At 63.2% G+C, this 54,210-nt stretch carries 58 protein-coding genes, 1 other RNA gene and 1 pseudogene (1 of these 60 running past the window's edge); 27 read left to right on the forward strand and 33 right to left on the reverse strand.

All coding sequences use genetic code 11. The annotated features are described in order from the left end of the window. Positions 1-1,085: the 5' portion of a DNA replication/repair protein RecF gene (gene recF / locus ABIE62_RS02010; RefSeq protein ID WP_354323119.1), read on the reverse strand. Its footprint begins 4 nt before the window's first position; the window shows 1,085 of its 1,089 coding nt (coding positions 1-1,085); it begins with the start codon at positions 1,083-1,085; its stop codon lies beyond the left edge, outside the window. Between recF and ABIE62_RS02015 the strand changes: the two genes are divergently transcribed. Genes ABIE62_RS02015 through ABIE62_RS02025 form a run of 3 tightly spaced genes read left to right on the forward strand, consistent with a single transcriptional unit; the run spans position 1,044 to position 1,852 of the window. Then, positions 1,044-1,439, forward strand: coding sequence for a hypothetical protein (locus ABIE62_RS02015; RefSeq protein WP_354323121.1), 396 nt, complete (start codon positions 1,044-1,046; stop codon positions 1,437-1,439). The genes recF and ABIE62_RS02015 overlap by 42 nt on opposite strands. A 39-nt stretch (positions 1,440-1,478) precedes the next feature. Next, positions 1,479-1,592, forward strand: a complete 114-nt coding sequence (locus ABIE62_RS02020) for an enoyl-CoA hydratase (RefSeq protein WP_354323122.1) — start codon at positions 1,479-1,481, stop codon at positions 1,590-1,592. Between the two features lie 44 nt (positions 1,593-1,636). Next, positions 1,637-1,852: a PspC domain-containing protein gene (locus ABIE62_RS02025; RefSeq protein ID WP_354323123.1), complete on the forward strand. Its 216-nt coding sequence runs from the start codon at positions 1,637-1,639 to the stop codon at positions 1,850-1,852. A 150-nt stretch (positions 1,853-2,002) separates the two neighbouring features. Here the strand turns inward: ABIE62_RS02025 and ABIE62_RS02030 are convergent, their stop codons facing one another. From ABIE62_RS02030 to ABIE62_RS02050, 5 genes are all read right to left on the reverse strand, one after another. Further along, the gene (locus tag ABIE62_RS02030; RefSeq protein WP_354323125.1) at positions 2,003-2,785 is read right to left on the reverse strand and encodes an SDR family oxidoreductase; all 783 of its coding nucleotides are present in this window, start codon (positions 2,783-2,785) and stop codon (positions 2,003-2,005) included. 3 nt (positions 2,786-2,788) lie between these two features. Then, on the reverse strand, positions 2,789-3,310 hold the full coding sequence (locus ABIE62_RS02035; protein ID WP_354323574.1) for an NUDIX hydrolase: 522 nt from the start codon (positions 3,308-3,310) through the stop codon (positions 2,789-2,791). 167 nt (positions 3,311-3,477) lie between these two features. Beyond that, positions 3,478-4,152, reverse strand: coding sequence for a TPM domain-containing protein (locus tag ABIE62_RS02040; RefSeq protein WP_354323127.1), 675 nt, complete (start codon positions 4,150-4,152; stop codon positions 3,478-3,480). Between the two features lie 3 nt (positions 4,153-4,155). Continuing rightward, entirely contained in the window at positions 4,156-5,028 is an 873-nt protein-coding gene (locus ABIE62_RS02045; RefSeq protein WP_454184771.1) for a TPM domain-containing protein, read from the reverse strand. 5 nt (positions 5,029-5,033) lie between these two features. Then, positions 5,034-5,636 carry a LemA family protein gene (locus ABIE62_RS02050; RefSeq protein ID WP_354323128.1) on the reverse strand — a complete coding sequence of 201 codons (603 nt, stop codon included), beginning with the start codon at positions 5,634-5,636 and terminating at the stop codon, positions 5,034-5,036. A gap of 177 nt (positions 5,637-5,813) precedes the next feature. Here ABIE62_RS02050 and mscL point away from each other — a divergent pair, with 177 nt between their 5' ends. Beyond that, positions 5,814-6,233, forward strand: a complete 420-nt coding sequence (gene mscL / locus ABIE62_RS02055; RefSeq protein ID WP_354323129.1) for a large conductance mechanosensitive channel protein MscL — start codon at positions 5,814-5,816, stop codon at positions 6,231-6,233. Between the two features lie 100 nt (positions 6,234-6,333). Next, positions 6,334-6,675: a transfer-messenger RNA gene (ssrA, locus tag ABIE62_RS02060) on the forward strand. A gap of 77 nt (positions 6,676-6,752) precedes the next feature. On the opposite strand, the gene ABIE62_RS02065 is transcribed toward ssrA, so the two are convergent. From ABIE62_RS02065 to ABIE62_RS02080, 4 genes are all read right to left on the reverse strand, one after another. Further along, on the reverse strand, positions 6,753-7,004 hold the full coding sequence (locus ABIE62_RS02065) for a hypothetical protein (RefSeq protein WP_354323578.1): 252 nt from the start codon (positions 7,002-7,004) through the stop codon (positions 6,753-6,755). Between the two features lie 92 nt (positions 7,005-7,096). Then, a complete protein-coding gene (locus ABIE62_RS02070) occupies positions 7,097-8,344 on the reverse strand; it encodes an N-succinylarginine dihydrolase (RefSeq protein WP_354323580.1) in 1,248 nt (415 codons plus the stop codon). A gap of 126 nt (positions 8,345-8,470) precedes the next feature. Then, a complete protein-coding gene (locus ABIE62_RS02075) occupies positions 8,471-9,487 on the reverse strand; it encodes an arginine N-succinyltransferase (protein ID WP_354323130.1) in 1,017 nt (338 codons plus the stop codon). After that, on the reverse strand, positions 9,484-10,692 hold the full coding sequence (locus ABIE62_RS02080; RefSeq protein ID WP_354323132.1) for a hydrolase: 1,209 nt from the start codon (positions 10,690-10,692) through the stop codon (positions 9,484-9,486). Before ABIE62_RS02080 ends, ABIE62_RS02075 begins: the two co-directional genes overlap by 4 nt. Positions 10,693-10,815: 123 nt before the next feature. Here ABIE62_RS02080 and ABIE62_RS02085 point away from each other — a divergent pair, with 123 nt between their 5' ends. Beyond that, positions 10,816-12,915 (forward strand): malate synthase G, encoded by a 2,100-nt coding sequence (locus ABIE62_RS02085; RefSeq protein WP_354323134.1) that lies wholly within the window; start codon positions 10,816-10,818, stop codon positions 12,913-12,915. Positions 12,916-13,080: 165 nt separating this feature from the next. Here the strand turns inward: ABIE62_RS02085 and rsmA are convergent, their stop codons facing one another. From rsmA to ABIE62_RS02105, 4 genes are all read right to left on the reverse strand, one after another. Continuing rightward, positions 13,081-13,911 (reverse strand): 16S rRNA (adenine(1518)-N(6)/adenine(1519)-N(6))-dimethyltransferase RsmA, encoded by an 831-nt coding sequence (gene rsmA, locus ABIE62_RS02090; RefSeq protein ID WP_354323135.1) that lies wholly within the window; start codon positions 13,909-13,911, stop codon positions 13,081-13,083. Further along, the gene (gene pdxA, locus ABIE62_RS02095) at positions 13,904-14,935 is read right to left on the reverse strand and encodes a 4-hydroxythreonine-4-phosphate dehydrogenase PdxA (protein ID WP_354323137.1); all 1,032 of its coding nucleotides are present in this window, start codon (positions 14,933-14,935) and stop codon (positions 13,904-13,906) included. Before pdxA ends, rsmA begins: the two co-directional genes overlap by 8 nt. Then, complete coding sequence (locus ABIE62_RS02100; RefSeq protein WP_454184772.1) at positions 14,932-16,275, reverse strand: peptidylprolyl isomerase; 1,344 nt, start codon at positions 16,273-16,275, stop codon at positions 14,932-14,934. Before ABIE62_RS02100 ends, pdxA begins: the two co-directional genes overlap by 4 nt. A gap of 204 nt (positions 16,276-16,479) precedes the next feature. After that, the gene (locus ABIE62_RS02105) at positions 16,480-18,750 is read right to left on the reverse strand and encodes an LPS-assembly protein LptD (RefSeq protein WP_354323139.1); all 2,271 of its coding nucleotides are present in this window, start codon (positions 18,748-18,750) and stop codon (positions 16,480-16,482) included. Between the two features lie 150 nt (positions 18,751-18,900). Between ABIE62_RS02105 and ABIE62_RS02110 the strand changes: the two genes are divergently transcribed. The 3 genes from ABIE62_RS02110 (at position 18,901) to ABIE62_RS02120 (ending at position 21,408) form a co-directional block, all read left to right on the forward strand. Then, a complete protein-coding gene (locus tag ABIE62_RS02110; RefSeq protein ID WP_354323141.1) occupies positions 18,901-20,361 on the forward strand; it encodes a leucyl aminopeptidase in 1,461 nt (486 codons plus the stop codon). Between the two features lie 38 nt (positions 20,362-20,399). After that, complete coding sequence (locus tag ABIE62_RS02115) at positions 20,400-20,834, forward strand: DNA polymerase III subunit chi (protein ID WP_354323142.1); 435 nt, start codon at positions 20,400-20,402, stop codon at positions 20,832-20,834. Between the two features lie 61 nt (positions 20,835-20,895). Further along, a complete protein-coding gene (locus ABIE62_RS02120; RefSeq protein WP_354323144.1) occupies positions 20,896-21,408 on the forward strand; it encodes a YgdI/YgdR family lipoprotein in 513 nt (170 codons plus the stop codon). A 12-nt stretch (positions 21,409-21,420) separates the two neighbouring features. Here the strand turns inward: ABIE62_RS02120 and ABIE62_RS02125 are convergent, their stop codons facing one another. Beyond that, entirely contained in the window at positions 21,421-22,059 is a 639-nt protein-coding gene (locus tag ABIE62_RS02125) for a dioxygenase family protein (protein WP_354323146.1), read from the reverse strand. A gap of 162 nt (positions 22,060-22,221) precedes the next feature. On the opposite strand from ABIE62_RS02125, the gene ndk reads away from it, so the two are divergent. Beyond that, positions 22,222-22,644, forward strand: a complete 423-nt coding sequence (gene ndk, locus ABIE62_RS02130) for a nucleoside-diphosphate kinase (RefSeq protein WP_354323147.1) — start codon at positions 22,222-22,224, stop codon at positions 22,642-22,644. A gap of 82 nt (positions 22,645-22,726) precedes the next feature. Here ndk and ABIE62_RS02135 read toward each other — a convergent pair whose 3' ends face one another. From ABIE62_RS02135 to purM, 3 genes and pseudogenes are all read right to left on the reverse strand, one after another. Beyond that, positions 22,727-23,944, reverse strand: a complete 1,218-nt coding sequence (locus ABIE62_RS02135) for a sulfotransferase family protein (protein WP_354323149.1) — start codon at positions 23,942-23,944, stop codon at positions 22,727-22,729. A 17-nt stretch (positions 23,945-23,961) separates the two neighbouring features. Beyond that, positions 23,962-24,540 (reverse strand): annotated as a pseudogene (purN, locus tag ABIE62_RS02140) (phosphoribosylglycinamide formyltransferase); the annotation flags it as partial. Then, on the reverse strand, positions 24,533-25,654 hold the full coding sequence (gene purM, locus ABIE62_RS02145) for a phosphoribosylformylglycinamidine cyclo-ligase (protein ID WP_354323151.1): 1,122 nt from the start codon (positions 25,652-25,654) through the stop codon (positions 24,533-24,535). The pseudogene purN and the gene purM, both read right to left, overlap by 8 nt. A 75-nt stretch (positions 25,655-25,729) precedes the next feature. Here purM and ABIE62_RS02150 point away from each other — a divergent pair, with 75 nt between their 5' ends. The 4 genes from ABIE62_RS02150 to ABIE62_RS02165 are packed head-to-tail and all read left to right on the forward strand — an operon-like array spanning position 25,730 to position 28,847. Continuing rightward, positions 25,730-27,013, forward strand: a complete 1,284-nt coding sequence (locus ABIE62_RS02150; protein ID WP_354323153.1) for a heavy-metal-associated domain-containing protein — start codon at positions 25,730-25,732, stop codon at positions 27,011-27,013. A gap of 12 nt (positions 27,014-27,025) precedes the next feature. Continuing rightward, positions 27,026-27,685 (forward strand): HdaA/DnaA family protein, encoded by a 660-nt coding sequence (locus ABIE62_RS02155; RefSeq protein ID WP_354323154.1) that lies wholly within the window; start codon positions 27,026-27,028, stop codon positions 27,683-27,685. Positions 27,686-27,729: 44 nt separating this feature from the next. Beyond that, entirely contained in the window at positions 27,730-28,461 is a 732-nt protein-coding gene (epsC, locus tag ABIE62_RS02160) for a serine O-acetyltransferase EpsC (RefSeq protein ID WP_354323155.1), read from the forward strand. A gap of 38 nt (positions 28,462-28,499) precedes the next feature. Continuing rightward, positions 28,500-28,847: a DUF2794 domain-containing protein gene (locus ABIE62_RS02165; protein WP_354323156.1), complete on the forward strand. Its 348-nt coding sequence runs from the start codon at positions 28,500-28,502 to the stop codon at positions 28,845-28,847. Between the two features lie 36 nt (positions 28,848-28,883). Here ABIE62_RS02165 and ABIE62_RS02170 read toward each other — a convergent pair whose 3' ends face one another. Together ABIE62_RS02170 and ABIE62_RS02175 are read right to left on the reverse strand one after the other, a co-directional pair. Further along, a complete protein-coding gene (locus tag ABIE62_RS02170) occupies positions 28,884-29,813 on the reverse strand; it encodes an SDR family NAD(P)-dependent oxidoreductase (RefSeq protein WP_354323158.1) in 930 nt (309 codons plus the stop codon). A gap of 139 nt (positions 29,814-29,952) precedes the next feature. Further along, on the reverse strand, positions 29,953-30,648 hold the full coding sequence (locus tag ABIE62_RS02175; protein WP_354323159.1) for an HAD hydrolase-like protein: 696 nt from the start codon (positions 30,646-30,648) through the stop codon (positions 29,953-29,955). Between the two features lie 77 nt (positions 30,649-30,725). Between ABIE62_RS02175 and glmU the strand changes: the two genes are divergently transcribed. The 3 genes from glmU (at position 30,726) to ABIE62_RS02190 (ending at position 32,785) form a co-directional block, all read left to right on the forward strand. Next, a complete protein-coding gene (gene glmU, locus ABIE62_RS02180) occupies positions 30,726-32,093 on the forward strand; it encodes a bifunctional UDP-N-acetylglucosamine diphosphorylase/glucosamine-1-phosphate N-acetyltransferase GlmU (protein ID WP_354323161.1) in 1,368 nt (455 codons plus the stop codon). Continuing rightward, positions 32,090-32,356: an HNH endonuclease gene (locus ABIE62_RS02185; RefSeq protein WP_354323163.1), complete on the forward strand. Its 267-nt coding sequence runs from the start codon at positions 32,090-32,092 to the stop codon at positions 32,354-32,356. The genes glmU and ABIE62_RS02185 overlap by 4 nt, the downstream gene beginning before the upstream one ends. Before the next feature lie 69 nt (positions 32,357-32,425). After that, complete coding sequence (locus ABIE62_RS02190; RefSeq protein ID WP_354323165.1) at positions 32,426-32,785, forward strand: hypothetical protein; 360 nt, start codon at positions 32,426-32,428, stop codon at positions 32,783-32,785. Positions 32,786-33,012: 227 nt separating this feature from the next. Here ABIE62_RS02190 and ABIE62_RS02195 read toward each other — a convergent pair whose 3' ends face one another. From ABIE62_RS02195 to ABIE62_RS02235, 9 genes are all read right to left on the reverse strand, one after another. After that, entirely contained in the window at positions 33,013-33,252 is a 240-nt protein-coding gene (locus ABIE62_RS02195; protein ID WP_354323167.1) for a DUF1153 domain-containing protein, read from the reverse strand. A gap of 249 nt (positions 33,253-33,501) precedes the next feature. Then, entirely contained in the window at positions 33,502-35,643 is a 2,142-nt protein-coding gene (locus tag ABIE62_RS02200) for a prolyl oligopeptidase family serine peptidase (RefSeq protein WP_354323169.1), read from the reverse strand. Positions 35,644-35,894: 251 nt separating this feature from the next. Further along, on the reverse strand, positions 35,895-36,152 hold the full coding sequence (locus ABIE62_RS02205; protein WP_354323171.1) for an ATP synthase F1 subunit epsilon: 258 nt from the start codon (positions 36,150-36,152) through the stop codon (positions 35,895-35,897). A 3-nt stretch (positions 36,153-36,155) separates the two neighbouring features. Beyond that, complete coding sequence (gene atpD / locus ABIE62_RS02210) at positions 36,156-37,613, reverse strand: F0F1 ATP synthase subunit beta (protein WP_354323173.1); 1,458 nt, start codon at positions 37,611-37,613, stop codon at positions 36,156-36,158. A 10-nt stretch (positions 37,614-37,623) separates the two neighbouring features. After that, positions 37,624-37,923 carry a hypothetical protein gene (locus tag ABIE62_RS02215; protein WP_354323175.1) on the reverse strand — a complete coding sequence of 100 codons (300 nt, stop codon included), beginning with the start codon at positions 37,921-37,923 and terminating at the stop codon, positions 37,624-37,626. Next, positions 37,923-38,792: a F0F1 ATP synthase subunit gamma gene (locus ABIE62_RS02220; protein ID WP_354323177.1), complete on the reverse strand. Its 870-nt coding sequence runs from the start codon at positions 38,790-38,792 to the stop codon at positions 37,923-37,925. The genes ABIE62_RS02215 and ABIE62_RS02220 overlap by 1 nt, the downstream gene beginning before the upstream one ends. A gap of 100 nt (positions 38,793-38,892) precedes the next feature. Further along, complete coding sequence (gene atpA / locus ABIE62_RS02225) at positions 38,893-40,422, reverse strand: F0F1 ATP synthase subunit alpha (RefSeq protein WP_354323179.1); 1,530 nt, start codon at positions 40,420-40,422, stop codon at positions 38,893-38,895. A 12-nt stretch (positions 40,423-40,434) separates the two neighbouring features. After that, positions 40,435-40,989, reverse strand: a complete 555-nt coding sequence (locus ABIE62_RS02230) for a F0F1 ATP synthase subunit delta (RefSeq protein ID WP_354323181.1) — start codon at positions 40,987-40,989, stop codon at positions 40,435-40,437. A gap of 166 nt (positions 40,990-41,155) precedes the next feature. Then, positions 41,156-42,730, reverse strand: coding sequence for a trypsin-like peptidase domain-containing protein (locus tag ABIE62_RS02235; RefSeq protein ID WP_354323183.1), 1,575 nt, complete (start codon positions 42,728-42,730; stop codon positions 41,156-41,158). Between the two features lie 108 nt (positions 42,731-42,838). Here ABIE62_RS02235 and ABIE62_RS02240 point away from each other — a divergent pair, with 108 nt between their 5' ends. After that, positions 42,839-43,318, forward strand: a complete 480-nt coding sequence (locus tag ABIE62_RS02240; protein WP_354323185.1) for a DUF1203 domain-containing protein — start codon at positions 42,839-42,841, stop codon at positions 43,316-43,318. Beyond that, a complete protein-coding gene (locus tag ABIE62_RS02245; RefSeq protein ID WP_454184774.1) occupies positions 43,315-44,376 on the forward strand; it encodes a bifunctional transcriptional activator/DNA repair enzyme AdaA in 1,062 nt (353 codons plus the stop codon). The genes ABIE62_RS02240 and ABIE62_RS02245 overlap by 4 nt, the downstream gene beginning before the upstream one ends. Here ABIE62_RS02245 and ABIE62_RS02250 read toward each other — a convergent pair. Then, positions 44,371-44,988, reverse strand: a complete 618-nt coding sequence (locus ABIE62_RS02250; RefSeq protein ID WP_354323187.1) for a hypothetical protein — start codon at positions 44,986-44,988, stop codon at positions 44,371-44,373. The genes ABIE62_RS02245 and ABIE62_RS02250 overlap by 6 nt on opposite strands. A 144-nt stretch (positions 44,989-45,132) precedes the next feature. Between ABIE62_RS02250 and ABIE62_RS02255 the strand changes: the two genes are divergently transcribed. Next, on the forward strand, positions 45,133-45,435 hold the full coding sequence (locus ABIE62_RS02255; RefSeq protein WP_354323189.1) for a GIY-YIG nuclease family protein: 303 nt from the start codon (positions 45,133-45,135) through the stop codon (positions 45,433-45,435). A gap of 56 nt (positions 45,436-45,491) precedes the next feature. Here the strand turns inward: ABIE62_RS02255 and ABIE62_RS02260 are convergent, their stop codons facing one another. Both ABIE62_RS02260 and ABIE62_RS02265 read right to left on the reverse strand, forming a co-directional pair. Further along, entirely contained in the window at positions 45,492-46,127 is a 636-nt protein-coding gene (locus ABIE62_RS02260) for a glutathione S-transferase family protein (RefSeq protein ID WP_354323191.1), read from the reverse strand. A gap of 122 nt (positions 46,128-46,249) precedes the next feature. Further along, positions 46,250-48,418 (reverse strand): primosomal protein N', encoded by a 2,169-nt coding sequence (locus tag ABIE62_RS02265; RefSeq protein WP_354323192.1) that lies wholly within the window; start codon positions 48,416-48,418, stop codon positions 46,250-46,252. Positions 48,419-48,473: 55 nt separating this feature from the next. Between ABIE62_RS02265 and ABIE62_RS02270 the strand changes: the two genes are divergently transcribed. Continuing rightward, positions 48,474-49,172: a DUF4197 domain-containing protein gene (locus tag ABIE62_RS02270; RefSeq protein ID WP_354323194.1), complete on the forward strand. Its 699-nt coding sequence runs from the start codon at positions 48,474-48,476 to the stop codon at positions 49,170-49,172. 28 nt (positions 49,173-49,200) lie between these two features. Here the strand turns inward: ABIE62_RS02270 and ABIE62_RS02275 are convergent, their stop codons facing one another. Beyond that, on the reverse strand, positions 49,201-49,857 hold the full coding sequence (locus ABIE62_RS02275; protein ID WP_354323196.1) for a DUF2490 domain-containing protein: 657 nt from the start codon (positions 49,855-49,857) through the stop codon (positions 49,201-49,203). Positions 49,858-49,917: 60 nt separating this feature from the next. On the opposite strand from ABIE62_RS02275, the gene fsa reads away from it, so the two are divergent. From fsa to ABIE62_RS02305, 6 genes are all read left to right on the forward strand, one after another. Next, positions 49,918-50,571: a fructose-6-phosphate aldolase gene (fsa, locus tag ABIE62_RS02280; protein WP_354323197.1), complete on the forward strand. Its 654-nt coding sequence runs from the start codon at positions 49,918-49,920 to the stop codon at positions 50,569-50,571. Between the two features lie 18 nt (positions 50,572-50,589). Continuing rightward, positions 50,590-52,431 (forward strand): cobaltochelatase subunit CobT, encoded by a 1,842-nt coding sequence (gene cobT, locus ABIE62_RS02285; protein ID WP_354323199.1) that lies wholly within the window; start codon positions 50,590-50,592, stop codon positions 52,429-52,431. Next, positions 52,428-52,796, forward strand: coding sequence for a DUF2513 domain-containing protein (locus tag ABIE62_RS02290; protein ID WP_354323201.1), 369 nt, complete (start codon positions 52,428-52,430; stop codon positions 52,794-52,796). Before cobT ends, ABIE62_RS02290 begins: the two co-directional genes overlap by 4 nt. Positions 52,797-52,871: 75 nt before the next feature. Beyond that, complete coding sequence (locus tag ABIE62_RS02295; RefSeq protein WP_354323202.1) at positions 52,872-53,159, forward strand: ribbon-helix-helix domain-containing protein; 288 nt, start codon at positions 52,872-52,874, stop codon at positions 53,157-53,159. Further along, on the forward strand, positions 53,156-53,440 hold the full coding sequence (locus tag ABIE62_RS02300; RefSeq protein WP_354323204.1) for a type II toxin-antitoxin system RelE/ParE family toxin: 285 nt from the start codon (positions 53,156-53,158) through the stop codon (positions 53,438-53,440). Before ABIE62_RS02295 ends, ABIE62_RS02300 begins: the two co-directional genes overlap by 4 nt. Before the next feature lie 11 nt (positions 53,441-53,451). Continuing rightward, complete coding sequence (locus tag ABIE62_RS02305) at positions 53,452-54,114, forward strand: nitroreductase (RefSeq protein ID WP_354323206.1); 663 nt, start codon at positions 53,452-53,454, stop codon at positions 54,112-54,114. Positions 54,115-54,210 lie beyond the last annotated feature (96 nt).

The raw sequence follows: 54,210 nt of genomic DNA on the forward strand, positions 1-54,210 counted from the left end.
ATTTTTTCCACTTCCCCCCCGCTGACCCGCCAGATCGCGGCCTCGCCCCTGATCGCGTCGAAGGGGGCAAGCTCGGTGCCGGTCATCCACACCTGCGCCCGCCCTTCGCGTAACCGGCGGAACAGCTCGGCGCGGCGCACCGGGTCGAGATGCGCGGCGACTTCATCGAGCAGCAGCACGCTGGGCCGCCCGGCCGAGGCCAGCACGCCGTGGGCCAGCGTGATCGCAATCAGCATCGCCTTTTGCTCTCCGGTGGAACAGGATGCGGCGGGCTGGCGGGTGGAGGCCATCACCACCTCCAATTCATCGCGCTGCGGCCCGGTGAGCGCGCGCCCCGCCGCCCGGTCGCGCGGGCGATTGCGGGCGAGGTCTGCGCGCAGCGCCACCTCGTCCACCGGCCCGCCGGGGCGATAGGTCAGCGCGGGGCGGGCGAAGGGTTCGGGTGGCAGGGCGGAAAGTTCGTCCGCCAATCGTGTCACCAGTGCGGCGCGGGTGCGCGCCACCGCCGCGCCATGATCGGCCGCCTGCGCCTCCACCGCGTCCATCCAATGCGGATCGCCGCCGCTTTCCAGCACGCGCCCGCGTTCGCGCAAGGCTGACTCCAGCGCATTCACCCGCCGCGCATGGTCGGGCGCTATGGCGAGCGCCATGCGGTCGATGAACCGCCGCCGCGCACCCGCGCTGTCGGTGAACAATCCGTCCATCGCCGGGGTCAGCCAGCTTAGCGCCAGCCATTCCGCCAGGCTCGCCGCGCTGGCGGGTGCGCCGTTGACCCGCACCAGCCGCCGTCCGGGCTGCCCGGCTTCGGTATAGGTGCCGAGCCGCGCGGAGATGGTGCCCGCTTCGGTCAGGCTCGCCCCGATGGCAAAGGGCAGGGGCGGGTCGTCCGGCGCAGCCCTGCGCGCCACCTCGCCAAGGTTGGCGCGCCGCAGCCCGCGCCCCGGCCCCAGCAACGACAGCGCTTCGAGCAGATTGGTCTTGCCTGCCCCATTCTCGCCCACCAGCAGGTTGAAATGCGCCGTATCCGCCAGCGTGGTCGCGGCGTGATTGCGGACATTTTCAAGGCTGATTTTGCTGAGCGCCATCGTGTCAGCGCGGGTAGCACAGGGGCGCGATTTGGCCAGTGCGGCACGCCTGAAATCCGCAATCCCAATCCTTGGTGTAAATTCCCAAGCTTTCGTTTGCCTGAACGGGTTGTCACAGGGGTGAAAGCAAGGAAACGGCGCAAATCAGCCATTTTTCGAGTTTGGCACGGCCCGTGCAAAGTGTTCTGCGTCCCCGGGATGGTCTCGCAGGACAGTAAAATACACCAAGAAGTTACCACCATGTTTGCCCAAGAAGTTTCAAACCGTCTGTTCGCCGCCGCTTTCTCGGTCGTCATTTCGGCCGCGTTTTTTGCCTATGCGATCGTGCCAGCCAGCCCCGGCCTTGTTGCCTGAGCCTGACCTCACCCAACTTTCATAAAAGGATCATTTCCCATGTTCGGCCCCGAAACCAGTGCTCGCTTCGTCTCTGCCGCCTTTGCTGTCGTGTTGACGGTTGCTAGCTTCGCCTATGCGATCATCCCCGCCAGCCCCGGCATGATGGCGTAACCCGCCGCGCCTGCTTCACTATTCGGATATGAGGGATTTTTGACATGAGCAACATCACCAACACCCCCGGTGGCAAGCCGCCGCGCGCCAGCTTCCACCTCGACAAGACCAACGCCAAGGTTTTCGGCGTGTGCGCCGGGATTGCCGATTATTTCGGCATTGATGCGATGCTGGTGCGGATCGGCTTTGTCGCCGCCACCCTGTTCGGCTTCGGCGCCCCGGTGCTGATCTACCTCGCTGTCGCGCTGATCGCGGATTGAGCCAACCGGCTGACAGGCGGAGCGGAATGACCCAGTTCGGGCCTTGCAAGGCCCGCAAGGGCGACCGCCCGCCGGCCGGAAGGCCGCCCCCTCGGCAGGCGATTGCGAAGCAATCTGCCGCGAGAGAAAAAGACTCCCGCTGCCCGGGTTTCACATCGCCGAGATGCCACCATCCAGTTTCAACTCAGCCCCGGTCATGAAGCGGCTTTCGTCGCTCGCCAGATAGAGCACCGCATTGGCGATATCGTTGGGCTCGCCCACGAATTTGAGCGGGATCTGACGCGCCAGCTTTTCCAGCAGCACACCCTTGTCGAGCGACGCCGCCTTGGCGGTCCCGTCAAGGATCGGCGTGTCAATAAAGGTCGGATGCACCGAATTGCAGCGGATGTTCATGTTTTTCTTCGCACAATGCAGCGCAATCGACTTCGACAGCATCCACACCGCCGCCTTCGAGGCATTGTAGGCGGGCATGGTATCGCTCGCGATCAATCCGGCGATGCTCGAGATATTGATGATCGACCCGGGCGCGTGTTCACGCATCAGCGGCAGGGCTTTCTGACAGCCGTGGAAAATCGAATTGACGTTGATGTCGAAACAGCGCTGCCAATCGGCAAAATCGCAAGTTTCGATATTGCCCGCAACCCCGATCCCGGCATTATTGACCAGCACGTTAAGCCCGCCGAGGTGTTCGCGCGCGGCGTCCACCGCTGCTTCCCACTGCATCGGATCGGTCACGTCATGCGCGATAGCAAAGGCGGTGCCCGCGCCCATTTCGGCATTGATCAGCGCCGCTGTTTCCTGCGCCCCCGCAGCGTTGATATCGGTCGCCAGCACCCGCGCGCCTTCCTGCGCCAGCCGGATGCAATGCGCGCGGCCCAGCCCCTGCGCCCCGCCGGTTACCAATGCGAGCTTGCCCGCTACCCGTCCTGCCATAATTCAATCCTCTCCCAAATATTCCGGTGTTTGTAACATTGCGATGCGCACGTCCACCGCGTGGCCCGCGCGCCGCCATTCGGCGACGAAGCGCGAAAGATCGCGCAAGGCGACCCGGTGGACGGTGATGTTTTCGCCTTCAGTCCCCCCGCCTTCACCGACGCGGGTAAGGTCGCGCGCGCGCAGCAGGGTGAAAGCTTCGGACACCATGCCGGGTGAGGAATAGAATTCGCCCAGCACCTCCAGCCGCGCAGCGCGGTAGCCGGTTTCCTCCTCCAGCTCGCGCGCGGCGGCGGTCAGTGCATCTTCGCCTTCGCCGCCGGCATCATCGCCGACCAGACCGGCCGGCAACTCCAGGCAGAAGCGGCCCAGCGGCACGCGGTATTGGCTGACAAGGATGACGTGGCGGGTGCCGTCGGTATCATCATCCAGCGCGATGATCACCGCCGCACGAATGCCGCGTGCGCGCCCGACATATTCCCACCGCCCGCGTTTCTTGGCGGTGATAAAGCGGCCTTCCCACATCACCTGTTCCGGCAGGTCAGCGTCGCGGTCTTTTTGCAAGATGAGAGTCCCCGTTCATCCTGAGCTTGTCGAAGGATTGCCCTTCTTCAGCGTTGGACAAGAAGTGAAGAGTGGCCCTTCGACAGGCTCAGGGCGAACGGGTCAAGCGCGAATTGAGGGGAGGGAACCTAAACCTCGATCAGGCGGTCAGGCAGTTCGTTCACATCATCCGCGCCGCGCGGGAAATGCTGTGCTAGCACAAAGCCGACATCGCCGATGCCCACCGCCAACCCTTCGGCAATTCGGCCTTTGCGGATTTCGATCAGCATATCGCCCATCGCTTCGCCCCACACCTCGGCGGAGACAACCGCAGCGATGCTTTCATCGGCGATGATTTCCGCGCGGTGTTCGCGCATCGACAGGTAGATCATCACCCCGGTGCGCCCGGTGGTGCGGCGATCCGCGCCCACCTTGAACTGGCGCACCGCCTGCGCGTGGACGCGGATGGTCTTGGTGGGGCCGGGGATGAGCAGGAACTTCAGCGGCTCCCACTGCTGCACCAGCATCACTGCAAGGAAGGTGAGCAGCCCCAACCCGATCACCATGCTGGCCAGCTCGCCGGTGCTCCATTGATGGCCCCAGCCGCCGATCAGGCGATCCCACAGGTCAAGGAACGGGAGCGGAAAGGCTGCGAACAGGCTCATCACGGTGAACGCCGCGCCCACCGCCCACAGCAAGGCGACATCGGTATAGCCGTCGGATCGGTCAGCCAGCACGGTCACGATCTCACCCGACGTCTGCGCCTCGGCTGCGGTCACGGCGTCAGCCACCAGCTTGCGCCCGGCTTCATCAAGATAGGCCATTTTCTACCACCCCCCCGATGCGCCGCCGCCGCCGAATGAACCACCGCCGCCGGAAAATCCTCCGCCGCCGCCGAATCCACCGCCAAAGCCGCCGCCGCCCCAGCCATCATCATCGCCGCCCGACAGCGCGCCGCGCAAAATCGCGCTGCCCACTTCCCACAGGATAATGTCGCGGGCGGTGTCGCCCATGTCGCGGCCCAGCGAACCTTCGCGCGCGCCCCACGGGCCAGCGCCCTTGGAACGATATTTGCGCCGCCGCCTGCGCCCGGACATGATCGGCAGGATGAAGAAGAAGACCATGAACGCCAGCCAGATCAGCACGCCCACGGGAAATCCGCCGTCGCCTGCGCGTTTCTTGCCCGCTTCGGCAGCGACCTTCGCGGCTTCTTCGGGGGGCAATTGCAGCTGGGTGATGATCGCATCGGTGCCTGCCTCGATCCCGCCGGGGAAATCCCCGTCGCGGAAAGCGGGCAGGATCTGGTTCTGGATGATCAACGCCGACAGCGCATCGGTCAGATAGCCTTCAAGCCCGTAGCCAACCTCGATCCGCACCTTGCGGTCGTTGGGCGCAACCAGCAGCAGCGCGCCGTCATTGCGGCTTTCATCGCCAAGCCCCCAGGCGCGCCCCAGCTGATAGCCGTAATCGGATATGTCATAGCCGTTGAGGTCGGGAACCGTGGCGATCACCAACTGGCGCTGCGATTGGGTTTCGAGCGCTTCCAGCTTCGCGGTCAGCCGCGCTTCGGCCTCGGGCGTCAGAATGTCGGCATTATCGACCACCCGCCCGGTGAGTTCGGGGAATTGCGGCTGCGCGGCGAGGGGCGCGGAAAGCCACACCCCCGCCAGCGCGAGCACTATTGCAAGGCGGCGAAACACGCCGATCAATTCGACGTCATATCAAGCGTCGGTGCCACTTCGGCGCCTTCGGTCACTGCCTTGTAAGGCACCATCGGTTCCGCGCCGTGGATGATGTTCGCGCCGATGGTGTCGGGGAAGGTGCGGATCGTGGTGTTATATTTGCGCACCGCTTCGTTGTAGTCGCGCAGCGCCACCGCGATGCGGTTTTCGGTGCCTTCAAACTGGCTCTGGAACGCGAGGTAGTTCTGGTTCGACTTGATCTGCGGATAGGCTTCGAAACTGGCCAGCAGACGCCCGATCCCGGCGCTCATCTGCGACTGCGCGGCAGCGAATTGCTCCATCTTGGCCGGGTCATTCAGATCATCGCCGGTAACATTGACGCTGGTCGCTTTGGCGCGCGCTTCGGTCACTTCGCGCAGGATGGTTTGTTCGTTTTCAGACGCGCCCTTCACAATCTCAGCAAGGTTGGGGATGAGATTGGCGCGGCGCTGGAACTGGGCTTCGACATCGGCCCACTTGGCCTTGGCTTCCTCCTCAGCCGCGGGGACCGAATTGATCCCGCAGGCCGCAAGGCTAAGCGCAGCGGCAGCGGCCAATGCGCCGCGCAGCATGGTGGTGAATTTCATCGAAATGATCCCTCCTGATGGCGCTGACCCCCCGATAGCGGACAGCGCGGCAACTCCTGTATTGTGGATATAGCACACCACTTTGCGGGTTCAAGCGGCGGGCTGCGGAAAGCTTGGCGCTTGGCAGCGCGCAAGTGGAGTGCCAGAAGGGCAGAATAGTGGATAAAGGGGATCAATATGCTATCGGATTTCAAGGCTTTCATCGCCAAAGGCAATGTCATGGACCTGGCCGTGGGGGTGATCATCGGCGCGGCATTCGGCGCAATCGTCAAATCGCTGACTGACGAGATCATCATGCCGGTGGTCGGCGCGATCTTTGGCAATATCGATTTTTCGGATCGCTACCTGGTGCTGTCAGGCGAAGTTGCGGATGGCACCACGCTGGCCGCAGCGCGCGAAGCGGGCGCAAATGTGATCGGGCTGGGGGCGTTCATTTCGGTGCTGATCAACTTTGTGATCCTCGCCTTCATCATCTTTCTGATGGTGCGGTATGTGACCAAGGTGAGCGCGCAGTTCAGCAAGCCCGAAGAGGCAGCCCCGGCTGGCCCGAGTGAGGTGGAACTGCTGACCGAAATTCGCGACGCGTTGAAGAAATAACCTTTGCTGTGTGAGCCCCCGCGCAGGCGGGGGCCTCCCAAGGCTTGGCGCTAATTTGCCGGGAGGTTCCCGCCTTCGCGGGAACGCACAATAGGGCTGCTCACTTCACATTCAGGATTGGCGCGCTATATCGGCGGTGTCGGGCAACCGACTATGGCGATAAATTGCTGCGTGCAATAGATGCAACGGACCCGGGGGCAGTACCCGGCGGCTCCACCAGAAACGGCGAATTTTCGCCAGTTCTGATGGGGCCGAACCAGGATCGACGTGTGTTGAAAAGCGTAGTTTTTGCCCGGGCTGAGTAACCCGCATAAGGCTCAAAAACCATAAGTGCCAACGATAACGAAGCACTCGCAATCGCTGCGTAATTGATGGGCTAACGCCCTGATATTATTAGGCTAAAAAGCGCGGTTGGACCGACCGGGCAACAGAACGGATTCCGGGGCTCCGGGGGTAGCTAGCAACAGAAACCCCCACCTTTACAGCAATTGTGAACTACGTCGGGCGCAGGCAACAGCCCTATTCGGACTTTGCGCCTTCGCCGCGCAGTTCGGCCAGTTCTTTTTCCAGCCGGATGCAATCGAGGATCTTCGCCCCGCCGAGGAACACCGCCCCGGTGGTCGCCAGAAACAGCAGTTTGCCGCCAAAGCCGGGATATTCGGTCAGATAGGCGCTGCCCCGCGCCGTTGCGCCAAGTGCCAGCGCATAGATGATCGCGAACGCCTCAAAGCGGTTCTTGATAATGAACAGCCTTCCAAGTTTGCGCAGCATCGCGTGTTCCGATCCTTGGCGGCCCTGCCTGTGCAGAGTCACGTTAATAATGCGGAAACCTTACCCTCAGCGTCGGGAAATGTGCAAACGCGTTAACCAAGTTGGGCCAGATTGAGCGTGTCCAGCAGCGCGAGGCGTGCCGAAATGACGCTGTTTGCGAGATTTTCCGAACCCAGATCAGCCGGATCGATCTGTTCGGGCCAATGCGCAGCGATGGTGCGTTCAATCAGATCGGCCTTGGCTTCGGTAAGCAGGAAGCGCGGATCGACGGTATCCGGCGCGCATACCACCCGCAGCCGTAGGCAGGCCGGGCCGCCACCGTTTGCCATCGACTGTTTCACATCGACCGGGATCACCTGCCGGATCGGGCCATTGCTCGCGAGCATCGCTTGCGCCCAAGCCCATACGCTGGCGCTTTCACGGCATTCCTCGGGCACGATCAACGCCATGCTGCCATCGGGAAGCGTGAGAAGCTGCGCGTTGAACAGATAGGTGCGGATCGCTTCCTGCAAGCTGACCGCGCTCGACGGCACCTCGACCACTTCGAGCGCAGGGAAGGCCGTGCGGATTGCGTCATAGGCCAGCTGCTGGTCGGCAAAGGCTTCGGCATGGGTGAACAGCACCGGGCCATTGGCGACCGCGACCACATCATTGTGGAACGCGCCTGCTTCAATCGCAGCCGGGTTCTGTTCGATGAACACCGTGCGCGCTGGATCAAGCCCGTGGCGGCGAGCGACAAGACGGCTGGCCTGTTCGTGCTGGCGCGCGGGGAAGCGCCCGCCAGTTTTGCCATAGACAAACACCTCGACACCCGGCGCAGCGTGGCTTTCGCACAATCGCAGATGATTGGCCGCGCCCTCATCGCCGAAGCTGCGCGGCACGGCATCGTGGATCGCGAAGTGCCGCGAATCGCCGAATGCGACCTCCAGTTGGCGTTTGGTATCGGGCCATTCCTGCGCGCGGTGGAGCATGGTGACGAGGTTGGCCGGCGTCAGGTGGCAACGCCTGTCGGCGGTATCCGAGGCGGGGCTGACGGTAGCGGCATTGGCGGTCCACATCGACGATGCCGACCACGGCGCGGCGCGCAATTGCGGCGGCTCACTGCCGTCCAATGCCAGCGCCTGCGCCAATGCATGGTTGGGGCGGGGCAGGGGTAGCAGGAACCCCTGCACACCCAGCCGCGCGAGGTTTCCGCGCATCTTCGCCACCCCCTGCAACGCCGCCGCGCGCGGGTAAGACGGATCGCCCGCATGGCTGGCGCTGGCGATATTGCCGAGGCTGAGGCCGGCATAATTGTGGCTGGGGCCAACGATTCCGTCGAAATTGATTTCGGTGAGCATTCCTGTGTCCATCCCGTCATTGCGAGCGACCGCAAGGTCGCGCGGCAATCCATGATCGAACCTTGCGGCAAGCGGGCGGGCCATGGATCGCCGCGTCGCTGCGCTCCTCGCGATGACGAGGGAAAATTACCGCGCCACGCTCCACACGGTATCGCCCTCGCTCACATCAAGCAGATCAGCGCTGGCCGAATCGATTGCGATGCCGCCGTCTGCGTCCAGCACCCGCGCACCAAAGCAAGCGCGGAAGGTGCCGAGCTGGCCGGTGGCAAGGATCGCCCGTTCACCTTCGCTGGCTGAAAGCGCGGTCACGCTTGCCCGCACGCTGCCCTTCACGCTGGTCACATCATCGGTATGCGCGACCATGGTTGGCCCGCCATCGAAGATATCGACATAGCCATCGTGGCGGAAGCCTTCGTTTTCGAGCATCCGCATCGCCGCGCGCCCGGTGGGGTGGGGCACGCCGATCACGCTGCGCGCATCATCATCCAGCATCGCGATATAGACCGGGTGTTTGGGCATCAGATCAGCGATGAACTGGTTGCCGTTGATCGCGTTGAAATAATCCGCGTCCTGAAAGCTCATCCCGAAGAACCGGCCGGCGACCCCGTCCCAGAACGGCGATCCGCCGCGTTCGTCAATGATCCCGCGCAGCTCCGCCAGAAGGCGATCGGCAAACCGCGCGCGGTGCATCGCCACGAACATATAACGCGACCGGGCGAGCAACAGGCCAAGCCCGCCCGCGCGTTCATTGGGGTGGAGGAACAATCCGCCGACCTCGCTCGATCCCTCAAGGTCGGTGACGAGGCTGAGCAGCTCGGCGCGCACCGTGCGGTCAAGTTCCTGCGAATATTGCGTCAGGGTGTTGAGGCGATAGGAATAGAACGGCCAGCGCTGGCCCACCTTGGTCATCAGCTGACAGGTGCCGCGCACCGTGCCGGTGCGGGCGTTTTCCAGCACCAACACGAACTGTTCGTCCACCAACTCATCGGCCTCGCGGGCAAAGGCCGCCTCGGCGCGTTCGAGCTTGGCCTTCAATGCGGCGCGGTCTGGCGGCAGGTTGGTGAAGCCCCCGCCGGTCAGCTTGGCCATTTCGTAGAGCGCCTCAAGATCGGCGGCACGCGCGGCGCGCAGGCGGAAGGTCACGATATTGCTCCCTGTTCTAAATGGCCCATTGCGAGGCGCTCTATCACGCGGGCGGATAACGCCGCGCGGGTCGTAAGGCTGGGGACGATCAGATATTCGTCAGGGCTGTGGATCGCGCCGCCCCGCACGCCCATGGTGTCGACCACCGGGACGCCGCAGGCCGCGATATTATTGCCATCGCACACCCCGCCGGTCGATTGCCAGCGGATGTCCTGCCCCAATTCGGCACCGCATTGGCGCACCAGATCGAACAGCTTTTGCGCGGCGGCATCGACCTTCTTGGGCGGGCGGGTCACGCCTCCGTGGCGATGGGTAGTGACTTGATGAACGGTTTCAATATCGCGCAGCAAGGTGTTGAGATCACGCTCGAACCCTTCCATCGCCGTGGTCGATTTCGGGCGGATGTTGAAACGCAATACCGCATGGTCGGGCACGACATTATTCGCCGCGCCGCCCTCCAGCTTGGCCGGGTTGATGGTGAGATCATCACGCTCCAGTGCCTTCAGCCGCAGAATCAGATCGGCGGCGGCGACAATCGCATTGCGCCCTTCATGCGGGTTGCGCCCGGCGTGGGCGGACTTGCCGGTGATCGTGATCGAATAATTGCCCGTGCCGCCGCGTTCATGCGCCAGCGTCCCATCGGGCAGGGCGGCCGGTTCATAGGTCAGCGCGGCGAGTTTGCCTGCTGCCAGTTCGGAAATCAGCGCGCTGCTCGCCAGCGAACCGGTTTCCTCGTCCGCATTGATCAGCACATCATAGCCGAGGCTGGATGCGCTGGCGGTCTGCTCAAACGCCAACAGCGCGTGGAGCATCACCGCGATCCCGCCTTTCATATCGGCCACGCCGGGGCCGTTCAGCGTCTGATCGTCCAGCCAGCGCTGGTGTTGAAAGGCGTGATCGGCGGCGAACACCGTGTCCATATGCCCGGTCAACAGGATGCGGCGGTTGGCCTGCGGGCGTACCCGCACCACCAGATGCTGGCCGTGGGGCTTGTCGAACGCGCTGCCATCGGCGGCAATCGCGGTGACGGGGGCGGGGGCGATCATCTCCACCGTACCGGGCAGCGCGGCGAATGCCTCGACCAGCGCGGCGGCCTGCTGGGCGAGGCCGGGAAGATTGCCGGTGCCGGTGTTGATCGCGCTCCACGCCTGCACCTGTGCCAGCATGGCGGCGGCATCGAAGGCGGACGGTGTGATCGCGGTCATCCCCCACCTCTAGCCGCGTGTGCGCGCCAGTCCAACCCGTTGCAAAGTGCGCAGGCCTGCGCCATAGGGTTAGCCGTCCTCTCCTCCCCAGGTCTGCCCCACGCCAGCACCACGAGGACTTGAATGACTGACATGACCACCCGCGCCGGAATTGCGATTGATTCCCGCTTGGCGGCTTTCCTTGAAACGCAAGTTTTGACTCCGCTGGGCCGCGATGTTGCGGCGTTCTGGCAGGGCTTTGCCGCGCTGCTGCCGGAGTTTGCCCCGCGCAATGCGGCGCTGCTGGCGAGGCGCGATGAATTACAGGCGCAGATCGACGCATGGCACGTCGCGCGGGCTGGAAAGCCACATGATCCAGTTGCTTACAAGGCATTTCTCGAAAGCATCGGATATCTGGTGCCCGAGCCCGGTGATTTCCAGATCGGCACGCAGAATGTCGATCCCGAGATCGCCACGATGGCCGGGCCGCAGTTGGTGGTGCCGATCCTCAACGCGCGGTTTCTGTTGAATGCGGCCAATGCGCGCTGGGGCAGCCTGTATGATGCGTTCTACGGCACCGATGCGCTTGATGCGCCCCCGGCGCAGCCTGGCGGCTATGACGCGGCGCGCGGCGCGGCGGTGATCGCGCGCGGGCGGCAGTTTCTTGACGACTCTTTCCCGCTCGCACGCGGCAGTTGGGCCGATCTGATCGCGCGCGAGGGCATCACGCTGGCCGATCCGGCGCAATATATTGGCGAGACTGAAAAGGGTGTATTGCTCAAAAACAATGGATTGCACGTCGAAGTGGTGTTCGATTCCACCACTCCTGTCGGCGCGACTGATCGCGCCGGGATCGCCGATATCATGGTCGAATCCGCGCTCACCACCATTGCCGATTGCGAAGATTCGGTCGCTGCGGTCGATGCCGAGGACAAGCTTGCCGCCTATGCCAACTGGCTCGGCGTGATCCGCGGCACGCTGGAGGAAAGTTTTGAAAAGGGCGGGCGCACGCTCACCCGGCGATTGGCGGGCGACAAGTCCTACACCACCCCCGATGGCTCCACCCACGAGCTGCCCGGCCGCAGCCTGCTGTTCGTGCGCAATGTCGGCCACCTGATGACCAACCCGGCGGTCCGGCTTTCAGATGGCTCCGAAGTGCCGGAAGGCATCATGGACGCGGTGTTCACCTCCGCTATCAGCACGCTCGATGTCGAGGGGCACGGCATCTACGGCAACTCGCGTTGCGGATCGATCTACATCGTCAAACCCAAGATGCACGGGCCGGAAGAATGCGCCTTCACCAACGATCTGTTCGATGCTGTGGAAGACCTGCTCGGCCTGCCGCGCCACACGATCAAGGTTGGCGTGATGGACGAAGAACGCCGCACCAGCGCCAACCTTTCCGCCTGCATCCACGCGGTGCGTGACCGGATCGTGTTCATCAACACCGGCTTCCTTGATCGCACCGGGGACGAAATTCATACGTCGATGCGCGCCGGGCCGATGCTGCGCAAGGGCGCGATGAAGGGGTCTGACTGGCTGCGCGCCTATGAAGCAAGGAACGTCGCTATCGGCCTCAAACACGGCCTGTCGGGCAAGGCGCAGATCGGCAAGGGCATGTGGGCCGCGCCCGATCTGATGGGGCAGATGATGGTCGAGAAAATCGGCCACCTAAAGGCGGGTGCGAACACCGCGTGGGTGCCATCCCCCACCGCCGCGACGCTGCACGCGCTGCATTATCACGCGGTGGACGTGTTCGCGGTGCAGAAGGAATTGCCCGAAGCGCCGGGGCTGGACGCGCTGCTGGCGATCCCGCTGGCGGGGCGCGCGAACTGGTCGGACGAGGAACTGCGCGAGGAACTCGACAATAATTGCCAGGGGCTGCTGGGCTATGTGGTGCGCTGGATCGATCAGGGGGTGGGCTGTTCCAAGGTGCCGGACATTAATGATGTCGGCCTGATGGAAGACCGCGCGACCTTGCGCATTGCCTCGCAGCACATCGCCAACTGGCTGCTGCACGGAGTGGTTTCCGAAGCGCAGGTGATGGATTCGCTCACCCGCATGGCCGCCAAGGTCGATGCCCAGAACGCAGGCGATCCGCTCTATGTGCCGCTGACGGGGAACGAAGACGGCGCGGCGTTCAGCGCGGCAAAGGACTTGATCTTCAAGGGGGTGGACCAGCCGAGCGGCTATACCGAACCGCTGCTCCACGCGTGGCGGCAGGTGGCGAAGGGGCAAGGCTAAGACGCGCCGTTGCCAAGCGCGACGAAGGCAACTCGGAAAGTGGGTAGTTTTTGCCCATCTGCGTCACCCCAGCGAAAGCTGGGGCCCAGGGCTACAAGGTGCTGCGCTGGCCGCCTGAGATCCCAGCTTTTGCTGGGATGACGAAGGACAGCAGCCATGTGGCCGCTAGCGGTTATTCACCAAGGCCCGCGCCACCGCCACAAACTCCGCCACACTCACCGTCTCTGCCCGCCGCGTCTCGTCGATCCCCAGCGCCGCCAGCGCCTCCAGCGCGCCCGGCACGCCCTTCAGGCTCTGGCGCAGCATCTTGCGGCGTTGGCCGAAGGCGGCTTCGGTCAACCGTTCGAGCAGTCGGGCAGAAACCCCGTCGGGCATCGCGGTGGGGGTGACGTGGACAACCGCGCTCATCACCTTGGGCGCGGGGGTGAAGGCGCTGCGGTGGACTTTCATCGCCAGCCGTGCGTCGCTGCGCCATTGGGCGAGCACGGCGAGGCGGCCATAGGCATCGTCGCCTGCCGCGGCCACGATGCGGTCGGCCACTTCGCGCTGGAACATCAGGGTGAGCGATTGCCATAGCGGCGGCCAGCTTTCCCCCGATAGCCAGCGCACGAACAGCGCGGTGCCGACATTGTAAGGCAGGTTCGACAAGACGTGGAACGGCGCGCCATCCATCACTGCGTTGTGATCGATTTTGAGCGCATCGCCTTCGATTACAGTCAGTTGTCCGGGAAAGCTCTCCCCCAGTTCAGCCAGCGCGGGCAGGCAGCGACGGTCCATTTCGATCGCGGTGACGCGCGCTCCGGCCCTGAGCAGCGCCCGGGTCAGCCCGCCGGGGCCGGGGCCAACTTCGAGCACCTGCGCGCCCGCAAGATCGCCCGGCAGCGCCGCGATCCGCGCCAGAAGCTGTTCATCGAGCAGGAAATTCTGTCCCAATGCCTTGGACGCGGCGAGGCCATGGCGTTGAATAACCTCACGGATCGGGGGAAGGTCAGGCACGCGCCGCCGCCCGCGCCTTCGCCATGTCCGCCGCCATCACAATCGCAGCCGCCATCGCGCCGGGATCGGCAACGCCTTTGCCCGCGATGTCGAAGGCGGTGCCATGATCGGGCGAGGTGCGGATGATCGGCAGGCCCAGCGTCACATTGACGCCTTCATCAACTTCCAATGCTTTCAGAGGGATAAGCGCCTGATCGTGATACATGCACAGCGCCGCGTCATAGGTGGCGCGCATCCTTGGCGTGAACAGCGCATCGCCGGGGACGGGGCCGAAGGCGGCGATCCCTTCAGCCTGCAAGGCGGCGATGGCGGGCGCAATCACGCGCGCTTCTTCATCCCCGAATTGCCCGCCTTCACCGGCGTGGGGGTTGAACGCCGCAATCGCAAGACGCGGGGCCAACACCCCGAAATCGCGACGTAATCCGGCTGCGACAATGCGCGCCTTATGGGTGATAAGGTCGGACGAAAGCAGCCCCGGCACCTTGGCCATCGGCACGTGGACGGTCAGCGGCACGGTGCGCAAAGATGGCCCCGCCAGCATCATCACCGCATCGCGCCAGCCCATGCCGCAGGCGTCGGCGAGAAATTCGGTCTGCCCCGGATAATCCCAGCCGATGGCGGCCAAGGCACCCTTAGCCACCGGCGCTGTCACCAGCCCTACAGCGACCTCGGTCAGCGCTAATTTTGCCCCCCGGTTAAGCGAGGCAAGCGCCAGTCTGGCGCCGTCTGGAGAGGGTCTAGCGGGGGTCAAGGGCCCATCAAGCCCGGTCAAGACCGGCAGTCCTACAGCCGTAGCGGCGATCGCCTCGACTGGATCGGCAATCGGCACGATCGGGCAGTCAATCCGCAGTCGTTCAGCCGCCGCGCGCAGCAATTCCGGCCCGCCGACCACAAGGGCGGGCGGCGCGCGCCGTTCTGCCCGTAGCCGCGCCCACGCGCCAAGGATGACCTCAGGCCCGATCCCGGCTGGATCGCCGAGCGTAATCGCCAGCGGGCCGGGCGGAGATTTGGGCGCCGCGCTCAATTGTACTCGATATAGGCGTCGTTGCGCAGATCGCGCAGGTAACGCTGGGCGCGCTTGTTGACGCGCTCTTCTTCGATCTGGTCCATCACCGCAGCGAAGGTTGGCGCGCCGGAATCTGCAGGGTCATCGCGCCCGCACACCATCAACACCCGCACGCCTTCCTCGACCGAGCCGAACGCCGGAGTCGTCTGACCGATCTGGAGGTTGAGGAGGAGGGCGCGCAACTGTTCGGGCAGGTTGGCAGCCTTGATCTGGTCGTTCGATACGACATTGGCACCAATCGCGGCTGCGCCCGCATCAACATCGCTGCAACCACGCAAGGATTCGACGAAGGCACCGAATTGCGTGACCCTGGCTTCGGCCTGCTCCTGCGTGGTGCCGGGGTCAAAGCTGATCGATATCTGCTTGAGGCTGAGCAGTGCCTCGTTCGGATCGGGCATCAGCACCTGGCGTTTGTTGATCAGGTACAGGATCGAAAAACCACCGGGAATTTCGACCGGCCCCTGCAATTGTCCGGGCTGCATCGTGCGGGCTACGGTCGCCAGTTGTGGTGGCAATTGTCCCAGCCGTACCCAACCCAGATCGCCGCCAACCACCGCAGTGGTCGCTTCGGAGAACTGCCGCGCATAGGCGACAAAGCTGCCCCCGGCTTGCAATTGCTCCATGATCTGCTGCGCATTGTTGAGCACCGCAGCGCGGTTTTCCGCCGTGGACGAAAGGAATATCTCGCCAAGCCGGTATTCGTCCGTGCCCTTGGCTTCGTTGAGTCGCTGGAGCACGTCATTCACTTCGTCGGCCGAGACATTGACAAATGGCATGATGTTGCGACGCAGCAGGTTTTCCCACGCCACTTCGCCTTCGATCTGGCGTTTGAGCGCCGCGGGGGACGATCCGATGGAGATTAGATACTCGTCCATCTTCTTCGGCTCGCTACCGAAATTTTGCCCCGCGAGCTGCTGATAGGTCTGCTCTACCTCGGCCGGGCTTACGGGCAGCTCGGCTGCGGCAGCGGCCTGGATCTTGAGCGTTTCATCGATCAGGTTGCGCAGCACCTGCACCCGCAGGCGCAACATTTCCTCATCGGAAATCTCGGTTTCGGATGCAGCGGTAATCAATGCGACGCGTTGATCAATATCGGTGCCGGTGATCACAAACCCATTGACCACCGCCATAGCTGTGCGCCGGTCAGGGTCAGCCTTGCCGAACAGGGTGATATCTTCGGGCAGGCCAAACGGATTGTCAGCCGTGGGAACCGCCACGGTTTGCGCCGGTGCAGAAACAGGCATTACCGCCAGCGTGATAAGGCCAGCGGCCCCCAGCGTGGCTGCGGTTCTGGCCAAAAGTATTTTGGAAAACAGCTTCACACTCACTCGATCAATCCCGCCTTATGGTCGAAAAATTCTGCGCAACCCGTCACGCACGCCCAGCCCTTTCATAACAGGGCTGAATGGAAGCTGAGCCTTGCCCGACCTTGGTCAGAGCACGGCTCGCTATCCGATGCGAGCCCTTTAGACCGATTTATCCGCGCTGCCAATTCGTGTGCGCTATCGGAACCCCAGATTGCGCAGTGCGAAGAATACCTGAAACGTGCTGCCGCGCCGCGCATCGCCCGCAGTGATGAAATCGCGCCGCCAGGTTGCGCCGAATTCCATCGTATCATCCTGATAGGCAAAGCCCAGCCGGGTGCGGATCGGTTCAAATCCGTCGGGCATAAAGATCGGGTCATCTTCGGCATCAGTCAGGTTGAACACGCCTGATCCGAACACCGACCATTTGCGCCCGATTGCAACCCGGCCGGCGGCGCGCAGTTCTTCGCGGTCGCGCAGGTCTTCGACCGTTTGAATGTTGCGATTGAGCCGGAGATAGCCGAATTCTAGATAGTTGCGGCGCGATCCGACCGCCGCGTCGATCTCGTTACGGCGGATCGCACCATTATCCTTGTCGAGCCGGAAGCGGTGCGTGAATTTCACGAAGTCGCGGAACCGCACTTCGGTGCGCCCGACAAAATCCGATACCCGTTCGGACAGGCCGGTGCCTTGGGGAAACAAACCATCCGACTCCGCTTCGATCCGGAACGATTGGCCGATGGTCGATTTGATCCGCCAGCCGGGGCGTTGCAGTTCCCAGTCGACCCCCCAGGTCATCCGCGTGCCGTCTTCAACCTGATCATAGCCGGGGAAGCGGTTGAGTGCGAACAGGTTTGAATCCTCAAGATCGATCGCGCGCGAATCTTCGTTGGGCACGGCGAGGTTGCGGATATTGGGGGTGGCGACGAATTGCAGGCGCGGTTTGAATACCTGCGTTCCGCCAAACGCCTGACCTACAAACGGCCATTCAATATCAAGCGCAGCGGTGGCAACCCCGCGTGCGGTCCAGCCTTCGTTGCCGCGATAGCTTAGGGTGGTAGTCGCATCGGTGTTGTTGGTGTGGAAGGCATCGCCGCGCACCAGCCCGGTCAGCGTGACTACCTGACCCATGCCGGTCAACCGCCGCAGGTTCCACTGCGCTCCGGCAAAGGCGCGCTGCGTATCCTGCCCATCATCGCGCAGCAAGGCGACACTGTTGGCCTGAAACTGCAGGTCGCCGCCCAGCACCGGATTGGCGAGTTTCTGGCGGTAATCAATCGCGGGCAGCGCGACCGGGATCTGGCCTTGCTGCGCATTGATGCGCAGCGTCTGCGTCGCCCAGCCGGCAATCGACAGATAGGACAGATCGGTAATGCGTTCGAGATTGGCGGTCGAGCGTAGCCGGTCATCGCGGCTGATATCATAGCGCCGCAAAAAGGTGCGGTCACTCGCCCGCCGGAACGAACCGGTCAGGCTCCAGTCGGGCGAGAGCTGAAACCGGCCGTTGCCTTCGATATAGCCGCGCAGATCGCGCTCTACGCTTGGCGCGCCGGTCAGATCGGTCAGCCGGTCGCTGGACGTAACGAAACCGGTGATCTGATAGGCTCCCTTGTCGGTCAGTTGCCGCCATTTGGCACTGGCCATCGGCGCGACCTTGGTGAAGGCAAAAGCCCCCAATGTCAGATCGGCATTGTCGGCCACGCGCACGTAATATTCGCTGCTCAGTTCCAGACCGTTAACCCGCGAGATGCGCACGTCGGGAACCAGAAAGCCCGACGTGGCCTTGCCATCGGTGCGTAGCGAGAGGCCCGGCATCGGCAGGACGCGGGCACCGAACAGTTCGAGCACCGCGCCCTTGAAGCGCACGGTGTTCTGGTTCTGGTCGTAGATCACGCGGTCGGCGGTGACACGCCAACTGGGGTCTTGCGCGCAGCTTTGCGGGTCGATGACAGGGCAGGCGGTGTAGGCAGCGTCGGTGAAAATCGCCACGCCGTTTTCGTCGCGATCGGCTGAGCGCGCAGCCAGCCTGCCGCCCGCACGTAGCGCGATCAGCAATTCGGACATCGCACCAGTATCAAAGGTTTCGGTCAGTTCGACCTGATCGGTGAACAGTTGGTTGCCCGTTTCGTCCACCAGGCGGACATTGCCGGTGGCGATGATCCGGCCGGTGCGGCGATCCCAAGTGATTTCATCGGCGCGCACGGATCGGTCTTCGGAACGCAGGATCACATTGCCGCGCGCGATGATGGTTTCGGCCTCTTTGTCGTAGGCAATCTGGGTCGCTTCGAAATCGATTGCGCGCGGTGCTGTTTCAGCGGCCTCGACGGGCGGCGGTTCCTGCGCGGCCACAGGCGCGGACAATGCGATCAGCGTGAAGCCCAGCACTGCACACGGCACCGCGCCCCGCGCCGGGAGGCGCAGGCCATAGCGCGCGGCGCTGCGCGATCCATTCAACGAGCCTCCCGACATGGCCTTGCCTATTGCATTGCTCGCGCCTAATCGCAATCGCGTTTGCGGCCCGTCGCGCGCGCTTGTTGGTAAGTGCCCGATGGGCTGCTGTTGCGCCGCGCGAAAGCATATGCCGATCCGGCGCGTCGACCACAAAATTGCGGAGAACCCATGCAGATAATTTTCACCTCCACCCCGCCTTCCACCGTCCGTCTGCACGCCCGCGTGGTTAATCAGGGGGCGGCGTTGACCGGGCTGGACGCGGCACTGGTTGAAGGGGCGGCGGCATCGCGCTTTTCCGGGCGCGCGGGGCAGGTGTTTGAAAGTTTCGCTAGCGTCGAAGGCGCGGTGAAACGGATTGCGCTGGCGGGCGCGGGGGAGGCTGACGGGGCCGACCGGCGGCTCGATTGCGAACGCGCGGGCGCAGCGCTGACGGCGAAATATCTGGTTTCGACCGAGCGTGCGATGGCGCTCGATCTGGGGCAGGCGGGATTGTCGGCGGACGATGCGGCGGCGGTGCTGCTCGGTCTCAGGCTGCGCGGCTGGCGGCACGACAAGTATCGCACCAAGCTGTCGGCTGAAAAGCGCCCCAGCCTTGAAACCGTGCACGTCATCAATGCCCCCGCGGGAACCGAAGCCGCGTGGGAACGCGAAGCCGCGCTGGCCAAGGGCGTCGAATTCACCCGCTATCTGGTGACCGAAGCGCCCAATGTGATCTACCCCGAAACCTTTGTTGCCGCCTGTCAGAAAGCCTTCGCCGGGACGGGCGCGGACATCACCGTGTTGAGCGAGGCCGAAATGGAAGCGCTCGGCATGGGCGCGCTGGTTGCGGTGGGGCGCGGGTCGGAACGCGAATCGAAACTGATCGCGATCCGCTGGAACGGCGGCGCAGCGGACGAAAAGCCGACCGTGTTCGTCGGCAAGGGCGTCACCTTCGATACCGGCGGCATCTCGTTGAAGCCCGGCCCCGGCATGGAAGACATGAAGTGGGACATGGGCGGGGCAGGCGCTGTGGCTGGCGCGATGCTGGCCATCGTCACCCGCAAGGCCAAGGCCAATGTGATCGGCGTGATGGGCCTCGTTGAAAATATGCCCGACGGCAAGGCGCAGCGCCCCGGCGATATCGTCACCACCATGAGCGGGCAGACAGTCGAAGTGCTCAACACCGATGCCGAAGGGCGGCTGGTATTGTGCGACGCGCTGCACTGGGCGCAGGAACAATATGACGCGGCACGGATCGTCGATCTCGCCACGCTGACCGGGGCGATGATCATTGCGCTGGGCAACGAACATGGCGGGATGTTCGCTAATGACGATACACTGGCTGAGCAGTTGGCCGCGGCAGGCAAGGCCAGCGGTGACAAGCTGTGGCGGATGCCGCTGGGTGCCAATTACGACAAACTGATCGATTCGCAGATTGCTGACATGAAGAATGTCGGCCCGCGTGAAGGCGGATCAATCACCGCTGCGCAGTTCCTGCAACGCTTCATCAAGGACGGCACGCCGTGGGCGCATCTCGACATTGCCGGGATGGTGTGGGCGGCCAAACCGGGCCACTCGTGGGAGAAAGGCGCAACCGGATACGGCGCGCGCCTGCTCGAACAATTCGTGCGCGATGTGGTGGAGGGATAACCATCTTCAAATAGCGGAGCGGTAGGACAGCAAGAACTATGAAGTTGGACTTCTGGCAAGTCACCACCGACCCTATCGAAAAGGTTGTCGCCCTGATCGCCAAGCGGACGCTGGCGGAGGGCGCGCGGTTGCTGGTGGTGTCGGATGATGCCCAGCAGCGCGCCGCCATTGCCCGCGCGCTGTGGCAGGCGGGGCCGGAGAGCTTCCTTGCCAATGGTGAGGCCGATGCGACCGGCGGGGCGGATCAACCGATCCTGCTGTCCGCTGAACCTGCCGCCAGCAACGGGGCGAGCCACCTGATCCTTGCCGACGGGGTGTTTCGCGATACCCCCGGCTTTGCCCGCGTGTTCCTGCTGTTCCCGCCCGATGCCGCACCCGCCGCGCGGGCTGCATGGCGCGCGCAGGATGGCAAGGATGATGTGGAACGCGCCTACTTCGCGCAGGAAGACGGGCGTTGGGTCAAGAAAGGCTGAGGGCTTGCCGCAGCAACCCGAATCAATGATATTGATGCGCGTAATGTGAGGGGGATTGCAGATGCGTAAGGTGGCATTGGTATTGGCAAGCAGCGCGGCATTTTTGCTTACCGCCTGCGGTTCGGAAACCTCGGGTGAATTCACTACCAAGGACGGCGAAACCGCCGAATACACCATCGACAAGGATACCGGCGAAACCAGTATGACGGTCGAAGGGCCCGATGGCACCGCCACCTTGCGTTCGGGCGCGGATGTGCCGGTCAGCCTGCCCGCCGGTTTCAGCCTGTTTCCCGGATCAAAGGTGATCACCAACACCGTTGTCAACCAGCCCGGTGGGCAGGGGACAATGGTGATGTTCGAGGCAGACGCCGCCGCCGACACAATCATCGCCCATTACCGCGATCAGGCCAAGGCCGCCGGGTTCGCGATCCAGATCGAAATGAACACCAACGGCACCCTGATGATCGGCGCAGAGCGCGAGCGCGACGGTTCCACGATGTCGATCACCGCGACCGACAATCAGAAGGATGCAACCACCGGACAGATCATCATCGGCAGCAAGACCGGCGGATAATCGCCGCCAGCTTCAGCTGTCGCTCACCACGATGTCCCAGCGATAGCGATCTGCTGCCTGCTGGGCCGCCATCGCGGTGATCGCGTCCTCGCCAAGCTGGTTATAGAGCGCGTCCTTGCTGTTGGTGACGTGGTCTTCGCTGAAATACATCTGCGTTATCAACCGGTGCTGGCGACCACGCACGTCGAAGTGGATGTGCGGCGTGCGCCAGCCAATCGGGCTCGCATAGCCTGCTGGTTTGATCGTCATCACCCGCCATTCGCCGCTTGGGCCGGTGATCAGCCGGGCAAAGCCCTGGAAGTTCGGATCGAGTGGGGCGGTGGCAATATCGCCCGGATGATCATAGCGACCGGCGGCATTGCATTGCCATAATTCCAGTTCGGCACCGCGGACGGGATTGCCCCGGCTGTCGAGCACGCGCCCGGTGACTTCGATGACTCGGCCCAACGCTCGCCCGGTATTGCCCTTGATCATGGTCATGTCGAAATCATCATCGGCTGGACGCATTATCGGATAGAACGGGCCGAGCGGGCCGCTGGCCGTCTGCGCTGGTGTCGCCGCACGGGCGATGCCGCCGGTCGCAATGATGCCTGCTGCGGTTAGTGCGGCGCCAGCAAAGCGCCGCCGCGATAGCGTGTAATCGTTTTCCATGTGTCCCCCCCAATTCCCCAAGCTGCATTGCATAGCATATTTGCTCGATCAAGAAAACGGCAGGCGCCGAGAACACCGTGCGCGACGCTTGCCATTTTGCAGCGCAGCATCTACGGGCGCGGCCAACATCCCCCATAAAAATACGTCCACAGGAGCATAATCATGGCGGTTACCCGCACCTTTTCGATCATCAAGCCCGATGCCACCCGTCGCAACCTGACCGGCGCTGTTACCAAGATGCTGGAAGACGCCGGCCTGCGCGTCGTCGCGTCCAAGCGCATCCACATGACCCGCGAACAGGCCGAAGGTTTCTACGGCGTCCACCGCGAACGCCCGTTCTTTGGTGAACTCGTTGATTTCATGATGAGCGAGCCGGTGGTGGTGCAGGTGCTCGAAGGCGAAGACGCCGTAGCCCGCAACCGCGAAGTGATGGGCGCGACCAACCCGGCGGACGCTGCCCCCGGCACGATCCGCAAGGAACTCGCCCTGTCGATCGGTGAGAACACCGTTCACGGTTCGGATTCGGAAGAAAACGCGGCCATCGAAATCGCGTTCTTCTTCAAGGATGAAGAAATCGTCGGCTGATTTTTCAGGCCGGATGAAATGCAAAGGGCCGCTCCGAAAGGGGCGGCCTTTTCGTTATATCCCACATTACAGCGCCGATCGGCTAGCCCGCCTCAGCAAAGCGCGCCAATTGTTGCGAATGCGCGTGGTGCAGACCGCCCTTGCTTGCCGCCATCCGCTTGCGCATTGCCGCCAGTGCCTGAGACGTAAGCGCAAGCCCAAGATCGGCGTAGCAGCGCCGGATCGCGGCCTCCCAATCGGTATTCAATTCATCGAAGGCAAGCCGCGCGACCGGGCCATGCCATCCGGCCAGCGCGTCGGTCATGCGCTCATCACGCAGCGCGATCTTGCGGCGCCAGCGCGCTGTAATCGCATCAAGATCGCAAGCATCGGACTGCATCGCCATCTGGTTCGCCGCCAGCGATACCGCGCTGCGCAGCACCGCGTCAGGATCGCGCTGCGCAATCACCAAACGGGCGTCGGGGAACGCGGTGAGCAGCGCGGGCAGATCCTCAGCAAAGGCGGGCACCTTCATCACGCGGGGCTTTGGTGCCAGCGCGCGCGTGGCGGCGTCGGTGCGCAGGATGCGGGCCATCTCGCGGTAAATCGGCGCAGCTTCGCGCGCTTCGCTCCATGCGGAAAAAGTCGGGATGTGCCACTGCGATTCGTAGATCGAATGGTGCAGCGCGGCTGAAATCCACGCCAGTTCCTCTTCCACCGCGCCCGGAGCCATCGGATGGATTGCCTGCATCCACGGATTGAGCGCGCCGAGCATGGCGAGTTCGACCGCCGCCTTGACCCGGTTCATGCCCCACCGCGCGGGCACCGGGTGATAGGCATCGCAATAGCGGGTGTGTGAATGCGCCGGGTCAGCCGCCAGCAGGGTGTGGATGCGCGTTGTCCCGCTGCGCATATGGCCGATAACGATGATCGGCGGGGCGAGGCGCGTTTCGAGCAATTCGGGCCGCTTCAGCCACAGCGCGCCGAAAGCGAGGCGGTTCTTGACCACGCGCGACACCTGCCCCCACGCCATCGTGCGGCCCAGCGGGTTGAGATCGGCCTCGGCCTCAACCGCCGCGCACAGGCGTTGCAGCCGCTCGCGAAAATCGGCGACGTCTTCGGGCGCGCGCGCGCCCTGTTCGACCGCCTCAGCCTGCGCGCCAAAGGGCTTGGCCGCCAGCGCCCACAGCGCGTCGGGATCAAGGTTCGGCGGCGGCAGCCAGCCATTGGCCCATGCCTTCCCCAAAAAATCACTGGCCCGCTGCGCCAGCGCCCCGCGCGCCAGTGGATGATCGCGGGCGGGGGTGGAGCGGGGCACCATCAGAATTCGTCCGCGATGTCCGTGAAGCGCGTCACATAGTCTGCCACCGCGCGGGGATAGAGCTGATGTTCGGCCAAGCGCACCCGCTCGGCGAGGGTTGCGGGGGTATCATCGCTCGCAATCGCGACGCGCGCCTGCGCCAGCACCTCGCCTGCGTCGAGTTCGGGCGTGACCAGATGAACGCTCGCGCCTGCGTGGCTATCGCCCGCTGCGATGGCGCGGGCGAAAGTATCCAGCCCCTTGTATTTGGGCAGCAACGACGGGTGGATATTGAGCATCCGGCCCGCCCAGCGCTGCACAAATCCGTCTGACAAGATGCGCATATAGCCCGCCAGCACGATAAAATCCGCGCCCGCGTCTCTAACAGCGGCTTCCATCACCGCGTCATGATCCGCGCGGGTCATGCCCTTGTGCGATTGGGCGAAGGTCGCCGCGCCTTCCAGCGCGGCCAGCGCCAGCCCCGGCGCTGCTGCGTCATTGCTGGCGACCAGCACCACTTCGTAAGGGCAATCTCCCATGCGGCTGGCATAGAGCAGCGCGGCCATATTGGTGCCCGCGCCGGAAATCAGGATGGCGATGCGGGCTTTTTCAGCCAAGATGCGTCGCGCTCCAATCGCTTTTGGCCGCCCAGGTTTCCACCGATCCGCGCACGGTGCAACCCTTGTCGCCCGCGTCGATCCGGCCCACGGTAAACACAGTCTCGCCCGCCGCTTCAAGCCGCAGCGTGACCTCGGCCACCTTGTCCGCCGCCACGGCCAGCACCATGCCGACCCCGCAATTGAAGGTGCGCGCCATTTCTTCTGGCTCGATCTGCCCCTGCGCTTGCAGGAACGCCATCAACCGTGGTTGCGGCCACAGATTTGCATCGACCACCGCGTGCGCGCCTTGCGGAAGGATACGCGGGATGTTTTCGAGCAACCCGCCGCCGGTGATATGGGCGAGCCCATTGATCAAACCGCTGCGGATCAGCGGCAGCAGGCTTGCGACATAGATCCGCGTCGGCGCGATCAGGGCGTTGATCAGCAACTGGTCTTGGTCGAACGGGGCAGGGCGACCCATCTTCCAACCCTTGTCCGCCGCCAGCCTGCGCACCAGCGAATAGCCATTGGAATGCACACCTGACGAGGCCAGTCCCAGCAACACATCACCCGGTGCAACCTTGTCACCCGTCAACTGCTCGCCGCGTTCGACCGCGCCGACACAGAAACCCGCAAGGTCATAGTCTCCGGCGGCATACATCCCCGGCATTTCCGCCGTCTCGCCGCCGATCAGCGCGCATTCGGCCTGCTTGCAGCCGGTGGCGATGCCCGCGATCACGCGGGTCGCCACGCCGTTTTCCAGCTTGCCCGTGGCGAAATAATCGAGGAAAAATAGCGGTTCTGCGCCCTGAACGATCAGATCATTGACGCACATCGCGACCAGATCGATGCCGACGTGGTCGTGCCGGTCATGGTCAATCGCCAGTTTCAGCTTGGTGCCGACCCCGTCATTCGCGGCGACCAGCAGCGGATCGCGATATCCGGCGGCCTTGGGATCGAAAAACCCGCCAAATCCGCCCAACTCGCTGGTCGCGCCGGGGCGCGCTGTGGCCTTGGCCAGCGGGGCGATGGCTTTGACCAGCGCATTGCCAGCCGCAATCGATACGCCCGCATCGGCATAGGTGTAGGAGGAGCCATCCGGCCCGCCATTTGATGTTTTCCCGGCAGTCATGCACGCCGCTTTAGCCTTTCGCGCTTGGAATTCCACTCGCCTTTGGGCAAAAGGCGCGCGATTTCCCCGATGAGCATGACTCTTCCCCTTCCCGGCCATGATGCCGCCCGCCCATTGGCTCGCTGGCTGGGCGGCGCTGTGCTGGCGTTCGCCTTGCTCGGCGGGGCCTATGCGTTGGTGGCGCAGGTGGCGGGCGAACGCGGGATCGCGCCCACCGCTGCCAGCGCCGATATCGAAGTGCGCGGGATCAGCATCGATGTCAGCGGCAAAAGCGCCGAGGACGCCCGCGCCAAAGGATGGCGTGAGGCGCAGCGGCAGGCGTGGGCCAAGGTTGGCGGGCCGAAACTGTCCGACGGGCAGCTTGACGGGCTGGTATCCGCGATCGTGATCGAGCGCGAACGGCTGGGCCCGCGGCGCTATATCGCCACGCTGGGCGTGGTGTTCGACCGTCAGCGCGCGGGCAGTTATCTTGGCGGCCCGGAGCAGGCGGCGCGGTCGGCCCCGTTATTGCTGATCCCGGCGATGGAAAGCGGCGGGGCGTTCATTGCCTTTGAACAACGCAATCCGTGGCAGCAGGCCTGGGCCGACTTCAATCCCGGTACCAGCCGCATCAATTACGTGCGCCTGAGCGGGGCGGGGGGCGATTCGCTGCTGGTCAATTTCGGTCAGGCGACCCGCCGCAGCCGGGCATGGTGGCGCAGTATGCTCGACCAATATGGCGCAACCGATGCGCTGATGGCGTTTGCCCGGCTCGATCACCAGTTTCCCGGCGGGCCGGTCAGCGGCACCTTCACCGCGCGATATGGCCCGGATAGCCGCCTGCTCGAAACTTTCACACTGACGGCTGATGGGCCGGATCAGGTGCCGGAAATGCTGGGCCGCGCGGTTGAACGGATCGACGGCATTTTTTCAGGCGCGCTGGCTGCGGGTAAGCTCAAGCCCGATCCGACCTTGCGGCTGGGCGGCGCTGGCGAAGTTGATCCGGCAATCCAGCGCCTGATCGAGATCGGGCAGGCGGTGAAGGCGCGCGAGGAAGCTGCTGCTGCTGCTGCGGCGGCGGCTGGGATAATTCCGGGAACCAATGCCCTACCGATTAGCGGCCCTGTGCCGGGCGAAGCAACCGTGCGCGCCATCACAGTGCAGTTTGCCACCCCAGATGCCGCCACGTTTGACGGACTGCTGAGCACAGTGCGCGGCACCGCCGGTGTGCGCGGGCTGGGCGTGACCAGCACCGCGATTGGCGGCACGTCGGTGATGAGCGTGAGCTATGCCGGAACGCTCGAAGAACTGGCCGCCGCGTTCGAAGCGCGCGGGTTTACCGTGCGGCGAGGGGCGAATGCGCTCGCCATCAGCCGTTAGGCGCTGGCGGTGATGAACACCCCGTTCCCGTCGCAGATTGCCTTGCCGTTGTCCGGGCGCGGGCCTGCGGGCGCGCAGCGGATCGTGATTGGCGCGGCCAATGCCGGGGTGATCGAGGCGTTGCAGGACCCCGCGCGCTGGCCATTCCACGTCGCCGTGCTGACCGGCCCGCCGCGTTCGGGCAAATCGCTGCTGGCCCGCTGGGCGCAGAGCCTGCCGGGAGCAGACGGGCTTGAGGTGATCGACGACGCCGAACGGGCGGATGAAACCGATCTGTTCCACCGCTGGAACGCGGTGCAGCAAGGCGGGTCACGCGAAGGCGGGGCATTGTTGCTGGTCGCCAATGGCGGCGAGGGAAGCGGTGGGTGGAACATCGCCTTGCCCGATCTCGCCTCACGCATCGGCGGATCGTTGCAACTGGCGATTGGCGCGCCCGATGATGCGATGGCGGGCGCGTTGATCCATGCGCACGCCGAACAACGCGGGCTGAGCCTGCCCGATGGGGCGGCGGAATACCTCGTTCCGCGCACCACCCGCAGCTTTGCCGGGATTGAAGCGCTGGTCGCAGCGATTGACCGCATCAGCCTTGAACGACAGGTGCCCGCCACCATGTCGGTGTGGCGCGCCGCGCTGGAGGCCTTGCATGGGCCAGAGCAGCAACGTCTGCTGTAAGGCGCGATTTGCATCACGCGCCGTTTGATGGGAATAAAGGTGTCATGTTTGAACAGCTGATCAGCTATCTGGATTCGGTGCGCGCGCGCGACCCTGCGCCGCGTTCGCGCTGGGAAATCCTGCTTTATCCGGGGGTTCTGGCGCTGGGGATGCACCGCATCGCGCATTGGCTGTTTGACGCCAAGCTGTATTTCCTCGCCCGGTTTGTGAACCATTTTTCGCGGGCACTGACCGCGATTGACATTCACCCCGGCGCGCAGATCGGCAAGAACCTGTTTATCGACCACGGCTTTACCGTGATTGGTGAAACCGCCGAAATTGGCGATAATGTCACTATTTATCAATGTGTCACGCTGGGCGGCACCAACCCCACCAACGGCAAGGGCGGAAAACGCCACCCGACCTTGGCCGATAATGTCATCATCGGTTCGGGCGCGCAGATTATCGGGCCGATTGTGGTGGGTGAACGCGCGCGCGTCGGCGCGAATGCGGTTGTTACCGAAGACGTGCCTGCGGGCGCGACGATGATCGGGCTGAAGGCGCGTTCAACACTGGTTCCGGCGGAGGAATGGATCAAGGAATTCATTCCCTACGGCACGCCTTGCGATGATTCTCCATGCGATGACGAAGGCCGCCCGCGCCGTGATTGCGTGGAAAAGCTGGAGGCGGAAATCGCGGGTCTGCGCGAAGAAATGGCGGCGATGAAGGCGCTGCTGGCAGAACGCAGCGCGCCGGTTGAGGCTGAGGCCCCGCTCAAAAGCGGAACCAAGGATTGAAGTCAGGAATTAATGTTTCCGGCACAATGGGGTTGCCAATGGGATTGAATGCCGGGCAGGTGGTGGCGTTTCCGGGCCACGCAGCATCGCAGGTCGGGTTCGAACGCGCCGAATTGCAGCGCATCCTTGATCTGTATGGCCGGATGGTCGCCGCCGGACAGTGGCGCGATTACGCGATGGATTTTGACCGCCACTCCGCGACCTTCGCCGCGTTCCGCCGCAGTGCCGAACGCCCGCAGGCCCGGGTCGAAAAACGCCCTGCCTTGCGCGCGAAACAGGGGATGTGGACGCTGTTCGGCGAACACGGACAGGTGCTCAAACGCGGCCACGACCTTGCGGGCGTGCTCGCACCGATGGAGCGGCGGTTGCTGAAGGCGGTGGATTGAAAGCCCCCCTCCCCTAAGGGAGGGGGATAGACAGGATCACCCGCGCGCGCTGCCCGGCCCCGTTCCGGTCACTTTCTGCATCGCCTTCAGGATATTGCCCGATTGTTCGCTGCCCGATTGCGGGGCGATCAGGTTGGTGAAGGCGTTGATTTCTTCCCAATGCGCGGCAAAGCCTTCGACCGTGCGTTCACCTTCGGGCAGCCACACCGCATCGTTCATCACCGTCCACGAGGAGTGGAAACCACCCGCGCCCGCGCCAACAATCGCATTGGTCGGCGCGTCTTCGCTGACGAGGAATAGCGCGGCAGGCACCACGTTTTCGGGCGCGAACAGCTTGAACGCTTCTTCGGGGAACAGATCTTCGGTCATGCGGGTGCCCGCGACCGGCGACAGGGTGTTGCAGCGCACGTTATACTTCGCGCCTTCCAATGCCAGCGTCTTGGTCAGGCCCGCAAGGCCGAGCTTGGCCGCGCCGTAGTTCGCTTGGCCGAAATTGCCGAACAGGCCGGTGGACGACGCGGTCATCAGCACGCGGCCATAGCCCTGTTCGCGGAAGGTTTCCCAGCACGCCTTGGTGGCAAAGGCGCTGCCGGTGAGGTGCACCTTGACCACGAATTCAAAGTCGGCCGGTTCCATCTTGACGAAGGTCTTGTCGCGCAGCACGCCCGCGTTGTTGATGAGCACATGGACGCCGCCCCACTTCTGCTTGGCATCGGCGACCATCTTTTCCATCTGTTCGTATTCGGTAACCGACCCGCCGTTGGCGATGGCTTCGCCGCCCATCGCTTCGATTTCGGCGACGACCTGCGCTGCGGCGTCAGAGGTGCCGGTGCCATCGCGCGCGCCGCCCAGATCATTGACCACAACCTTCGCCCCGCGCCGCGCGAGTTCCAGCGCATAGGCCCGGCCCAAACCGCCGCCTGCACCGGTAACGATGGCAACCTTGTCTTTGAAGTTGATGGTCATGTGTGTTCTCCTGTCCTTGATCTATGCGGCTTCTGGGCGGCGCGGTTTACGCCTGCGTAAAGCTGATTTGTGGCCGCTGCGTGGCACTTTCAAGCGTGGCTTGCAACCGCCGAACTGTCAGGCGGCGGATGCCGTAGGGTCAGCCGCGATGCGAAAGCCGTGTGAGCGCCGGAATCAGATCAGCAAACGAATCGATCACCGCATCCGCGCCCATTTCGTGCGGGGGCGCATCGCAATAGCCATAGGCAGCCGCGACGAACGGCACTTCGGCAGCTTGCGCGGCACGAGCATCATAGGTCGAATCGCCGATGAACACGAATCGCCCGTCGCCCGTGGCAGCGCGCGCGGCGATCACCGGGGCGGGGTGCGGTTTGGCAAGGAACTGGCCATCATCGCCCTTGCCCATCGAATCCCCGCCGATCACGGTTTCAAACGCGCCGATCAGATCAAGCTGGGTCAGGATGCTGCGGGCAAAACCTTCAAACTTGTTGGTGACGACCGCCATCCGCACCCCCTGCGCCGCCAGCTCTGCCAGCGCCTCGCGCACGCCGGGATAGGGCGCGGTGTGGACGGCGTTGTGTTCGGCATAATAGGCCAGCATCGCCTTGTAGAGCCGCTTGAATTCATCATCCGGCAGGCCGCCCTGCGCTTCCACCGCGCGCGCCAGCATGATCTTGGCCCCGCCGCCGATCAGGTCTTTCGAGGTATCGAGCGGTGCCGCATCAAACCCGCCCAGCACCAGCGCATGGTTTACTGCCGCGCCCAGATCGCGAAAGGTATCGAGCAGGGTGCCATCAAGGTCGAACCCGATTGCATCAAAGGGAATTTGCGTCATGGCCAGGCGCGGTGGCGGATGCTTCTTCAAACCGCAAGCATTTGCTGGCAGGCGCGGCTTAACTTACAGGGGCTTTCATGACCACGACGACACATCCTTTCGCCGCCATCATCCTTGCCGCGGGCAAGGGCACCCGCATGAAAAGCGATAGGCACAAGGTGCTGCACCCGATTGCGGGCCGGGCGATGCTCGATCACCTGATGACGTCGGTCGAAGAACTCGGGCCGGAACGGCTGGCGGTGGTGGTCGGCGCAGGGCGCGATCAGATCGAGGCGGCGGTGGGCGCGCGCGCGGCCACCTGCCTGCAAGAACCGCAGCTTGGCACCGGCCACGCGGTAGCGCAGGCCGAGGGCGCGCTGGCGGGTTTTGCGGGCGATGTGCTGGTGCTTTACGGCGATGTGCCCTTCGTGAAGGCGGCGACGATGCGCGCGATGCTGGAACGGTTGCACGGCGCGGATAGCCCGGCTGCGGTGGTATTGGGCTTTGAGCCTGCCGATCCGCTCGCCTATGGCCGGGTGATCGCGGATGATGATGGCCGCATCATCAAGATGGTCGAATACAAGGACGCGGACGAGGGCGAACGCGCTACGCGGCTGTGCAATTCGGGCCTGATCGCGGCGCGTGCGGGCGATCTGTTCGCGCTGCTGGCGCGGGTCGGCAATGATAACGCGCAGGGCGAATATTACCTCCCCGACATCGTCAACATCGCGATTGCCGACGGGCGCACCTGCGCGGTGATCGTGGCGGAAACGCCCGATGAAGTTGCCGGGATCAACAGCCGCGCTGAACTCGCCGCTGCGGAAAGCCGCTGGCAGGCGGCGCGGCGCATCAGGGCGATGGACGAAGGCGCAACCCTGATCGCGCCCGATACGGTGTTCTTCAATTGGGACACGCAGGTGGGCCGCGATGTCACGATTGAACCCAACGTGTTTTTCGGCCCCGGCGTGGTGATTGCCGACAACGTGCTGATCCGCGCCAATTCGCACATCGAAGGCGCGAAGCTGGCGAGCGGGGTCAAGGTCGGCCCGTTTGCGCGCCTGCGCCTAGGCACGGTGCTGGAAGAAGGCAGCTTCGTCGGCAATTTCGTTGAGGTGAAGAACGCGGTGCTGGGGCAGGGCGCGAAGGCAAGCCACCTCACCTATCTCGGCGATGCCACCATCGGCGCGGGCGCGAATATTGGCGCGGGCACGATTACTTGCAATTATGATGGCTATTTCAAGCACAAGACCGTGATTGGTGAGCGCGCCTTCATCGGATCGAACTCGGCGCTGGTCGCGCCCGTCAGCATCGGCGCGGATGCGATTGTCGCGGCGGGCAGCACCGTCAGCCGCGATGTCGCGCCCGGAGAGCTGCGCATGGTGCGCGCCGAACAATTGGTGAAGCCGGGCTGGGCGGATCGGTTCCACGACGCGATGAAGAAGAAGAAAGCGGCGGAGAAGAAGTGAGCGACCACCCCAACTGCTGGCTCTGCTCCCGCCCGCTTGGCGACATCGAGCAATGGCATCATCCGGTGCCCAAGGCCAAAAAGGGCAAGGTGAAGGTGCCGATTCACCCGATCTGCCACAAGACCATCCACGCCAACTTCACCAATAATGAATTGGCGCGGATCGGTGACAAGGCGAGCGTGATCCGCGACAATCCTGCAATCGCCAAGTTTGTCGCCTGGGTGGCAAACAAGCCCGCCGATTTCGACGCGCCGACGCGGTAAGTTGGCCCGTTGGGTCGCAGCACCTGTAATTCCCTTAACTTACTGCAATTCGATGGCATCACCATCGATATGAAAGACGGGGATTATTCCGAAAATTCTGGTGACAAAAGAACAAAAGGGGGCCATTGTAATGAGGTAGGGTTCACGGAGGTAGCGATGATTACTGGCTTGTATGATTGGGAAGATATCTCGAATAAACTTTCAACCCTGCGATTAGAGCGAAAGCGAGTGGAAGAGAGAGCTAATGCTGAAATCCAAAGGCTCGAAGATACAATTCACATTGCCAACAAGCAACTTAATGGATTTATTTTCAAGCTAACTGAAATACATGGGGAGTACAATCCACACTCTACAATAGAGGTTAATTTACTCGATGTTGCTGAGCAAATTGAACTTCCATGGCGATTTGAAGCGAATTATTTTTTATGAAGGACATTGTGTTTCTTATTTCGCTCGAAGCGAAGAATCAGCGGACTTTGCTGAAAAAGCTACACACCATCAAGAACGGCTCAGCGGATGTATGAGCGAGCAAGATTGGTTCGCGCCTTTGGGGGATCTTGCAAAGCTAAATATCCGGGATCTTCCCGCGCCTAAGCCGTAGCTGAGAGAAAAAAGGGCTCGCCACGGAGTTAAGCGCAGCGAATCCCCGTCATTTCTCAGGCATCCTCCATCCGCGCGGCTTTGCCGCCCGCCGCGATATATTCACGCTCCCACTGCGCGAATTCGCTGCGGCTGAGCAGATATCGTTCGCGGGCTTCGGTAAAGCTGATAGCGCGGTCGCGCACGGCGCGCACCACGTCATCCTTGCGCGCCTTGGACCAATGCACGCGGTGGGTTTTCGGCAGGCCGTATTGCTTGATCGCATCGGCAATCGACATGTCTCTGGGATAGGCCATCACTGTGTTCCTCGTCAGCTGTGCGTGTCATCGCCCCCGATGGCCTGAGTGTTGACGAGCAGGCCTAACAAGGTGCTGCCGAACATGGTTAAAACCGCGTTGACGAACCGCCCCGTGCCGCGCTTGCGACGAGCTGAGGGCAAAGTGTCAGCTTATTTTACAAATAGTTACGTTTGCCTGCGTTATCTAACGCAAAAGGGGCGATCCCTTGCCGGAACCGCCCCTGTCTGAGTTATGCGAGAGGCGAATCTATTCGCGATGCTGATCCATCAACCGCTGCATCAGATAGATGAATTGCAGCGCCTGCAGCTTGGCGCGCTGATCATTATCGACCCCGCCGGAGTGCCCTCCGGTGGTGTCTTCGAAGTAGTAATAGGGCTGGCCCAACGCCTTGAGCCGCGCCGCGCCCTTGCGTGCGTGGGCGGGGTGGGTGCGGTCGTCCGCGGTCGATGCCCACAGGAACGGCGCAGGGTAATCCACGCCTTCGACGATCTTCTGATAGGGTGAATAGGCCTCGATCCAGGCGCGCTGTTCGGGGATGCGCGGGTCGCCATATTCGCCGATCCACGATGCCCCGCGCCCGATCAGGTGGAACCGCAGCATATCGAACAGCGGGATCTGCACAATCGCCGCGCCAAACAGGTCAGGCCGCTGGGTAAACGCGGTTCCGACCAGCAAGCCGCCCTGCGATCCGCCCTGAATGCCGAGATGCTGCGGCGAGGTGAAGCCGCGCTTCACCAGATCATCGCCCACCGTGATGAAATCGTCCCAGGTGCGCTGCTTGTTCTCGCGAATCGCGGTCTGGTGCCAGTTCGGCCCGAATTCCCCACCCCCGCGCAGGTTGGCAAGCACATAGGCGCCGCCCTTTTCCACCCACAGTTTGCCCGTGCTGCCGAGATAGGCGGGCAGGCGCGCGATTTGGAAGCCTCCGTAGCCGGTCATCAGCGTGGCGGTGGTGCCATCCAGCTCCATGCCCTTGGGCTTGACGATGAAATAGGGAATTTTGGTGCCGTCGGCGCTGGTCGCCTCGTGCTGCTCCACCTCCATCCCAGCGGGGTCGAAATAGGCCGGGCTGGTTTTGAGCACCGCAGGCGTGCCCGAGCCATCGGCGTAATAGAGCGTGGTCGGTTCCAGAAACCCGCTGACCGTGTACATGATCTGGTCGGTCTCGTCAGACGACGCCGCGATGCCGAGCGTGGCGTTATCGGGCAGGGCCACCTGATGGCTGACCCATTCGCCGCCGTCAAAATTGAACTCCAGCACCTTGCCCACGACATTATCGAGCAGCGTCACGAACAGCGCATTGCCGGTGACCGCGCCGCCCTGCTTGGTCTGGCGTTCGCCCGGTGCCCAGACCAGTGTTTTCTTCGCGCCGTTGGGGTCGGCTTTCCATTCCTCCAGATCGACCGCGATCAGGCTGTCAGCGGGGAAGGTCTGGCCGTCCACCGTCCAATCTTCATCGGTCGAATAGAGCAGGTGGCCATCGACGATCCCGTAAGGCGAGGCCTTTTTGGGGATGTCGAGCGCGAGCCATGCGCCGTCCTTTTCGACGAAATAGAGGCTTTCGTGAAAGCTGATCGCGCGAAACGCGGTGCGGGCGTGGATCGTGCCGGCGTTGTCGCGCAGTAGGCTGGCACCCGCCCACACGTCGGTCGGCTCACCCCGGAAGATTTCGGGTGCGTCGGCGATGTCGGTGCCGCGTTTCCACACCCGGCTGGTGAAGGGATATTCGCTTTCCGTCAGCGTGCCGTCACCGAAACTGCGGCCCACCAGCAGCGTGTCGGCATCGATCCAGCTGACGCCGCCCTGGCTCTTGGCATCGAGCACGAAACCGCCTTCGACGAATTGTTTGGTCGCGGTGTCGAACTCGCGCATGATGGTGGCATCCTCGCCGCCATCGGACAGCGCGATCATGCATTTATTGAGCGCGGGCGGCAGGCAGGTCGAACCCTGATAGACCCACTCCTTGCCCTCCGCCTTGGCGAGCGCGTCAACGTCAAGGATGACCTCCCACTCCGGCTTGTCGGTGCGGTAACTTTCGAGGCTGGTGCGGCGCAGTAGGCCTTTGGGATTGGCCTTGTCCTGCCAGAAATTATACAAGCCATCGGGGCGGAAGCTGACGAAGGGGATGCGGTCCTCGCTGTCGAAAATCGCCAGCGCCTCGGCCTTCAATTGCGCGAACCGGGGGTCAGCTTCAAACGCGGCCAGCGTGCGGGTGTTCTCCTTGGCGACCCAGTCCAGCGCCTCGGGGCTGCGGGCTTCTTCGAGCCAGATATAGGGATCCTGCTCGGGTCCGGGGACGCCGGTGACAGGGGTTTCTTGCGCGGCTGCGCCAGTTGTTGATGCGATGGTCATTGCGAGCGCCAATGCGAATGTGGAGACAAGTTTCACGCGTCCTCTCCTTGGGGGAATTGCTGGATGCGGTTGTGCCGGGGGAGCGCGCGAAAGGGAAGGGGAGATATCTGATTTTGGTGCGCTGCTTTTCTCGTCATTGCGAGGAGCCGCAGGCGACGCGACAATCCAGTGCGCCCACGTGTCGCTCTGGATTGCCGCGCCGCTACGCGGCTCGCAATGACGAAATGAAAAAGGGCGAGCCATCGGCCCGCCCCTTCTGTTTTTTGTGCGTCCCCGCGCAGCTATTGCTACCCCTCGACGTGTTCAGCCAGCACGGTGAGGCCCTTTTCATTGACTTCGGCAAAGCCGCCGCGCACTTCGATCACCTCGGGCGCGCTGGCTTCGGTCTTGTAGATCTGCACCGCGCCATCGCGCACGGTCGACATGAACGGCGCGTGGCCTTCCAGCACGCCGAATTCGCCCTCAGCACCGGGGACGACTACCATGTGGACTTCCTCCGAACGGACGAGTTTGGCGGGGGTCACGAGTTCGAAATGCAGTGGCATTGCTTACGCCTCTTCAGCCAGCTTCTTGGCCTTTTCGACCGCCTGTTCGATCCCGCCGACCATGTAGAAGGCGCTTTCGGGCAGGTGGTCATATTCGCCGTCGACCACCGCCTTGAAGCTCTTCACCGTGTCTTCCAGCTGCACGAACACGCCGGGAATGTTGGTGAACACCTCGGCGACGTGGAACGGCTGCGACAGGAACTTCTGCAGCTTGCGCGCGCGGGCGACGATCAGCTTGTCCTCTTCCGACAGTTCATCCATCCCGAGGATCGCGATGATGTCCTGCAGGCTCTTGTATTTCTGCAAGGTTTCCTGAACGCGGCGGGCGGTTTCGTAATGCTCGTTGCCGACCACGCGCGGTTCAAGCACGCGCGAGGTGGAGTCGAGCGGGTCAACCGCCGGGTAGATGCCGAGCTCCGAAATCGCACGGCTCAGCGTGGTGGTCGCGTCAAGGTGGGCAAACGAAGCGGCAGGTGCCGGGTCGGTCAAATCGTCGGCAGGCACGTAAATCGCCTGCACCGAGGTGATCGAACCCTTGGTGGTGGAGGTGATGCGTTCCTGCAGCTTACCCATGTCGGTCGCCAGCGTCGGCTGATAACCCACGGCGCTCGGAATACGGCCGAGCAGCGCCGACACTTCCGAACCCGCCTGGGTGAAGCGGAAGATATTGTCGACGAAGAACAACACGTCCTGGCCTTCGACGTCGCGGAAATATTCCGCCATCGTCAGGCCCGACAGCGCCACGCGTGAACGCGCGCCCGGCGGCTCGTTCATCTGGCCGAACACCAGCGCCACTTTTGAACCTTCGCTGGTCGCATTGCCATCGGCGTCCTTGGCGATAACGCCCGCGTCGAGGAATTCGTGATAGAGGTCGTTGCCTTCGCGGGTGCGCTCACCCACGCCCGCGAACACCGACACGCCGCCGTGGCCCTTGGCGATGTTGTTGATGAGTTCCTGAATCAGCACGGTCTTGCCCACGCCCGCGCCGCCGAACAGGCCGATCTTGCCGCCGCGCGCATAGGGGGCGAGCAGGTCGATCACCTTGATCCCGGTGACAAGGATCGCCGCGTCGGTCGACTGGTCGATGAACAGCGGGGCCTCGGCGTGGATCGGCATGGTGCTTTCCGCGCCGATCGGGCCGCGTTCGTCGATCGCTTCGCCGATCACGTTCATGATCCGGCCCAGCACCTTGGGGCCGACCGGCACAGAAATCTGCGCGCCGGTGTTGATCACTTCGCTGCCACGCGTGAGGCCTTCGGTGGCGTCCATCGCGATGGTGCGCACGGTGTTTTCGCCAAGGTGCTGAGCGACTTCGAGCACCAGCGTCTTGTCACCATTGCGGGTTTCGAGCGCGGTCAGGATCGCGGGCAGTTCACCGGGGAACTGCACGTCGACGACAGCGCCGATGACCTGGCTGATCGTGCCGTTGGTGGTCTGGTTGAGAGTGGGGGCGGTGGCCATCTGAATGTCCTTAGTTTCCAAATTCGCTATCGCGAAGTTTAACAATCGTTCCAAAGCAAAAGAGTTCAAAAACCTGTTGTGCGGTAAAACCTTGCTTCACGGCGACACGCAGTTCAAAATTACAGCCGATAATTGCGTCACCGCCTTTCGAGCGTGCAATTTCGGCCATTTTTTCCTTTGAAGATGCAAAAGCACCATCGAAATCGTATCCGCCGGACCCGAGAAAACCCTTTTGCTCGAAGGTATCGAGAAACATCATTATGTCGATGACGTCGTAAGGTTGCTGTATCGCTGTCGTCGAAATCAACATCACAATGCCTCCGCTCCTGCGATAATTTCAATCAATTCGGTGGTAATCGCCGCCTGACGCTGGCGGTTGTAGATGATGGTCAGCTTGCCGATCAGGTCGCCCGCGTTGCGCGTGGCGTTGTCCATCGCGGTCATCGAGGCGCCTTGTTCGGACGCCTCACGTTCGAGCAGCGCGCCGAACAGCTGAGTGCGCACGTAACGCGGCAGCAGTTCTTCGAGGATTTCCTCTTCGCCCGGCTCGTATTCGACCACCGCATCGCTCGCGGCGGTGTTGGTGGGGGCGGGGACGGGGATCAGCTGGTTTTCCGTGGGATCCTGCGCCAGCGCCGATTTGAAGGTCGGATAGACGAGGTGCGCGATGTCGAACTTGCCCGCGTCAAACAGCGCGATCAGTTCATCGGTGATGGCTTCGGCCTCGGTGAAGCCGGGGGTTTTGACCGTGCTGGTGTCGAACCCGTTGCCAACAGCCGAGGGGAATTCGCGCTTCAGCGGCGCGCGGCCTTTCCGGCCGACGAGGTAAAATTCGACTGTTTTTCCGTCCTCGATCAATTCGCGTGCCTTGACCTTGGCGGCCTTGACGATGTTCGAGTTCAACCCGCCGCACAGGCCCTTGTCGGTGTTGACCACCACCAGCAGGTGACGCTGATCCGCGCCGGTGCCTGCCAGCAGACGGGGCGCAGAATCGCCGCTCACCTTGCCCGCCAGCGATGCCATCACCGCTGCCAGCCGCGTGGCATAGGGCCGCCCGGCCTCAGCCGCAGCCTGCGCCCGGCGCAGCTTGGCCGCCGCGACCATCTGTTTGGCCTTGGTGATCTTCTGGGTCGATTTGACCGAGTTGATCCGACCTTTGAGTTCCTTGAGTGAGGGCACTCAAATTTCTCCATTTCGTCATCCCGGCGAAGGCCGGGATCCATATGACCCGTCGAACTAGGCCCCGGCCTTCGCCGGGGTGACGGGGCGGGCGGTGCCCTTACGCGAACTGCTTGGCGAAGGCTTGCAGCGCGGCCTTGGTCTTGCTTTCGGCCTCGCCTTCGAACTTCTTGCTGGTGCGAATCTCGGTCAGCACGTCACCGTGTTCGCGACGCATGAAATCGAGCATCTGGCTTTCATACTCGCCCACGCGGTTCACCGCGATGCTATCGAGATAGCCGTTGGTGCCGGCATAGATCGACACGGTCTGTTCCTCGAACGGCATCGGCGAGAATTGCGCCTGCTTGAGCAACTCAGTCAGACGCGCGCCACGGTTGAGCAGTTTCTGCGTCGCCGCATCAAGATCGGAACCGAACTGCGCAAACGCCGCCATTTCGCGGTATTGCGCCAGATCGAGCTTCATCGAGCCCGCCACCTTCTTCATCGCCTTGGTCTGCGCGGCACCGCCCACGCGGCTGACCGACAGGCCGACGTTGATCGCCGGACGGATGCCCTGATAGAATAGCCCGGTTTCGAGGAAGATCTGGCCGTCGGTGATCGAGATCACGTTGGTCGGGATATAGGCCGACACGTCGCCTGCCTGCGTTTCGATGATCGGCAGCGCGGTGAGCGAACCGTGGCCGTTATCGGCGTTCATCTTGGCCGCGCGTTCAAGCAGGCGAGAGTGCAGGTAGAACACGTCGCCCGGATAGGCTTCACGGCCCGGAGGACGACGCAGGAGCAGCGACATCTGGCGGTAAGCCACGGCCTGCTTCGACAAATCGTCATAAACGATCACGGCGTGCATGCCGTTGTCGCGAAAAAATTCACCCATCGCGCAGCCGGTATAGGGCGCAAGGTATTGCAGCGGGGCAGGTTCCGATGCGGTCGCAGCGACCACGATCGAATATTCCATCGCGCCGTTTTCTTCGAGCTGCTTGACGATCTGCGCCACGGTCGAACGCTTCTGGCCGACCGCGACATAGACGCAGTAAAGCTTCTTGCCTTCATCGTCGCCCGCGTTGGCTTCCTTCTGGTTGATGAAGGTGTCGATCGCGACCGCAGTCTTGCCGGTCTGACGGTCACCGATGATTAGCTCGCGCTGACCACGGCCCACGGGCACCAGCGCGTCAATCGCCTTGAGGCCGGTCTGCACGGGTTCGGACACCGATTCGCGCGGGATGATGCCCGGCGCCTTCACTTCAACGCGGCTGCGCTGGGTGGTTTCGATCGGCCCCTTGCCGTCAATCGGATTGCCGAGCGCATCGACCACGCGGCCCAGCAGGCCCTTGCCCACCGGCACGTCAACGATGGTGCCGGTGCGCTTGACGATATCGCCTTCCTTGATCTCGGCGTCCGAGCCGAAGATCACGACACCGACATTGTCGGCTTCGAGGTTGAGCGCCATGCCCTGCACCCCGTTGGCGAATTCGACCATTTCGCCGGCCTGCACCTGATCGAGCCCGTGGATGCGGGCGATCCCGTCACCCACGCTCAGCACGGTGCCGGTTTCGCTGACTTCGGCCTCGGTGCCGAAATTGGCGATCTGGTCCTTGATGACCTTGGAGATTTCTGCGGCACGGATTTGCATGGGTAGTGTCCTTTAAGCCTTCATGGCCTGGGCTAGCGAGTTGAGACGGGTGCGGATCGAGGCATCAATGCGCTGCGAACCGATGGTGACGACAATCCCGCCAAGCAGATCGGGATCAACCGAGGCGGACAGCATGACAGTGCGCCCTTCGCGCAGCGTCAGCTTGGTTTTCAAGGCGGCGATCTGATCATCGCTGAGCGGATGTGCGCTGGTGACGGTGGCGGTCACTTCACCGCGCTGCGCGGCGGCAATCGCCCGAAACGCGGCGATAATTGCAGGCAGTTTCGCCAAACGACGGTTGCCTGCCAGCACTCCGATGAAATTAGTGGTGAGCGTGGACAGTTTGAGCTTTTTCGCCACTGCCGCCATCGCCTTGCCCTGCACATCGCGCGCGAGTTCGGGATTGGTGGTCAGCGCCGCCAGATCGCCCGATTCGGCCAGCGCCGCTCCGAGCGTTTCGAGATCGCTCTCGACCGCAGTGACTTTGCCGCTTTCGCTGGCAAGATCGAACAGGGCCGAGGCATAGCGTCCGGCCAGACTAGCCTTGATACCGGCGGAAATATCCACGCGCTTGCAATCCTCTTGGAAGCTTCGAAGGGGTAATGCTTGGGCCTTGGGAATGGGGGATGCACAAAGGCCCCCCACAAGGTTGGCGCGCGCCTAGCAATTGATTCCCGCTGGTGCAAGCCACTGGACGGGATTTGTCGGAACATGACGCGTTCCGCGCGCCGGCTTAGTTCGAGTTCGCGCCGCCCGCCTTCGCCGCGCAACTATAGACCAGCCGTTCATTCGGGCGATCCGGCAGCAATGCGATCAGCGCGGATTGCTGTTCGCCCAGCGTGCGTGCGGCATCGCTCACCCCGCAGGCTGGCGGCGTGTAGGCGGCGCGGGCCTCGCGCGCGGCGGCCAGTGCTGTTTGCCCGAGCAGATAGCGATCGGTGCGGAAGGTGCGCGTGTCGGGATCATAATAATTGACCGCGACCGCTGCATCATCCTGCGCCGCGAACACCCGCGCCCATTCGCCGCCGGTGCCCAGCCCGTATTGGGTGCGGCCATTGACGCAGCCATCGGCCGACCATTCGAGCGCGATATCATCGGTGCGTGCGGCGGTCACCCGGCTGCGTTCGGGCACCAGCGTGCAGATCAGCGCGCCTTCCGCTGCTAGCGATGGGCTGGCGGAATCCCCTCCGCCCTGCGCATCTTCGCCTTGGGCGGCGGCAACGGCGGCTTCGACGCGGTCTTCGATTTCGCTGAGGCCGGGGCGGGTGATCCACAGCAATGCCGCCGTAATCAAGGCAGCCCCTGCCAGCCCTGCGGCGATCCCGGCGTGTTTGCGCCGCGCCGGGTTGCCGCGCCACATCGCCGCAGCATAGGCGCCGCCAACCGCGCCAAGCAGCGCGATCAGCGCCATCGCCATCGCGTTTTCGCGCGCGGCGATCACCTCCATCTGCGCGGTCAGACGGGCGTTATCGCGCAATTCGCGCAAGGCCTCCGCCTGGCTCGCCAGCCGTTCGCGCGCCTGTGCCTGCTGCGCCTCCATGCGCTGGCGTTCTGCGGCATTCAGATCGTCGATCGACCGGCAGGGCAGCGCATTGGTAATCGGCTCCACCCCGTTATCCCGCAAGAATGGCAGCAATTCGCGCAGGGAAACCGCGAAGTAGAACTCCGCATCCCCGCTCATCGAATCGGCGCTGAAGGAATTGACCCCGATCACCCGCCCGCACGGATCGAGCAGCGGCCCGCCCGAATTGCCGCGCGCAATCGGCGCGGTGTGGAGGATGGTGTCGAATTGACGGCTGGGCCGCTCGCCCGACACGAATCCGCGCGATTTGACCGGCGGCTGGGCGCGGAAAATGTCGGCCATGCTCAACCCCTGGGCCAGATCGACATTCATCGGATAACCGACCGCCGAAACCTCGCCCAGATCGCCGCTGACCCCGCCCGCCAGCGCCAATGGCGGGAGGCGCAGGCTGCCACTGGCGATCTCAAGCAACGCCAGATCATTGCGCGGGCTGACCGCGATCACGCGGGCAAATGCGCCGCCTGCGCCCTCGCTCGGCACGATCCCGATGCGCAAGGTATCATCCAGCAACGCCTCGCTGACGACGTGCGCGTTGGTGACGATCTGTGTGGCGCTGACGGCAAAGCCGCTGCCGTGGCTGACCGGCGCAGGCTCGCCCCCATCAGCCCCGATCACCACCACCCGCACCACCCCGCGCGCGGCGGCATCGACATCGCCGGGATCGGCGGCGGCGGGGGCTGCAAGGGCGATCAGGAACAGGGCGAGGGCGCGAAGAAGGCGGGTCATGCGCGCTGCTATAGCCATTTTTTCGCCCCATGCGACATTGAACGCAAAGGCGGGGGGTGCGCGGGCGGGCCGGGTGTGGCTATCTATCGATCATCTGTTCGGAGGACGATGGTGGAATACGAGATCAAAGGGCTGGATTGGAGGGAGTTCGCGCCGCTATACGGTTTGGACGACGAGGAGCTGGTTCGGCGTGGCGTCGTACGGATGGTGGTTGATGCTCAACCAGGCTACCCTTGCCGCGTGACACTTGAGGATGCAGTTGCGGGCGAAACTGTGCTGTTGCTCAACCACACTAGCCGTGCAGATTCAGGCCCATATCGAACGAGCCACGCAATCTTCGTGCGCGAAGGTACAAAGGCAGTGGCGCGTTACATAAACGCAGTGCCGCCAGTGTTTCTGCCACGAGTGCTGTCCTTGCGGGGGTTTGACGCTGATGGCATGATGGTTGACGCTATCCTTGCACAGTCGGGTGAGGCGGATGCAGGCTTGCGGCATCTGTTTGCTCAGCCAACGATAGTGGAAATCGACGCGCACAATGCGGTGCGGGGGTGTTTTGCCGGACGGGTCCGGCGGAAATGTTTCACGTGAAACCAATAAAACCATCAACAATACCTTTGGGCGATGATGATCGCTGGCGCATCGCGCTCGCCAAAGACCGGCGGTTTGACGGCGTATTTGTGACCGGCGTGCATTCGACCGGGATATATTGCCGCCCATCGTGCCCGGCGCGCGCGCCGCTGCGCAAGAATGTGCGGTTCTATGCGAGCCCCGGTGAGGCAGAGAATGCGGGTCTAAGGGCTTGTAAACGCTGCTCTCCTGATACCCAAAGCGCCGAGGAAGCATGCGTGCTGGCCGCTATCGCCGCGATTCGAGCCAGCCTTGATCAAGGGCGCGGGCCGATGACGCTGGAGGCGCTGGCCGGCCTGACCGGCTACACCCCCACCCACTTCCAGCGCTTGTTCAAACGCACCGTCGGCCTGTCACCCGCCGCCTATGCCAAGGCATTGCGCGAAGAGCGGGTGCGCGGCGCGCTGTCCGACGGATTGGGGGTGACCAAGGCGCTATCTAGCGCGGGCTACGCGGGTTCTAAACAGTTCTACGCAGAGACGAAAGGCAAGCTGGGCATGACGCCGAATGACTGGAGCAAAGGCGGCGCGGGCAAGCGCGTGCATTGGGCGGTTTTGCCGACGACGCTGGGGCCGATGCTGGTCGCCGCGACCGACAAGGGCGTGTGCTGTCTGGCGTTCGGAGAGGACGAAGGGGAGTTGCGGGCGCGCTTTGCGAAGGCGGAGCTGGTGCCAGCGGGTGAGGACTTTCGCGCGTTGTTTGCGCAGGTGCTGGAGGCGGTCGAACAGCCGGGGCCGGGGTCTGCCGCGATCCCGCTCGATGTGAAAGGCACCGCGTTCCAGCAGCGCGTCTGGGAAGAACTGCGCCGCATCCCGTACGGCGAAACGCGTTCCTACGGCGAGCTGGCAGCAGCCCTCGGCAACCCCAAAGCCAGCCGCGCGGTCGGCGGGGCGAACGGGGCAAACCACGTCGCAGTGCTGATCCCCTGCCACCGCGTGATCGCGGCGGACGGGTCGCTGGGGGGCTATGCCTACGGGCTGGCGATCAAGGCGGAGTTGTTGAGGCGGGAAGGTTCATAAACTGACACTGTCGATGTCCAGATACGACATTTCTTGGAAGCTCCAAGAACCTCCGGTTTTGTGTGGTCCCTTCCAACCTTTTTCGAGAAGAACCTTTAATTTTCGACCATATCGCCTCATCAGGCCGCAATAGGCTGTCCAAAGTTGAGGAGTGAACCAGCGTTGCATATCGGATTGCTGAGCCGTCAAACCACACGGATAACGAGACCAAGTTTCAATGCCTTCTTCGAACACAGCAATAATCAATTCGCTGCGCTTAGGCATTGGTATGAGAACAGACCGATTTTTGAGGTCGATGAGCCGATGAGAACGTAGCTCCCGCGCAAGCCTGCCGTCTGCCACGAAGTTTGGGTTTTCGTAGACAAGAAAAGCCTTGATCGCGTTTTCAAGAGCGAAACCCCCTAGCAGGAACATGGATCGGTCAACGACGTCCCACTTCAGCGTCTTGCCACCACCGTCGTTGAATTGGAGATAGCCACGTCCTTTTTGGCTGTTAAGACGGACACACTGCTCAAAAAGGTTGTCGGCAGTCAAAAGCCAATGGTGAGGGTTCGCTAACTCTGCAAACCATTGCTGGTTTGATTCACCGTGCTTCGGAGGATAAACTTTCATTGTTCTACCTTACCCGACATTTTTGGCGGAGTGAAGGCAGCGGGACCCCGGCTCGGGGGCCGGGGTGACGGGAACAGGGCAAAACCTCCACCCCATCGTCGCCCCGGGCTTGACCCGGGGTCCCGCTTTCTTTTCAATGACCTGATGGATCGCGAAACGCAGGGCGGCTGGATCTACATCATGGCGGACCGCTATCGTGGCACGATGTATGTGGGCGTCACGGCCGACCTTGCGGCACGGGTGAGCCAGCACCGTGCGGGCAGCGGTTCTGACTTTTGCGCGCGTTATGGCTTGCAGCGGCTGGTGTGGGCCGAGCGGACTGACGCCATCGACGCTGCGATTGCGCATGAGAAACGGGTCAAACGCTGGCGGCGTGAGTGGAAGTTCGCGTTGATCGAGAAGGGCAATCCGGATTGGGATGATCTTTTCGACCAGTTGCTGGCCTGAAGAAGCGGGACCCCGGCTCGGGGGCCGGGGCGACGTTGGGGAGGGGTGTGTTCCCCTCAATCCAGCTTGGGCGGCATTCCCGGTTCGCACTTCGCCATTGCGCGCTGATAGGCCTCACGTGCGCCAATCCGCTTCAAATAGGCTTGCAGGTTCGGCATTCCGTCAATGCTCGACCCGCTCATCGCGCGGCTGGTGGTCAGCTGAAACCCCATCATGATGTCGGCCGTGGTCAGCTGCGCGCCGCCGAAATACTCGGCCTCGCCCAGCCGTTTTTCGACAATCGCCCAGCCTTTCGCCACGCGATCCGCCACAAATGCGGGCAGTTCCTTCGCCCCCATGAATTGCGCCACCAGCGCCATCATGCCGTTGGTCATGAATGTCGCGTTGGCCCAGTGGTAATAGAACAGGTGATCGGCAAAATCGGGATGATCCGCGCCGGGCACCAAGGGCGTGTCGGGCGCGTATTTGGCGATGATGTAATCGATGATCGCCCCGCTTTCCCCCAGCACAAAATCGCCGTCGGTAATCACCGGCGCAATGCCCATAGGGTGCAGCGCCTTGAATTCATCGGGCGCGAGGCGGTTATCGGTGCGGCGGTTATACAGTTTCAGATCGTATTCCAGCCCCAATTCCTCGGCCAGCCAGACGATGCGTTCGGATTGCGACAGCCGCAGGTGGTGGATGGTCAACATTGGGGGGCCTTTCTGATGAGTGTTTGCGCGCCCAGTCTTTGCGTGCGGGCACCAGAGAGTCGAGCAAATTGTCGGCGGCCACGCGATATTCGCGCCGTTTGGCCGTGGCCCGCGATCATGCGCTACACAAAGCTGTAGGGATCAATATCCACCCCCACCCGCACCCCCGGCGCGAATTGCACCGCGCCGATCCAGTCGCGCAAAACCGCTTGCAGGTTGGCGCTGCGCCGTGCGTTGACCAGAAAGCGGTACCGATAGCGCCCGCGCAGTAAGGCCAGCGGGGCAGGTGCGGGGCCGAGGATTTGCACATCGGCCAGCCGGGGCCGCGCATCGCCCAATCGCGCCGCCGCCGCGCGCGCCTCGCGCTCGTCCTCGGACGACAGGATGATTGCTGCCCATCGCCCGAAAGGCGGGGCGCCCGCATCGCGCCGCGCGGCGGTTTCGGCGGCGTAGAACCCGTCGCGGTCACCGTCGGCCAGCGCGGCGATCACCGGGGCATCGGGGTGGCGGGTCTGGATCAGCACTTCGCCCGGTTTCGCCCCGCGCCCGGCCCGCCCCGCGACCTGCGCGATCTGGCTGAAAGTGCGCTCACCCGCGCGCAAATCCCCGCCTTCAAGCCCCAGATCGGCATCGACCACGCCCACCAGCGTGAGTTCGGGGAAGTGAAACCCCTTGGTGACAAGCTGCGTGCCGATGATGATGTCGATCGCACGGCCTTCTGCCATCGCGATGAACTCGGCGGCGCGTTCGGGCGTGTTGAGCGTGTCCGATGTGGCAAGCGCGACGCGGGCATCGGGGAATAGCTCGCGCACCTCGTCAGCGATGCGTTCCACCCCCGGCCCGCAGGCGACCAGGCAATCGCTCTCGCCGCATTCGGGGCAGGCATCGGGCACCCGCGTTTCAAACCCGCAATGGTGGCAGGCGAGCCGCGCCGACAGGCGGTGTTCGACCAGCCAGGCGCTGCATGACGGGCATTTGAAGCGGTGCCCGCAATTGCGGCACAGGGTCAGCGGGGCATAGCCGCGGCGGTTGAGAAACAGCAGCGATTGTTCGCCCTTGTCCAGCCGATCGCGCAAGCCATCGACCAGCGGCCCGGCGAGCCAGCGCCCGGAACCGGGCTTCTCCTCGGTCAGATTGACCAGCCGCACTGTCGGCAGGCTCGCCCCGCCAAACCGGCTGGGCAGATCGAGTTTTTCATACACCCCGATATCGGCCATGTGCAGGCTTTCCAGCGCGGGCGTGGCGCTGGCGAGGATCACCGGCACGCCTTCAAACCGCGCGCGCATCACCGATACGTCGCGCGCGTTATACCGCACCCCGTCATCCTGTTTGAAGCTGATTTCGTGCGCTTCGTCGACCACGATCAGGCCGGGATTGGCGTAGGGCAGGAACAATGCCGAGCGTGCGCCGACCACCACTTGCGCTGACCCGTCCGCAATCGCGCGCCACGCCCGCCGCCGCTCGGTGGATTTGAGCGAGGAATGCCACAGCACCGGGGCCGCGCCAAACCGGGCAGCAAAGCGCGCGAGGAAGTTTTCGGTCAGCGCGATTTCGGGGAGCAGCACCAGCACCTGCTTTGCACAGCGCAGCGCCTCTGCCACGGGTTCAAAATAGGTTTCGGTCTTGCCAGACCCGGTCACTCCGTCGAGCAGGAAGGGGGCAAATTCGCGCGCCTGCACCGCCGCCACCAGCCGTGCTGCAACTGCGGCCTGAATCGGGGACAGGTCGGGTTGATGGTGGTCGGGATCAGCGGGATCGTAAGGCCGGTCGATCGCGACGGTAACGGGTTCGATCTGCCCCGCGCCCGCCATCCCGCGCAGCACGCCTTCGGACACCCCGGCGATGGCGGCCAGTTCGCGCATGGTGCCCTGTTCGCCGCCGAGCTTTTCCAGCGCGGTTTTGCGCGGCGCGGTCAGCCGCCCGGAACCTTCCGCGCCCGTCAGCCGGTATTCGGTCATCGTCGCAGGGCCGCCGAGCGCGCCGCCACTGGCCAGCGCCATGCGCGCCACACTGGCGAGCGGGGCGCAATAATAATCCGCGGTCCATTCGATCAGCCGCCGCAGCGGCGCGGGCAAGGGCGGCACGGGCAGCACTTCGATCAGCGGGCGCAGGCGTTCAAAGGCGATCTCGTCGCCCGGCAATCGCCCTTCGTCCCACACGATCCCCGTCACCTTGCGCGGCCCCAAGGGCGCGATCACCACGCTGCCCGCAGGCGCAGCCACCCCTTCGGGCAGCCGGTAATCGAGCGGGCCAAGCGCGGCGTTGAGGATCAGCAGGCGGACGCGGTTCATCGTGCCGCCATATGGGCGCTGGCAAAGGGCAAGGGCAAGCAGGGAGACCCGATAAATGACCGATATTGCCAACTTCACCCCCACCCGCCGCGCGTTGATAGCCGGAGCCGCTGGCGCGGGCGCGCTGTTGCTGATGCCGGGATGCGCCAGCACTAGCGGCGGGTTCAGCATGGTCGAAGCGGTGCGGCGGATGCTGCTGCTGGCGTCCGAAAACGCCTTTGCGCGCCTGACCGCGCCGGGCGGGTTCTGGGACGAACAGGTGGCGCGCATCGGGCTTAACCAGTTGATGGGCACGCGCGGCGATGTGCTGTCGCGCATCCTCACCTCTTCACTGGTCAAGGATCGGCTGGAAGAACGCTTTGCCAGCCTCGCCATCGAAGCCAGCTTTCGCGCCGCGCCGGTAGTAACCGATGCGGTGCGGGTGATCGGGTTTGAAAACGCGATTGATCTGGTGCGCGGCGGGCCAACCGCGGCCAGCACGTTCCTGCGCGCGGAAATGGGCAGCGCGCTGATTGATGCGATGGTGCCCGAATTGGGCGAAGCGATCCGGCTGAGCAATGATCCACTTATCGGCCAAACCATCGGCGCGCTGACCGGGGTCAATCCCGGCGATGTCGCCAGCCGTATCGGGCGCGAGGTGGATAATGCAGTATGGGGCGAAATCGCGCGCGAGGAAGCCGCGATCCGTGCCAACCCGCAGGCCACCCGCGATCCGCTTCTGATCGGGGTGTTCGGGCTGGGCCAGCGAATCTAGACCCGGCCGAATCTAGAACCGGCCGAATCTAGAACCGGTAAGTCAGCACCGTTTGCGGCACGTGGCTGATGCGCGCTGGCAGGTCGCGGCGCGGGAACACCACCAGCCAGTAATTCGCGCCCAGTTCCAGCCGGTCACTGACGCGGTAGGCGATGCCCGTCTGCGCGCGCCATTGCTCGGTCGATGCGCCTTGGTCTGCATTGCGCGATTGCAGCAGACCCAGCCATTCGCCGCCTACCTTGGCACTCCAACCGCTGCCAATCGGCTGATTATACTCGATGCGCTGGCGCAGGCGCAGTTCCACCCGGTCGGCTCCATCAAAAAACCGCTGTTCAAACCGGGTGCGTGCTTGCACCCGGCCACGCCGCACCACTGCCTGCTGGAATGACCGGATTTCGGTGTTGCCCCCGGCATCGAACACCCCGCCGCCCCCGCCGATGCGCACGCCATCGGCCACGGCTTGCAGGATCGTGAACCGGATCGTCTGCTGATCGCCCCCGCGCGCCTGTTCGCGCCATCGCTGGCTGCCATCGATGGTCAGGCTGGTGTCGCGATCAAGATCGCCGGTGACAACGAAGTATTGCCACAATTGCGTGTCTTCATCGGCGGCAATCGCTTTCGACGGTTGCCAAGCCGCAAGCATGGCGGCAAGCAGCATCGCAAAGCGTGTGGACGATCCGATCATGCGCGTTTCCTACGCCGCGTGGCCGCGTTCTGGCTACCTGCAAATTATTGGAGTGAACCCATGAAATTCTTTGTCGACACTGCCGAGATTGAACCGATCCGCGAACTGGCTGCCACCGGCCTGCTGGACGGCGTCACCACCAACCCTTCGTTGATCGCCAAATCGGGGCGCGATTTCATGGAGGTGACGCGCGAAATCTGCGGCATCGTCGATGGCCCGGTTAGCGCCGAAGTGGTCGCATTGGACCACGCGACGATGATGAAAGAGGCCGAGGTGCTGCGCAAGATTGCCGACAATGTCTGCATCAAGGTGCCGCTGACGGTGGACGGGCTGAAAACCTGCAAGGCGCTGACGGGCGAAGGCACGATGGTCAATGTGACGCTGTGTTTCTCGGCCAATCAGGCGCTGCTGGCGGCGAAAGCGGGGGCGACATTCATCTCGCCGTTCGTCGGGCGGCATGATGATAACGGGTTCGACGGGATGGACCTGATCGAGGACATCCGCCTGATTTACGACAACTACAACTTCGCCACCGAGATTCTGGTAGCATCGGTGCGCCACGTCACCCACGTCTTGCAGGCCGCCAAGATTGGCGCCGACGTAATGACCGCGCCGCCCAAGGTGATCCACGACCTGTTCAAACACGTGCTGACCGACAAGGGCATCGAAGGCTTTCTGGCCGATTGGGCCAAGACCGGGCAGAGCATTTTGTAACGCGAGCATTATTGAGGCATGGCAGACCAATCCCCGCTCGATCTGTTCAAACAGGCGCTGACCGGCGCGAGCCGCGCGATTGCGCGCGATCCGGAGGTTGAGGTCGCGTGGAGCGCCGATGTGCCCGGCGCTGCGGGCAACCGGTTCCGCGTTCCGCTGCCGGGGCGTGATCTGCCGGCCGATCAGGTGACCGAAGCGCGCGGGTTTGCGGATAGCTTTGCACTGAAACTGCGCCATCACGACGCGGGCCTGCACGCGAAATCCGCGCCGCCCGAACCGATTGCGCGGGCGTGCTATGACGCGATCGAGCAGGTGCGGTATGAGGCTTTGGGTGCCAACCGCTTCGGCGGCATCCGCGCCAATCTTGATGCCGCAACCGAATTGCGCACCGCGTCGGACAAGATCGTGCGCGCGCAGAATTCGTCCGAAGTGCCACTGCAAACCGCGCTCGCGCTGCTGGTGCGAGAGGCGCTGACGGGTGAGGCGGTGCCGGAAAAGGCGCGCGGCGGGCTGGAATTGGTGCGCGCCTTTCTGGAGGAAAAAGTCGGCAAGGATTTCGGCGCGCTGGCGGAAAAACTCTCCGATCAGGAAGCGTTTCAGAAGCTCGCGCTCGATATGCTGCGCGAACTCGATCTGACCCAGCCGAGCGACGCCCCCGACCAAAGCGATTCCGACGACGCAGACGATGATGACGGCCCCGACTACAACGAGGGCGAAGACGAAAATCAGGGCGAGGGCGATCCGCAATCCGCCGAAATGGCGGGCGACATGGCTGAAGGCGAAGGCGAGGGCGACGAATCCGCGCAGGCCGAGGCCGATGGCGATATGTCCGAAGGCGAACCGGGAGAGGATGGCGATGGCTCCGAAGCGCCGGTGCGTCCCAACCGCCCGCACGGCGACATCCCCGCCAGCGTCGATTACAAGGCCTTCACCACCCGTTTCGATGAAGAGGTCGCCGCGCCCGACCTGTGCGATGCCGAGGAACTCGACCGGCTGCGCGCCTATCTCGATAGCCAGCTGACGGGGTTGCAAAGCGTGGTGACGCGGCTCGCCAACCGGCTGCAACGCCGGTTGATGGCGCAGCAGAACCGCAGCTGGGATTTCGACATGGAGGAAGGCGTGCTCGATGCGGCGCGGCTGGCGCGGGTGGTCATCTCGCCCGGCACGGCGCTCAGCTACAAGGTTGAACGCGATGTCGAATTCAAGGACACCATCGTCACCCTGCTGATCGACAATTCGGGATCAATGCGCGGGCGGCCGATCAGCATCGCCGCGATCAGCGCCGACATTCTGGCGCGCACGCTGGAACGCTGCGGGGTGAAAACCGAAATCCTCGGCTTCACCACACGCGCGTGGAAGGGCGGGCAAAGCCGCGAGGCGTGGCTCGCCGATGGCAAGCCGGCCAATCCGGGGCGATTGAACGACCTGCGCCACATCATCTACAAACAGGCCGACGAACCCTGGCGCCGCGCGCGCCGCAATCTTGGCCTGATGATGCGCGAGGGGTTGCTGAAGGAAAACATCGACGGTGAGGCGCTGATCTGGGCGCACAGCCGCCTGCTCTACCGCCCCGAAGAACGCCGCATCCTGATGGTCATCAGCGACGGCGCGCCGGTGGACGATTCGACGCTATCGGTGAACTCGGCAGGCTATCTGGAAGCGCACCTGCGCAGCGTGATCGAGTGGATCGAGAAGGTGTCCCCGGTGCAGCTGGTGGCGATCGGGATCGGGCATGACGTGACGCGATATTACCGCCGCGCGGTAACGATCATGGACGTGGAACAGCTCGGCGGCACGATCATGGAGCAGCTGGCGGAGTTGTTCGAGGATGAGAAGGGTGTGAAGGGGCGGGGGCGGTGAAGCGTGATATGGATCTTGTTCGGGACATCCTAATTTGGATGGAGTCGCAGCCAGATGATCGGTTTTCGCTGCAACAAGTCCTCGTTGATGGGAAAACTTCGATGACGCGTGAAAAATTTGAAACCGTGGTGCATCATGTTTTGCTATTAGAAAGTGGAGGCTACATTCACCAACCTCAGAGGCATTATTATGGGATGACTTGGGAGGGGCATGAATTTCTAGATAAGGTTCGTGACCCGGAGATTTGGCGAAAAACAAAGGCAGGTGCCACAAAATTGAATACATGGAGCGTGAAGCTTCTTGGCGAATTGGCAACTGGCTACATCAAGGCGAAAGCGGTTGAATTGGGATTGCCGCCCTTTTGAGTTTCTATGACGCGGCTGCTCGTAACACCGCAGCTTCCTTGCCCCAATCACACAAAGTATGATATCTGCATACGCATGAGCAAACTCGAACGCATCACCGTCACCATGCCCGCCGAAATGGCAGCCAAACTGCGCGCGGCGGTGGAGGAGGGCTCCTACGCCACCTCCAGCGAAATCGTGCGTGAGGCCGTGCGGGCGTGGGTCGACAAGGAAGAACGGCGTGAAGCGGCGCTTTCCACCTTTCGTTCCGAGATTCAAAAGGGGCTGGCTGGCCCCTTCCGCGACGGTGAGACCGTGATGAATGAACTGCGCGATTATGTCGGCAAGCTGGTGCAGGAACAGACCCACGACGAAGCGGCATGAAATACCGCGTTTCTGACGAGGCGCAGCGCGACCTCGTAGGTATCGGTCAGCACATCGCCCAAGATAATCCTACGCGGGCCTTGTCATTTATCGATGAAATGACAGCGAAATTCCGCCTCGCGGCAGATCGCCCACTATCATTTCCGGCGCGGGAGGAGTGGCACCCCGATTTGCGCTCAGCCTTGCATCGACCATACATCATCGTATTCCGCGTCGCCGATGATCATGTCGACATAGTGCGTGTCTTCCACGGTGCGAGAGATATTCCGAACTTGCTTTGAATGGGATTACAATGAACGTTACCGAAGCCGTTACCACCCGCCGATCAATCCGCACTTTCCTCGATAAGCCGGTTGATCTGGCCACCATCACCCGCGTGATGGACAAGGCCCGCTGGGCCGCATCGGGGTGCAATTATCAGCCGTGGGAAGCCAGCATCGTGACCGGCCAGCCGCTCAAGGATTTGCAGGCCAAACTCACCGCCTCCGCGCCGCAAGCCGCCGAATATGATTGGACCGCGCCCGGCACCGAAGATGCCTACAAGCAGCGCCTCAACGCGGTTTCGCGTGAGATGTTCGGCGCGATGGGCATTGCCCGCGACGATGGTGAGGGGCGGATGAATGCGATGATGCGCAATGCCACCAGCTTTGATGCGCCTGCGGTCATGTTCGTCTATTTCCCGCGCCTGATGAAAGAACCGCAATGGTCGGACACCGGCATGTGGCTGCAAACCATCGCGCTGCTGCTGCGCGAGGAGGGGCTGGATAGCTGCTTTCAGGAATATATGGCGCTCTATGCCAATGTGATCCGCGAGTTCCTCGGCCTCGATCACGAACGCTATATGTTATTCTGCGGCATGGCGATCGGCTACCGCGATCCCGATGCGCCGCTCAACAATTTCGAGCGTGAGCGGGTGCCGCTGGAAAGCCAAGTGAAGTTCATCGGGTTTGCGTGAGCCGCCGTCACCCCAGCGAAAGCTGGGGTCTAGGGCCGCACACAATGACCTCGCCGCCTGAGATCCCAGCTTGCGCTGGGATGACGGAATAGGGCA

This window comes from Porphyrobacter sp. MBR-155 (assembly GCF_040547625.1).
Taxonomy (GTDB): Bacteria; Pseudomonadota; Alphaproteobacteria; order Sphingomonadales; family Sphingomonadaceae; genus Erythrobacter.

What these genes read in the sequence shown, in the direction of transcription:
- ABIE62_RS02020 (WP_354323122.1), top strand. Translation starts at nt 1,479, where the DNA reads ATGTTCGGCCCCGAAACCAGTGCTCGCTTCGTCTCTGCCGCCTTTGCT.
- ABIE62_RS02025 (WP_354323123.1), top strand. Translation starts at nt 1,637, where the DNA reads ATGAGCAACATCACCAACACCCCCGGTGGCAAGCCGCCGCGCGCCAGC.
- ABIE62_RS02030 (WP_354323125.1), bottom strand. Translation starts at nt 2,785, where the DNA reads ATGGCAGGACGGGTAGCGGGCAAGCTCGCATTGGTAACCGGCGGGGCG.
- ABIE62_RS02035 (WP_354323574.1), bottom strand. Translation starts at nt 3,310, where the DNA reads ATGTGGGAAGGCCGCTTTATCACCGCCAAGAAACGCGGGCGGTGGGAA.
- ABIE62_RS02040 (WP_354323127.1), bottom strand. Translation starts at nt 4,152, where the DNA reads ATGGCCTATCTTGATGAAGCCGGGCGCAAGCTGGTGGCTGACGCCGTG.
- ABIE62_RS02050 (WP_354323128.1), bottom strand. Translation starts at nt 5,636, where the DNA reads ATGAAATTCACCACCATGCTGCGCGGCGCATTGGCCGCTGCCGCTGCG.
- mscL (WP_354323129.1), top strand. Translation starts at nt 5,814, where the DNA reads ATGCTATCGGATTTCAAGGCTTTCATCGCCAAAGGCAATGTCATGGAC.
- ABIE62_RS02065 (WP_354323578.1), bottom strand. Translation starts at nt 7,004, where the DNA reads ATGCTGCGCAAACTTGGAAGGCTGTTCATTATCAAGAACCGCTTTGAG.
- ABIE62_RS02070 (WP_354323580.1), bottom strand. Translation starts at nt 8,344, where the DNA reads ATGCTCACCGAAATCAATTTCGACGGAATCGTTGGCCCCAGCCACAAT.
- ABIE62_RS02080 (WP_354323132.1), bottom strand. Translation starts at nt 10,692, where the DNA reads ATGACCGCGATCACACCGTCCGCCTTCGATGCCGCCGCCATGCTGGCA.
- ABIE62_RS02085 (WP_354323134.1), top strand. Translation starts at nt 10,816, where the DNA reads ATGACTGACATGACCACCCGCGCCGGAATTGCGATTGATTCCCGCTTG.
- ABIE62_RS02105 (WP_354323139.1), bottom strand. Translation starts at nt 18,750, where the DNA reads ATGTCGGGAGGCTCGTTGAATGGATCGCGCAGCGCCGCGCGCTATGGC.
- ABIE62_RS02110 (WP_354323141.1), top strand. Translation starts at nt 18,901, where the DNA reads ATGCAGATAATTTTCACCTCCACCCCGCCTTCCACCGTCCGTCTGCAC.
- ABIE62_RS02115 (WP_354323142.1), top strand. Translation starts at nt 20,400, where the DNA reads ATGAAGTTGGACTTCTGGCAAGTCACCACCGACCCTATCGAAAAGGTT.
- ABIE62_RS02120 (WP_354323144.1), top strand. Translation starts at nt 20,896, where the DNA reads ATGCGTAAGGTGGCATTGGTATTGGCAAGCAGCGCGGCATTTTTGCTT.
- ABIE62_RS02125 (WP_354323146.1), bottom strand. Translation starts at nt 22,059, where the DNA reads ATGGAAAACGATTACACGCTATCGCGGCGGCGCTTTGCTGGCGCCGCA.
- ndk (WP_354323147.1), top strand. Translation starts at nt 22,222, where the DNA reads ATGGCGGTTACCCGCACCTTTTCGATCATCAAGCCCGATGCCACCCGT.
- ABIE62_RS02135 (WP_354323149.1), bottom strand. Translation starts at nt 23,944, where the DNA reads ATGGTGCCCCGCTCCACCCCCGCCCGCGATCATCCACTGGCGCGCGGG.
- purM (WP_354323151.1), bottom strand. Translation starts at nt 25,654, where the DNA reads ATGACTGCCGGGAAAACATCAAATGGCGGGCCGGATGGCTCCTCCTAC.
- ABIE62_RS02150 (WP_354323153.1), top strand. Translation starts at nt 25,730, where the DNA reads ATGACTCTTCCCCTTCCCGGCCATGATGCCGCCCGCCCATTGGCTCGC.
- ABIE62_RS02155 (WP_354323154.1), top strand. Translation starts at nt 27,026, where the DNA reads ATGAACACCCCGTTCCCGTCGCAGATTGCCTTGCCGTTGTCCGGGCGC.
- epsC (WP_354323155.1), top strand. Translation starts at nt 27,730, where the DNA reads ATGTTTGAACAGCTGATCAGCTATCTGGATTCGGTGCGCGCGCGCGAC.
- ABIE62_RS02165 (WP_354323156.1), top strand. Translation starts at nt 28,500, where the DNA reads ATGGGATTGAATGCCGGGCAGGTGGTGGCGTTTCCGGGCCACGCAGCA.
- ABIE62_RS02170 (WP_354323158.1), bottom strand. Translation starts at nt 29,813, where the DNA reads ATGACCATCAACTTCAAAGACAAGGTTGCCATCGTTACCGGTGCAGGC.
- ABIE62_RS02175 (WP_354323159.1), bottom strand. Translation starts at nt 30,648, where the DNA reads ATGACGCAAATTCCCTTTGATGCAATCGGGTTCGACCTTGATGGCACC.
- glmU (WP_354323161.1), top strand. Translation starts at nt 30,726, where the DNA reads ATGACCACGACGACACATCCTTTCGCCGCCATCATCCTTGCCGCGGGC.
- ABIE62_RS02190 (WP_354323165.1), top strand. Translation starts at nt 32,426, where the DNA reads ATGAAAGACGGGGATTATTCCGAAAATTCTGGTGACAAAAGAACAAAA.
- ABIE62_RS02195 (WP_354323167.1), bottom strand. Translation starts at nt 33,252, where the DNA reads ATGGCCTATCCCAGAGACATGTCGATTGCCGATGCGATCAAGCAATAC.
- ABIE62_RS02205 (WP_354323171.1), bottom strand. Translation starts at nt 36,152, where the DNA reads ATGCCACTGCATTTCGAACTCGTGACCCCCGCCAAACTCGTCCGTTCG.
- atpD (WP_354323173.1), bottom strand. Translation starts at nt 37,613, where the DNA reads ATGGCCACCGCCCCCACTCTCAACCAGACCACCAACGGCACGATCAGC.
- ABIE62_RS02215 (WP_354323175.1), bottom strand. Translation starts at nt 37,923, where the DNA reads ATGTTGATTTCGACGACAGCGATACAGCAACCTTACGACGTCATCGAC.
- atpA (WP_354323179.1), bottom strand. Translation starts at nt 40,422, where the DNA reads ATGCAAATCCGTGCCGCAGAAATCTCCAAGGTCATCAAGGACCAGATC.
- ABIE62_RS02235 (WP_354323183.1), bottom strand. Translation starts at nt 42,730, where the DNA reads ATGACCCGCCTTCTTCGCGCCCTCGCCCTGTTCCTGATCGCCCTTGCA.
- ABIE62_RS02240 (WP_354323185.1), top strand. Translation starts at nt 42,839, where the DNA reads ATGGTGGAATACGAGATCAAAGGGCTGGATTGGAGGGAGTTCGCGCCG.
- ABIE62_RS02250 (WP_354323187.1), bottom strand. Translation starts at nt 44,988, where the DNA reads ATGAAAGTTTATCCTCCGAAGCACGGTGAATCAAACCAGCAATGGTTT.
- ABIE62_RS02255 (WP_354323189.1), top strand. Translation starts at nt 45,133, where the DNA reads ATGGATCGCGAAACGCAGGGCGGCTGGATCTACATCATGGCGGACCGC.
- ABIE62_RS02260 (WP_354323191.1), bottom strand. Translation starts at nt 46,127, where the DNA reads ATGTTGACCATCCACCACCTGCGGCTGTCGCAATCCGAACGCATCGTC.
- ABIE62_RS02265 (WP_354323192.1), bottom strand. Translation starts at nt 48,418, where the DNA reads ATGAACCGCGTCCGCCTGCTGATCCTCAACGCCGCGCTTGGCCCGCTC.
- ABIE62_RS02270 (WP_354323194.1), top strand. Translation starts at nt 48,474, where the DNA reads ATGACCGATATTGCCAACTTCACCCCCACCCGCCGCGCGTTGATAGCC.
- ABIE62_RS02275 (WP_354323196.1), bottom strand. Translation starts at nt 49,857, where the DNA reads ATGATCGGATCGTCCACACGCTTTGCGATGCTGCTTGCCGCCATGCTT.
- fsa (WP_354323197.1), top strand. Translation starts at nt 49,918, where the DNA reads ATGAAATTCTTTGTCGACACTGCCGAGATTGAACCGATCCGCGAACTG.
- cobT (WP_354323199.1), top strand. Translation starts at nt 50,590, where the DNA reads ATGGCAGACCAATCCCCGCTCGATCTGTTCAAACAGGCGCTGACCGGC.
- ABIE62_RS02295 (WP_354323202.1), top strand. Translation starts at nt 52,872, where the DNA reads ATGAGCAAACTCGAACGCATCACCGTCACCATGCCCGCCGAAATGGCA.
- ABIE62_RS02300 (WP_354323204.1), top strand. Translation starts at nt 53,156, where the DNA reads ATGAAATACCGCGTTTCTGACGAGGCGCAGCGCGACCTCGTAGGTATC.
- ABIE62_RS02305 (WP_354323206.1), top strand. Translation starts at nt 53,452, where the DNA reads ATGAACGTTACCGAAGCCGTTACCACCCGCCGATCAATCCGCACTTTC.